Annotated in this window: 49 protein-coding genes and 1 pseudogene (2 of these 50 only partly in view); 24 read left to right on the forward strand and 26 right to left on the reverse strand. The window is 71.7% G+C overall.

Going from position 1 to position 57,220, the window contains the following annotated elements:
- From pglZ to ACFPL3_RS11755, 4 genes are all read left to right on the forward strand, one after another.
- Positions 1–1,367: the 3' portion of a BREX-2 system phosphatase PglZ gene (gene pglZ / locus ACFPL3_RS11740; RefSeq protein WP_343939820.1), read on the forward strand. 1,243 nt of this gene lie to the left of the window's left edge; 1,367 of the gene's 2,610 nt are visible here — the last part of the coding sequence; its start codon lies off the left edge, out of view; the stop codon is at positions 1,365–1,367.
- Positions 1,364–2,680, forward strand: a complete 1,317-nt coding sequence (brxD, locus tag ACFPL3_RS11745; RefSeq protein WP_343939821.1) for a BREX system ATP-binding protein BrxD — start codon at positions 1,364–1,366, stop codon at positions 2,678–2,680. Before pglZ ends, brxD begins: the two co-directional genes overlap by 4 nt.
- The gene (locus ACFPL3_RS11750) at positions 2,677–4,767 is read left to right on the forward strand and encodes a DEAD/DEAH box helicase (RefSeq protein WP_343939823.1); all 2,091 of its coding nucleotides are present in this window, start codon (positions 2,677–2,679) and stop codon (positions 4,765–4,767) included. Before brxD ends, ACFPL3_RS11750 begins: the two co-directional genes overlap by 4 nt.
- A gap of 302 nt (positions 4,768–5,069) precedes the next feature.
- Positions 5,070–6,179, forward strand: coding sequence for a thermonuclease family protein (locus tag ACFPL3_RS11755; protein WP_343939825.1), 1,110 nt, complete (start codon positions 5,070–5,072; stop codon positions 6,177–6,179).
- Positions 6,180–6,211: 32 nt separating this feature from the next.
- On the opposite strand, the gene ACFPL3_RS11760 is transcribed toward ACFPL3_RS11755, so the two are convergent.
- The 4 genes from ACFPL3_RS11760 to ACFPL3_RS11775 form a co-directional block, all read right to left on the reverse strand.
- Positions 6,212–6,628 carry a hypothetical protein gene (locus ACFPL3_RS11760; protein ID WP_343939827.1) on the reverse strand — a complete coding sequence of 139 codons (417 nt, stop codon included), beginning with the start codon at positions 6,626–6,628 and terminating at the stop codon, positions 6,212–6,214.
- Positions 6,629–6,720: 92 nt separating this feature from the next.
- Complete coding sequence (locus ACFPL3_RS11765; RefSeq protein ID WP_343939829.1) at positions 6,721–7,437, reverse strand: hypothetical protein; 717 nt, start codon at positions 7,435–7,437, stop codon at positions 6,721–6,723.
- Positions 7,438–7,576: 139 nt separating this feature from the next.
- Positions 7,577–7,786, reverse strand: a complete 210-nt coding sequence (locus ACFPL3_RS11770) for a hypothetical protein (protein WP_343939831.1) — start codon at positions 7,784–7,786, stop codon at positions 7,577–7,579.
- Positions 7,787–7,983: 197 nt separating this feature from the next.
- On the reverse strand, positions 7,984–8,907 hold the full coding sequence (locus ACFPL3_RS11775; RefSeq protein ID WP_343939833.1) for an SEC-C domain-containing protein: 924 nt from the start codon (positions 8,905–8,907) through the stop codon (positions 7,984–7,986).
- A 61-nt stretch (positions 8,908–8,968) separates the two neighbouring features.
- Here ACFPL3_RS11775 and ACFPL3_RS11780 point away from each other — a divergent pair, with 61 nt between their 5' ends.
- The 4 genes from ACFPL3_RS11780 to ACFPL3_RS11795 are packed head-to-tail and all read left to right on the forward strand — an operon-like array spanning position 8,969 to position 16,900.
- Positions 8,969–10,498: a TIGR02677 family protein gene (locus ACFPL3_RS11780; protein ID WP_343939835.1), complete on the forward strand. Its 1,530-nt coding sequence runs from the start codon at positions 8,969–8,971 to the stop codon at positions 10,496–10,498.
- Complete coding sequence (locus tag ACFPL3_RS11785; RefSeq protein ID WP_343939837.1) at positions 10,495–11,697, forward strand: TIGR02678 family protein; 1,203 nt, start codon at positions 10,495–10,497, stop codon at positions 11,695–11,697. The genes ACFPL3_RS11780 and ACFPL3_RS11785 overlap by 4 nt, the downstream gene beginning before the upstream one ends.
- Positions 11,694–15,722, forward strand: coding sequence for a TIGR02680 family protein (locus ACFPL3_RS11790; RefSeq protein WP_379588908.1), 4,029 nt, complete (start codon positions 11,694–11,696; stop codon positions 15,720–15,722). Before ACFPL3_RS11785 ends, ACFPL3_RS11790 begins: the two co-directional genes overlap by 4 nt.
- A complete protein-coding gene (locus tag ACFPL3_RS11795) occupies positions 15,719–16,900 on the forward strand; it encodes a TIGR02679 family protein (RefSeq protein ID WP_343939841.1) in 1,182 nt (393 codons plus the stop codon). The genes ACFPL3_RS11790 and ACFPL3_RS11795 overlap by 4 nt, the downstream gene beginning before the upstream one ends.
- A gap of 12 nt (positions 16,901–16,912) precedes the next feature.
- Here ACFPL3_RS11795 and ACFPL3_RS11800 read toward each other — a convergent pair whose 3' ends face one another.
- From ACFPL3_RS11800 to ACFPL3_RS11810, 3 genes are read right to left on the reverse strand one after another with little or no spacing between them, the layout of a single operon-like run.
- Positions 16,913–17,191 (reverse strand): DUF4253 domain-containing protein, encoded by a 279-nt coding sequence (locus tag ACFPL3_RS11800; protein ID WP_343939843.1) that lies wholly within the window; start codon positions 17,189–17,191, stop codon positions 16,913–16,915.
- Positions 17,161–17,577 carry a hypothetical protein gene (locus ACFPL3_RS11805; protein ID WP_343939845.1) on the reverse strand — a complete coding sequence of 139 codons (417 nt, stop codon included), beginning with the start codon at positions 17,575–17,577 and terminating at the stop codon, positions 17,161–17,163. The genes ACFPL3_RS11800 and ACFPL3_RS11805 overlap by 31 nt, the downstream gene beginning before the upstream one ends.
- Before the next feature lie 52 nt (positions 17,578–17,629).
- Positions 17,630–18,205, reverse strand: coding sequence for a TetR/AcrR family transcriptional regulator (locus tag ACFPL3_RS11810; RefSeq protein WP_343939846.1), 576 nt, complete (start codon positions 18,203–18,205; stop codon positions 17,630–17,632).
- Between the two features lie 80 nt (positions 18,206–18,285).
- Between ACFPL3_RS11810 and ACFPL3_RS11815 the strand changes: the two genes are divergently transcribed.
- Positions 18,286–18,792 carry a cupin domain-containing protein gene (locus ACFPL3_RS11815; protein ID WP_343939847.1) on the forward strand — a complete coding sequence of 169 codons (507 nt, stop codon included), beginning with the start codon at positions 18,286–18,288 and terminating at the stop codon, positions 18,790–18,792.
- 5 nt (positions 18,793–18,797) lie between these two features.
- Here the strand turns inward: ACFPL3_RS11815 and ACFPL3_RS11820 are convergent, their stop codons facing one another.
- Genes ACFPL3_RS11820 through ACFPL3_RS11835 form a run of 4 tightly spaced genes read right to left on the reverse strand, consistent with a single transcriptional unit; the run spans position 18,798 to position 23,518 of the window.
- Entirely contained in the window at positions 18,798–19,571 is a 774-nt protein-coding gene (locus tag ACFPL3_RS11820; protein WP_343939849.1) for an enoyl-CoA hydratase/isomerase family protein, read from the reverse strand.
- Positions 19,564–20,736 carry a CaiB/BaiF CoA transferase family protein gene (locus ACFPL3_RS11825; protein ID WP_343939851.1) on the reverse strand — a complete coding sequence of 391 codons (1,173 nt, stop codon included), beginning with the start codon at positions 20,734–20,736 and terminating at the stop codon, positions 19,564–19,566. Before ACFPL3_RS11825 ends, ACFPL3_RS11820 begins: the two co-directional genes overlap by 8 nt.
- Positions 20,737–20,757: 21 nt before the next feature.
- A complete protein-coding gene (locus tag ACFPL3_RS11830) occupies positions 20,758–22,107 on the reverse strand; it encodes an MFS transporter (protein ID WP_343939853.1) in 1,350 nt (449 codons plus the stop codon).
- 37 nt (positions 22,108–22,144) lie between these two features.
- Entirely contained in the window at positions 22,145–23,518 is a 1,374-nt protein-coding gene (locus tag ACFPL3_RS11835; protein WP_343939855.1) for an FAD-dependent oxidoreductase, read from the reverse strand.
- A 215-nt stretch (positions 23,519–23,733) separates the two neighbouring features.
- On the opposite strand from ACFPL3_RS11835, the gene ACFPL3_RS11840 reads away from it, so the two are divergent.
- The 5 genes from ACFPL3_RS11840 to ACFPL3_RS11860 are packed head-to-tail and all read left to right on the forward strand — an operon-like array spanning position 23,734 to position 28,712.
- Entirely contained in the window at positions 23,734–24,444 is a 711-nt protein-coding gene (locus ACFPL3_RS11840) for a Crp/Fnr family transcriptional regulator (protein ID WP_343939857.1), read from the forward strand.
- A gap of 42 nt (positions 24,445–24,486) precedes the next feature.
- The gene (locus tag ACFPL3_RS11845; RefSeq protein ID WP_343939859.1) at positions 24,487–25,293 is read left to right on the forward strand and encodes a hypothetical protein; all 807 of its coding nucleotides are present in this window, start codon (positions 24,487–24,489) and stop codon (positions 25,291–25,293) included.
- A gap of 13 nt (positions 25,294–25,306) precedes the next feature.
- Positions 25,307–27,313: a hypothetical protein gene (locus ACFPL3_RS11850; RefSeq protein ID WP_379588912.1), complete on the forward strand. Its 2,007-nt coding sequence runs from the start codon at positions 25,307–25,309 to the stop codon at positions 27,311–27,313.
- Positions 27,310–28,287, forward strand: a complete 978-nt coding sequence (locus ACFPL3_RS11855) for a hypothetical protein (protein ID WP_343939863.1) — start codon at positions 27,310–27,312, stop codon at positions 28,285–28,287. The genes ACFPL3_RS11850 and ACFPL3_RS11855 overlap by 4 nt, the downstream gene beginning before the upstream one ends.
- 20 nt (positions 28,288–28,307) lie before the next feature.
- Positions 28,308–28,712, forward strand: a complete 405-nt coding sequence (locus tag ACFPL3_RS11860; protein ID WP_343939865.1) for a hypothetical protein — start codon at positions 28,308–28,310, stop codon at positions 28,710–28,712.
- A gap of 194 nt (positions 28,713–28,906) precedes the next feature.
- On the opposite strand, the gene ACFPL3_RS11865 is transcribed toward ACFPL3_RS11860, so the two are convergent.
- Genes ACFPL3_RS11865 through ACFPL3_RS11875 form a run of 3 tightly spaced genes read right to left on the reverse strand, consistent with a single transcriptional unit; the run spans position 28,907 to position 36,491 of the window.
- Complete coding sequence (locus ACFPL3_RS11865) at positions 28,907–33,835, reverse strand: DNA repair ATPase (RefSeq protein ID WP_343939867.1); 4,929 nt, start codon at positions 33,833–33,835, stop codon at positions 28,907–28,909.
- Positions 33,832–35,841 (reverse strand): flotillin family protein, encoded by a 2,010-nt coding sequence (locus ACFPL3_RS11870; protein WP_343939869.1) that lies wholly within the window; start codon positions 35,839–35,841, stop codon positions 33,832–33,834. Before ACFPL3_RS11870 ends, ACFPL3_RS11865 begins: the two co-directional genes overlap by 4 nt.
- Positions 35,841–36,491: a hypothetical protein gene (locus tag ACFPL3_RS11875; protein WP_343939871.1), complete on the reverse strand. Its 651-nt coding sequence runs from the start codon at positions 36,489–36,491 to the stop codon at positions 35,841–35,843. Before ACFPL3_RS11875 ends, ACFPL3_RS11870 begins: the two co-directional genes overlap by 1 nt.
- Positions 36,492–36,705: 214 nt before the next feature.
- On the opposite strand from ACFPL3_RS11875, the gene ACFPL3_RS11880 reads away from it, so the two are divergent.
- The 3 genes and pseudogenes from ACFPL3_RS11880 to ACFPL3_RS11890 all read left to right on the forward strand — a co-directional run.
- A complete protein-coding gene (locus ACFPL3_RS11880; protein WP_343939873.1) occupies positions 36,706–37,191 on the forward strand; it encodes a TspO/MBR family protein in 486 nt (161 codons plus the stop codon).
- Between the two features lie 404 nt (positions 37,192–37,595).
- On the forward strand, positions 37,596–38,381 hold the full coding sequence (locus tag ACFPL3_RS11885) for an aminotransferase class IV (RefSeq protein ID WP_343939875.1): 786 nt from the start codon (positions 37,596–37,598) through the stop codon (positions 38,379–38,381).
- Positions 38,382–38,957: 576 nt separating this feature from the next.
- Positions 38,958–39,821, forward strand: a pseudogene (locus ACFPL3_RS11890) (Na+/H+ antiporter NhaC family protein); the annotation flags it as partial.
- Between the two features lie 44 nt (positions 39,822–39,865).
- Here the strand turns inward: ACFPL3_RS11890 and ACFPL3_RS11895 are convergent.
- The gene (locus ACFPL3_RS11895; protein WP_343939877.1) at positions 39,866–40,897 is read right to left on the reverse strand and encodes a GlxA family transcriptional regulator; all 1,032 of its coding nucleotides are present in this window, start codon (positions 40,895–40,897) and stop codon (positions 39,866–39,868) included.
- A 104-nt stretch (positions 40,898–41,001) separates the two neighbouring features.
- Between ACFPL3_RS11895 and ACFPL3_RS11900 the strand changes: the two genes are divergently transcribed.
- The 3 genes from ACFPL3_RS11900 to ACFPL3_RS11910 all read left to right on the forward strand — a co-directional run bounded on the left by ACFPL3_RS11900 (position 41,002) and on the right by ACFPL3_RS11910 (position 43,838).
- On the forward strand, positions 41,002–41,433 hold the full coding sequence (locus ACFPL3_RS11900; protein ID WP_343939879.1) for a RidA family protein: 432 nt from the start codon (positions 41,002–41,004) through the stop codon (positions 41,431–41,433).
- 72 nt (positions 41,434–41,505) lie between these two features.
- Positions 41,506–43,467: a M13 family metallopeptidase gene (locus ACFPL3_RS11905; RefSeq protein WP_343939881.1), complete on the forward strand. Its 1,962-nt coding sequence runs from the start codon at positions 41,506–41,508 to the stop codon at positions 43,465–43,467.
- Positions 43,464–43,838, forward strand: a complete 375-nt coding sequence (locus ACFPL3_RS11910) for a hypothetical protein (RefSeq protein ID WP_343939883.1) — start codon at positions 43,464–43,466, stop codon at positions 43,836–43,838. The genes ACFPL3_RS11905 and ACFPL3_RS11910 overlap by 4 nt, the downstream gene beginning before the upstream one ends.
- A gap of 7 nt (positions 43,839–43,845) precedes the next feature.
- Here the strand turns inward: ACFPL3_RS11910 and ACFPL3_RS11915 are convergent, their stop codons facing one another.
- The 4 genes from ACFPL3_RS11915 to ACFPL3_RS11930 form a co-directional block, all read right to left on the reverse strand.
- Positions 43,846–44,322 (reverse strand): SixA phosphatase family protein, encoded by a 477-nt coding sequence (locus tag ACFPL3_RS11915; RefSeq protein WP_343939885.1) that lies wholly within the window; start codon positions 44,320–44,322, stop codon positions 43,846–43,848.
- Positions 44,319–44,756 (reverse strand): guanyl-specific ribonuclease, encoded by a 438-nt coding sequence (locus ACFPL3_RS11920; RefSeq protein WP_343939887.1) that lies wholly within the window; start codon positions 44,754–44,756, stop codon positions 44,319–44,321. The genes ACFPL3_RS11915 and ACFPL3_RS11920 overlap by 4 nt, the downstream gene beginning before the upstream one ends.
- Positions 44,753–45,217: a barstar family protein gene (locus ACFPL3_RS11925; RefSeq protein ID WP_343939889.1), complete on the reverse strand. Its 465-nt coding sequence runs from the start codon at positions 45,215–45,217 to the stop codon at positions 44,753–44,755. Before ACFPL3_RS11925 ends, ACFPL3_RS11920 begins: the two co-directional genes overlap by 4 nt.
- Before the next feature lie 826 nt (positions 45,218–46,043).
- Positions 46,044–46,322 carry a hypothetical protein gene (locus ACFPL3_RS11930; protein WP_343939891.1) on the reverse strand — a complete coding sequence of 93 codons (279 nt, stop codon included), beginning with the start codon at positions 46,320–46,322 and terminating at the stop codon, positions 46,044–46,046.
- Positions 46,323–46,627: 305 nt separating this feature from the next.
- On the opposite strand from ACFPL3_RS11930, the gene ACFPL3_RS11935 reads away from it, so the two are divergent.
- Genes ACFPL3_RS11935 through ACFPL3_RS11945 form a run of 3 tightly spaced genes read left to right on the forward strand, consistent with a single transcriptional unit; the run spans position 46,628 to position 49,959 of the window.
- Positions 46,628–47,683, forward strand: a complete 1,056-nt coding sequence (locus ACFPL3_RS11935; protein WP_343939893.1) for a thiamine pyrophosphate-dependent enzyme — start codon at positions 46,628–46,630, stop codon at positions 47,681–47,683.
- A gap of 45 nt (positions 47,684–47,728) precedes the next feature.
- Positions 47,729–48,700: an alpha-ketoacid dehydrogenase subunit beta gene (locus ACFPL3_RS11940; RefSeq protein WP_343939895.1), complete on the forward strand. Its 972-nt coding sequence runs from the start codon at positions 47,729–47,731 to the stop codon at positions 48,698–48,700.
- Positions 48,701–48,708: 8 nt separating this feature from the next.
- Positions 48,709–49,959 (forward strand): dihydrolipoamide acetyltransferase family protein, encoded by a 1,251-nt coding sequence (locus ACFPL3_RS11945; RefSeq protein WP_343939897.1) that lies wholly within the window; start codon positions 48,709–48,711, stop codon positions 49,957–49,959.
- Here ACFPL3_RS11945 and ACFPL3_RS11950 read toward each other — a convergent pair.
- The 7 genes from ACFPL3_RS11950 to ACFPL3_RS11980 all read right to left on the reverse strand — a co-directional run bounded on the left by ACFPL3_RS11950 (position 49,952) and on the right by ACFPL3_RS11980 (position 56,522).
- Positions 49,952–50,422 (reverse strand): Lrp/AsnC family transcriptional regulator, encoded by a 471-nt coding sequence (locus tag ACFPL3_RS11950; RefSeq protein WP_343939899.1) that lies wholly within the window; start codon positions 50,420–50,422, stop codon positions 49,952–49,954. The two genes, ACFPL3_RS11945 and ACFPL3_RS11950, sit on opposite strands and share 8 nt — an antisense overlap.
- Positions 50,423–50,448: 26 nt before the next feature.
- Positions 50,449–50,859 (reverse strand): DUF4870 domain-containing protein, encoded by a 411-nt coding sequence (locus ACFPL3_RS11955; RefSeq protein WP_343939901.1) that lies wholly within the window; start codon positions 50,857–50,859, stop codon positions 50,449–50,451.
- A gap of 63 nt (positions 50,860–50,922) precedes the next feature.
- A complete protein-coding gene (locus tag ACFPL3_RS11960; protein ID WP_343939903.1) occupies positions 50,923–52,014 on the reverse strand; it encodes a mandelate racemase/muconate lactonizing enzyme family protein in 1,092 nt (363 codons plus the stop codon).
- Positions 52,011–53,396 carry a glycoside hydrolase family 5 protein gene (locus ACFPL3_RS11965; protein WP_343939905.1) on the reverse strand — a complete coding sequence of 462 codons (1,386 nt, stop codon included), beginning with the start codon at positions 53,394–53,396 and terminating at the stop codon, positions 52,011–52,013. The genes ACFPL3_RS11960 and ACFPL3_RS11965 overlap by 4 nt, the downstream gene beginning before the upstream one ends.
- A gap of 26 nt (positions 53,397–53,422) precedes the next feature.
- Complete coding sequence (locus ACFPL3_RS11970; protein WP_343939907.1) at positions 53,423–54,310, reverse strand: carbohydrate ABC transporter permease; 888 nt, start codon at positions 54,308–54,310, stop codon at positions 53,423–53,425.
- Positions 54,311–55,195 carry a carbohydrate ABC transporter permease gene (locus ACFPL3_RS11975; protein ID WP_343939908.1) on the reverse strand — a complete coding sequence of 295 codons (885 nt, stop codon included), beginning with the start codon at positions 55,193–55,195 and terminating at the stop codon, positions 54,311–54,313.
- Positions 55,196–55,202: 7 nt separating this feature from the next.
- Positions 55,203–56,522, reverse strand: a complete 1,320-nt coding sequence (locus ACFPL3_RS11980; protein WP_343939910.1) for an extracellular solute-binding protein — start codon at positions 56,520–56,522, stop codon at positions 55,203–55,205.
- Between the two features lie 140 nt (positions 56,523–56,662).
- Between ACFPL3_RS11980 and ACFPL3_RS11985 the strand changes: the two genes are divergently transcribed.
- Positions 56,663–57,220, forward strand: the 5' portion of a protein-coding gene (locus ACFPL3_RS11985; RefSeq protein WP_343939912.1) for a LacI family DNA-binding transcriptional regulator. 459 nt of this gene lie beyond the right edge of the window; the window shows 558 of its 1,017 coding nt (coding positions 1–558); its start codon is at positions 56,663–56,665; its stop codon lies off the right edge, out of view.

Raw genomic sequence — 57,220 nt, forward strand, 5'->3', positions numbered from 1 at the left:
CCGCCGCCCGTGCCGCCGTCGACGTCACCTTCGCTCAGCAGCTGGCGCGGATGGACGCCACGCCTCGCGAGCTGCTCGCGGTGGAGACGCTCCTCCCGCGCGCCGTCGCACCGCTCGCCGAGCACGCGCCCGTGCTGCTCGTCGTCGTCGACGGCATGTCGGGTGCCGTCGCCGGTGACCTCACCGCCCGGCTCGCCGACCGCCGGGACGGCTGGACCGAGATCGTGCGTTCCGACGACGGCGGGCGGGAGGCCGTGCTCGCCGCTTTGCCCACCGAGACCCGCTACAGCCGCGCCAGCCTTTTCGCCGCCCGGCTCACCACTGGCGACCAGGCCGCCGAGCGGTCCGCGTTCGCCGCGCACCCGTTCTGGCCGCGTGGCGGGGCCGTCCTGGTCCACAAGTCCGGCGTCGCCGGCCGGGACGGGTCGGACCTCGGCCTAGAGCTGGAGCAGGCCGTCGAGGTCGACGGGCCACGAGTCGTCGCGGTTGTGCTCAATGCAGTCGACGACTCCCTGTCCAAGGGGCGGCAGTCGCTCGACCCGGCGTGGCGCCCCGAGGATATTCCCGGGCTGCCCCAGCTACTCGACCGGGCTGTCACCGCAGGCCGTGTCGTGCTGTTGACGAGCGACCATGGCCACGTCCTGGAGCACGGGGCTGCGCCCCGACACCAAGTCGGTGGCGGTGCCCGCTGGCGACCGGACGACGGTGTGCCTCGGGCCGACGAGGTGAGTGTGGGCGGCGCGCGCGTGCTCACCCTAGACGAACGCGTGATCCTCGCGGCCACCGAGGACGTCCGCTACGGCCCTCGCGCCCATGGCTACCACGGCGGCGCGACCCTCGCCGAGGTCGCGATCCCCCTGATCGGCCTGCTTCCGCCCGGCGTCGCCATGCCCGAGGGGTGGACCACCCACACGATCGGCCCGCCCTCCTGGTGGGACGGCGCGACTCCGGTTGTGACGCCGGTTGCGGCACCGAAGCGACGCTCGTCGAAGAAGGCTCCCACTCAGAACGGCGACGGCCTCTTCGAGCTCCCGAGCACCGGCCCCGCCACCCGCGGCGCCAGCCTGGTCGCGTCCGCGACGTTCCGGGAGGCGCACGCCGAGATCCCGCGCAACCGCGCACCCGAGCCGGCGGTCTTCCAGGCGGTGGTGGATGCGCTGGTCACGGCAGGCGGACGCCTCCCGCTGCGTGCAGTCGCCACCGCTGCCGGCGCGAGCGGTCGCAACCCGAGAGGCCTGGTCAGCGTCATGGGGCGGGTCCTCAACCGGGACAGCTACCCGGTGCTGACGCTCGTCGACAACGGGCAGGCCGTCGCCCTGAACCTCGAGCTGCTCGACGAGCAGTTCCCCTCGGACGGGGTTTCATGACGTCCCCGGTCAGCCCGGCACGCCGCCGGACGATCCTTGCCGCCCTGCGCCGCGGCACCGTGCCCGACAGCGGGCTCGACCTCTTCGCCGTCGGGATGGAACGACTCGAACCGACCGTCGACGCCGAGCTGACGGCCTGCCGCAGCGGGGCTGCCGCGTTCACGGCCATCCGCGGCGAGTACGGCTCCGGCAAGACGTTCGTCTCGCGGTGGCTCGGTGAGCGGGCAAAGGCGAGCGGCATGGCCTTCGCCGAGGTCCAGATCTCGGAGACCGAGACGCCGCTACACCGGCTTGAGACGGTGTACAGGAGGCTCTGCGAGCGGCTCTCCACGGCCAGCGACGCGCCCAGCGCGTTCCGGCCGGTCCTCGACGCGTGGCTGTACGCGCTCGAGGAGGACGTGCTGGCCGACGGCAGCGTCGACGCCGACGACGCCGACCAGCTCGGCGCAGCGGTCGACCGGTTGCTCGAACAGCGCCTTGCCGCGGTCGGGCGCACCGCCCCCGGCTACGCCGCCGGCCTTCGCGGATACCGGCGCGCCGTGGCCGATGGGCAGATCGAGATGGCGGATGGGGTCGCGGCCTGGCTCGCAGGACAGCCGCATGTCGCCGCCGCCGCGAAGCGGTCGGCCGGCGTGCGTGGGGACATCGACCATTTCCTCGCGCTGGGCTTCCTGCAAGGGCTCCTCACGGTGCTCCGCGACTCCGGCCACCCCGGCCTGGTGCTCGTGCTGGACGAGGTCGAGACACTGCAGCGCGTGCGCAGCGATGCACGAGCGAAGGCGCTGAACGCGCTGCGGCAGCTGCTCGACGAGCTCGATGGCGGGCGGTTCCCGGGGCTGTATCTGGTGATCACCGGAACCCCGGCGTTCTTCGACGGACGCCAGGGCATCTCGCTGCTTCCGCCGCTGGCGCAGCGGCTGCACACCGACTTCTCGACCGACCCGCGGTTCGACAACCCCCGGGCCCCGCAGGTCCGACTGCTGGGATTCGACCTGCCCCGGCTCGTCGAGGTCGGCGAACGGGTGCGCGATCTCCACGCAGCCGGCGCCACGGAACCCGAGCGCATCCGCTCGGTCGTCGACGCCGACTACCTGGGCGTGCTCGCACGAGCGGTGGCCGGCGGCCTCGGCGGTAAGGTCGGTGTCGCGCCGCGAGTGTTCCTGCGGAAGCTCGTCGGTGACGTGCTGGACCGGGTCGAGCTGCACGCCGACTTCGACCCGCGCCGGGACTACAAGCTCACGATCACCGACGGAGAGCTCACGAAGAGCGAACGGCAGGCGGCATCACCGGACGACATCGACCTCGAGGTATGAGCACGTTCGAGCAGCTGCATCCTGTCGTGCAGCACCATGTCGTGAACACGCTGCAGTGGCCCGCGCTGCGGCCTCTGCAGGAGGAGGCCATCCGCCCCGTTCTCGACGGGGTCGACTGCCTCCTCCTTGCGCCGACGGCCGGTGGCAAGACCGAGGCAGCGGTGCTGCCGTTGCTCACCCGGATGGCGCGGGAGGGGTGGACCGGCACGTCCGTCCTCTACGTCTGCCCGCTGCGGGCCCTCCTCAACAACCTGCAGCCCCGGATCGACGACTATGCGCGATGGCTCGGACGGTCGGCGCGGTACTGGCACGGCGACGCCGGACAGGCAGCCAGACGGCAGACCCAGCTGCAGCGACCCGACTTCCTGCTGACGACCCCGGAGTCACTCGAGTCGATGCTGGTCTCGCGATCGGTCGACTCGCGGAGGTTCTTCGCCGACGTCCGTGTCGTCGTGGTCGACGAGGTCCATGCGTTCGCGGGTGACGACCGAGGGTGGCATCTCCTCCACGTCCTCGAGCGAATTACTGAGCTGGCCGGAAGACCGTTGCAGCGCATCGGGCTTTCGGCCACGGTCGGAAATCCCGACGAGCTGCTGACCTGGTTGCAGGGCGCGAAGGAAGGGGCCCCACGGCATCTCGTCGCCCCCGCTGCGGCTGCCCTCGATGGTGACGTGCAGCTCGATTACGTGGGTTCGATCCAGGGCGCGGCGACGGTCGTGAGCCAGCTGCATCGCGGTGAGAAGCGGCTGGTCTTCGTGGACAGTCGGCGGCGGGCCGAGGAGCTCGGCGCCGCGCTCCGCGCGCGGGACGTCGACACCTATCTCTCCCACTCCTCGCTCTCCGCCGTCGAACGGCGGCGCTCCGAGCGCGCGTTCGCCGAGGCCCGGGACTGCGTCATAGTGGCGACATCCACATTGGAGCTCGGCATCGACGTGGGCGACCTCGACCGCGTGATCCAGATCGGCGCGGCACGCACCGTTGCGTCCTTCCTGCAACGCCTGGGCCGCACCGGGAGGCGGCCCGGGACCTCCCGCAACTGCCTCTTCCTCACCCTCGACGAAGACCAGACCTTGCAGGCGGCAGGGTTGCTGGCGAAGTGGGCGGAGGGCTGGGTCGAGCCGATCGAGCCACCATTCGCTCCGCGTCACGTCGTCGCTCAGCAGCTACTCGCCCTCGCGCTCCAGGAGAACACGCTCGGCACGACGACCTGGCCCGATTGGTGGCACGGCATCGCGCCCATGGCAGCCGACGGTGCCGAGATCCTCGACCACCTCATCGAGGAAGGCTTCCTCGACACGGACGGAGGCCTCGCCTTCATCGGTCCTGCGGCCGAGCGTCACTTCGGCCGCAGGCACTTCATGGAGCTGATGGCAGTATTCACCGCCGCCCCCGAGTTCACCGTGTTCGCGGGCCGCGAAGAGATCGGGTCAGTGGGGGACGACACCCTCCTCGCCGACACCCTTGGTACCCCTCGGGTCCTACTGCTCGCAGGCCGGGCCTGGTTGGTGACGCATGTCGACTGGAAGAGACGCCGCTGCTACGTCGAGTCGACAGACCTACCGGGGCAGGCGAAGTGGAGCGGCCAGGCTGGCGGGTTGTCTTTCGAGATCACCCGCGGCATGCGCGAGGTCCTCCTTGGCACCGACCCACCCGGTGTAATTTTGTCGAAACGAGCAACCGCGATGCTCGGTCAACTCCGGGAGCACGACGGAAACACCATCAACTGTCACGGAACTGTGCTTCATCAAAGTGCTGACGGTGACGTGCACTGGTGGACCTGGGCGGGCGCCGCGGCCAACCGTACGCTCCACGCGTCACTCGACATCGTTGATCCCAAGCAGCGCCTCGGGGACCGAGTGCTGCGCTTGCGACACGGGATCGACCTCCACGAAGCGGCCGCTCAGCTGCGAGAATCGAAGGCTGCCGACCTCGTCGATCCGCCGGTGAATCCGTTTGCACTGCGTGGGCTCAAGTTCTCAGCGGCACTGCCCGAATCTCTGGCGGTTGACACAGTCGCACGAAGGCTCGGTGACAAGTACGGCGCCTCGCTGGTTCTCCAGGAAGATAGAGCCATCATCAGAGAATAGCGGTCGCCACCATCGTCGCAGACAATTAGTACGCGCCTCGCTTCGCGCCACCGGCTACACCTGATCGCTCAGAATCGCGCAGTCCGGGGCGGCCGTCACCTGCTGACCGCCGCCCTTCCCGCCACACTCCGGCGCGCCCACGCCGGTAGCACTGCCCCAGCCACCCGCGACTGGACGACGGTCCCCGGCTGGAGAGCCGGGTCACGCGTAACACCGCGAACCCGATCTCCGAAGCATGGCCTGAAAACCGCACCGGGGCCTGCGAGTCAGCGCTCACTCGGTCATTCAGACGTGGAGGATTCGTGATCGGCCTGGGCAAGTTCGTGGTGGGTGCCGTGGCAGCCGGCGTGTCGACAACCGTCGTCGTCTCGGTCGCCCTGGAGTCGACCGCAGCCGAGCAGGCGATCGTGACGAGGGTGATCGACGGCGACACCTTCGACGCCGAGGTCGACGGCCGGACCGAACGCATCCGGCTGCTCAACGTCGACACCCCGGAGACGAAGCACCCGGACGAAGCGGTCCAGTGCCTCGGCCCCGAGGCGACGGACTTCCTCGAGAGCCTCCTCCCCGTCGGATCGACGGTCTCCCTCGAGTACGACGACGAGCAGGTCGACCAGTACGACCGCACCCTCGCGGGCGTGCGCACCGGCGACGGCACCCTCGTCAACGCGGAGATCGCCCGTCAGGGCCTCGCCACCGCCGTGGTGTTCGGCTCCAACGACCGCTTCTACCCGCCGGTGCTCGAGGCACAGCAGGAGGCGATCTCCCAGGGGCGCGGCCTCTACTCCGCCGACGTCGCCTGCACCATCCCCGCACGGGTCGCGGCCGTCACCACCGCCGTCGAGAACGCCCCGGCGGCGGCAGCCCAACCGGCGGACGCACCATCCGGCGATCTCCACGCGACGGCGGGCGAGGTCGCGTCCGTGCTCGGCCGCGTGATCGAGCTCGAGAAGGCCTTCGCCGGCGAACCGAGCGGGCTCGTCTGGGCCGCTCTCTCCAAGGATGAACGGAGCCGGCTCGCGGCAGCCGTCACGTCAGCTCGCTCGACCGCCGAGCAGAAGGAGTCCGAGCTGCGGTCGAAGGCCGAGGCTGCCGCGCAACGCGAGGCCGAGGCCGAGGAGCGGGAGCGACAGGCACGAGAAGCGCGGGAGCGAGCGGAACGCGAGGCGCGGGAACGCACGGAGCGCGAGGCACGCGAAGCGCGGGAAGCGAAGGCCGCGCGGGAGGCGAAGGCCGCCGCGGAACGACGTCGGGCCGAGCAGACCGCCCCGGCGCCGGCTCCCCGCAAGTCCGAGCCGAAGCCGGAGGCACGCCCGAAGAAGAAGGATTCGTCCCCGGGAGGGAGCCCTTACCCGGGTTACAACGGACCCCGCTGCTACGAACCCGGCGGGAAGGTGTGGCACCCCTGCTGAGCGCGTTGCGAACGCTCGAACGCGCTGTCGACCTACTTGCAGGTGATGTCGACGACTGGCGACCAGACGTCGAACCGCTCGTGCCGGACCCCGGCGTTGTCGATGATGAGGAAGTTCGCCTTCGACTGGTACTTGGCGTTCTGGCAGTCCTCGAAGGCGACCGACGTGACGTACTTGGCGTTCTCCGCCTTGCTCGGCTTCCCGGTGACCATCCAGCGGTGGCCTGGGTTTACGGATTCGCGGTACAGGAAGGACTCCACGCCAAGGTACTTCTGCGGCGTCCTGCACCTGATTCGCATGTCGGCGTCGACGGTTCCGGGCCGATGCCCGGAGTTGTGGGGATGGTCGAGCAGGATCTCACAGTCGCCGATCCTCTCCCCGGCGTTGGCCTGACCGGGAATCACGATCGTGGCGAGTGCCGCGATGCATGCTGCGATGACAGAACCCAAGATTCCTGGACGCATGTCGCTCCCGTCGAGTGGTGACGATCGATCCGATCACACCAATTCGACGCGCGTGGGCGTTTCCGCCCGATCGTTCACTATCGCGAATCCTCGCGGATCCCGATCCGGAGTCCGGGCGGTCGGTTCAACCACGCGGTGGACTCGGCGTCCCAGCCCCTCAGCTGCGCCATGCCGTGCGTGGTCTGCATCCGGACACCCTGCGCGAAGACCAGACCGGCAGCCGTCAGCCGCACCGCATCGAGATCGGCGGCAGCCGCGAGCCAGTCGACCAGGGCGCGCCCGTTCGCCATGGGCCGCGGATACCTCATGACCAGCTCGCGGTAGTCCTCCGGGGTCGCGATCTGGAAGCGCCGGACGTCCTGCACATCGAAGTGGAGCGTGAAGAGGCTGCGCGACAACTCGGGATACGCACTCGCCTCGCCGAAAGCCCACGCACTGCGACCGTCCGGCAGGAACGAAGAGGTCCAGAGGGCCCCCGCCGGCTTCTCCCCGATCGGCAGATCGTTGGTCTCCTCGCGGAGAACCAGTTTGCCGATCCGGCCCGTCGCCGAGTACCACGCCTGCGGGGCCGGGACGGAGCGCTCCGCGAACCACCCCTTTCCCAGGCGCTCCCGCACGAGCGCCTCTGCATCGTCGAGATGCGGCGCAGCACGTTCGTGGAAGTCCGGTGTGGAGTGCTGGTGGCCGACGGCGAAGACGATCTCCTCGTAGAGTTCGACGTCGTCGATAAGGTCGAGCTCGTGCACCGAGTCGCCGAGCTGCCGTACGAGCTCGATCAGGACCGGACTCTTCACGGTGGAGATGGAACCGCCCTTTCTATCCGAGCGTGTAGCAGGTGATCATGAGTGCACCTCGCTCGCGGAAGATCGCGAGTATCGGGTGTCCATGGCTGCCATCACAACCATGGGCAACCGATACCGCGGATCATGCGCGTCACCATCCCAGGTCTTCGAAGCGATCGTCGAACGCGGGATCGCCACCCTCGGCAACGTCCAGCTCGTGCACTTCCCGCGCCAACCGGTCGAATTCAGCGCGGTCGATCACCGTGAGCCACTCCGCCTCGTACACGCTGTTCTCCGCCATCGTGTGCCGGCGGCGCACCCAGTCGACCAGGATGTGACGCGGGCCGACGGAGATGACCATGCCCGGATGGTCCCGCCGCAGGGGCACCGCGTCCTCGAGGCTCTTCCAGGGAGGGCTCCACCTGACGAGCGTGCCCTCCACGAGGTGTTCATCCACGACCAGACCTCGCTGGCATGCGGCAACCGAGCACTCGGAGTACCGAACACGGCCTTCCGCCGCTTCTTCCGCTGCCTCCAGGGCGCCGAGCCCGGAGCGTTCTACGCCCCCGCCCGCCCACAGCACTTCTTGTACTTGCCACCCGACCCGCACCAACACGGAGCATTCCGCCCGGGTGGCCACGCCACGGTCTTCTCCGGCGGCGCCAGTTCGGCGTACCGGGTCCGGATCTCCGTGTCCGTCACCGAGCCGCCGGCGTCGGTGGCGAACGCCTCCAGGTCAGCGATGGCGGGGGTGACGAGCCTGATCGCTGGGACACCGCTGTCCGCCAGCTCCCGCCGCCGCCGCTCGGCGGCCGGGTAGTACTCCGCGTCGCTCTCCTCGAACATGTCGGGCCAGCGCCGGGTGGCCTCCGCGCGATCCGCACGCCGGAACGAGAGGATCCGGATCTCGTTCGGCGGCGCCTGGCCGGTGCCGAACCGTGCGGCGAGGTTCTCCGGGCTTCCCGCCGCTTCGAGCGGGGAGACCGGCACGATCTCGTCCATCGCGTCCGGCGGCAGTCCCAGTTCCTCGCGGACGTGGCGCCGGCCGCGCAGCGACACCGCCGCGTACACCGGCGGGCCCTCGGAGCTGCGTACGGCGTCGATCTCCTCCGACCCGAGACGGGCCACCAGCCGGTCGTACCAGGCCAGCGCCTCGGTCAGCTCACCGCGCCCGGCGAGCAGCTCCGCCGCGACCTCGCAGTGGCCCTCGTGGAGCGCGGGGTCGCGGGCCAACGCCGAGAGCTGCTCCCGCGCCTCGGCGTCCCGGCCGAGGCCGAACAGGAGCTCCGCGAGGTCGACGCGGGCGAAGGCGGCGTTCTCACCGGGCTCGTCGATGACCTGGCGGGGCAGCGCGATCGCCCGGTCCGGCTCACCGGCGCGGCTCCACTGCCCGGCCGCCTCCAGGAGGATCTCCCCGCGCTGGTCGGGGTACTCCCGCGCCTCGGCCTCGAGATCGTTCGCGGCCCTCGCTTCCGCCGTCATGGCCGGGACGTTATCGGCTGCGACCCGCATCCTGTCGGGACCCCTCACTACTCTCCCCGCCATGACCACCGCCTCCCTCACGCACACCGAGCGGGTGCGGCTGGAGGCCCTCCGGTACGCCACCGGCGAGGAGTCCGCCACCTACGTGGCGATCATGCGCACGTTCACCGGGGAGATCGCGGGCCTGCTGTCCGACCAGTCGGCGGCCGAGGTCGCCGCGCGGCTGGCCGAACAGGGATTCGAGCTCGACCGGGAGACCGTCGACGACCGGCTCTCCTACCTCGTCGAGCACGGCAACCTCGCGCGCAGCCCTCGCGAGACCGAGGCCCGCAGCCTGCGGGAGTACCTGCAGAACCGGGCCCGCTACCAGCTCACCCAACGCGGTGAGCTGGTCCACCGGTTCGTCGAGGAGCTGCTCGGGCACACCGAGTCGGCGCGCGAGGTGTCCACCGAGATGCTCGGCGGCATCCTCCACGGGCTCACGGCCCTCGCCGCGCTCGACGGGGAGGCGATCGAGTCGGCCGGCCCGGAGGCGCTCGCCCGGGACATCGGCACGGTGTTCGCGCAGTTCGAGCGGCTGGTCTCGTCCACCCGCGACTTCTACACCTACCTGTCGCAGGTGCTGGTGCGCTACGACCTCGACCGGGCCGAGTTCGCGGTGTTCAAGACCGCGCTGCTCGATTACCTGCAGCGCTTCGTCGACGAGATCGCCCGGCACATGCCGCAGATCGCCGACGTGCTGGCGCGCGTCGAGCCGAACGTCCCGGCCCTGTGCGCTCGGGCCAACGCCGGGCAGCGGCTCCGGGGCGTCGACGGCGAGGTGGCGCGGCGCAGCGCCGGGCTGGACCCGGCCGACTGGCCGAGCTTGCACGCGTGGTTCATCGGTGGCCCGGGCCGCGACTCCGACGCCACCGGCGTGCGGCGCCTGGCCACCGACGCGATGCGGGCCCTCCTGGTCAACCTCCGCCGCATCGCCACCGGCGGGCGCGAGCAGAGCCGCTACTCCGACCTCCTCACCCTCGCCCGCTGGTTCGCCGAGGCCGACGACGACACGGCGCACGCCCTCTGGGCCGCCGCCTTCGGCCTGTACCCGTGCCGCCACCTCGCCTTCGTGGCCGACGACGACGGTGACCCGATCCCACCCACCGCGTCGTGGTGGCGCACCCCCGTCGCCGACGTCCCCCTCGCCCTGCGCCGCACCGGGGCGCGCACGGTCCGCGGGCGGGCCGGACGAAGGGAGGACTACGCGGCGGCGAAAGCGGCCCGGATCGCCGAGCGAGAACGCGCGGAGGAACGGCGCGCCGCCGCACTGGCCGAGATCCGGGGCCACTCCGGGCGGCTCGGCACGGTCCGGCTCTCCGACGAGGCGCGCACCGCGCTTCTCGGCCTCTATTCTCGAGCGCTGCTCGAACGGGGGCGTCCGCTCACCGCGGACGACGTCGCGGAGGTCGACGCAGGCGGCTGGGTGCTCACCATCCGGCGGGCGCCCGGCGCGGGCACCACGATCGTCAGCCCGGCCGGCCACCTCGAGCTGCACGACCTCGTGCTGGCCGTCCACGAGACCGGGTATCGGCAACAGGAGACGGGATGAGCCGCATCGAGCGGCCGGCACCGGCCGAGGACGTCCAAGCGGTCGCCGAGCGCCAGCGCGCCGCCCGCGCCCTGCTGCGCACTCCGCTGCTGCACGCCGATGGTCAGGATGCGGACGACCTGCGCCTGGTCCGGCGCCACCGCACAGAGCTGGAGCGGCTGTTCGCCGACGGCTTCGGCTACCGCCTCGTCGTCGACCCGGGTGCCGCGCGGCTGTTCAAGACCGGCCTCGGCCGCGACGCCACCCGCCCGCTGCGCCGCCGCGCCGGCAAGGCGTTCACGCCGCGCATGTACGCGCTGCTCTGCCTCACCGTGGCCGCGCTCGGCCGCGCGAAGTCGCAGCTGCTGGTCGACGAGCTGGTGGCGCAGGTCCGGTCCGCCGCCGTCGACGCGGGCCTCGACGTCGACCTCGACTCGATCACCGATCGCCGAGCCCTCCACGCGGCGCTGTCGGCGCTGGTCGACCTCGGCGTGCTGCACGAGCGCGACGGCGACCTCGAGCACTGGGCCGACCAACGCACGGCCTCGCTGCTCGACGTGCGCCGCGACCGGCTGGGCCTGCTCGTCTCGGCCGTCCTGACCGGCGCCGAGGGGCCGGACGACCTCATCAACCGCGCCGCGCTCCCGTCGGCCGCCGGTGGCGCCCGCGTCGCCGTGCGACGCCGTCTCGTCGAATCGCCGATCCTGTCGATCGACGCGCTCACCGAGGAGCAGGCCGAGTGGTGGCGGCGCGGCCGCAACCGAGAGCGCGAGTGGTTCGCCGACCGCCTCGGTCTGCAGGTGGAGCTGCGCGCCGAGGGGGCGGTCGCGATCGACCCGGACGGCGAGCTCACCGACGTCGAGTTCCCCGCGGGCGGGTCCGGCCGGCACCTGGCGCTCCTCCTGCTGGAGGCGCTCGTCGCGACGCTCCGGACAGGCGCGCGCGAAGCCGCTGCTCCCGAGCGCGTGTGGCGGCGCGCCGGCCCGGAGCTCGTCGAAGCGGTGTCCGCGGAGGTCATCGCCCAGTGGGGCGCCGGGCTCAAGCGGGAGCACAGGGAGAACACCGAGCACGCGGTCGCCGAGGCCCGTCAGGTGCTCGTCGACTTCGGGCTGGTGCGGGTCGAACCCGACGGCGGCTGGCTGCTCCACGCCGCCGCAGCTCGCTACGCCGTCACGGCGACGCTCACCGACGCCGCGAGGGACGGGGAGGCGGACAGGTGAGCGACCGCTTCCGGCTCGCCCGCGCGGGCGTCCTCAACGTCTGGCAGTACGACGACCAGGTCTTCGAGTTCGCCGACGGGCGGCTGCTGCTGCGCGGCTCCAACGGCGCGGGCAAGTCGAAGACGCTCGAGATGCTGCTGCCCTTCGTCCTCGACGGCGACAAGGCCCGCATGACCGCGTCCGGGCGCCACCACACGAGCCTGCTCTGGCTCATGCTCGACGGGTACACCGGCCAGAACCGGGCCGGCTACCTGTGGGTCGAGTTCGCTTCCGCGACCGGGTCGTTCACCTGCGGCGTCGGTGTGCGGGCGTCGCAGTCGGCCCGACAGGCCACGGCCTGGTACTTCACCCTTCCGGGACGCATCGGCGTCGACCTGCAACTCGAGGACGACGCCGGCCCACTCGCCCGTGAGCGGCTGCGCAGCGCTGTCGAGGAGCGGGGCGGGCACTTCTTCGACTCGCCCCGGGCGTACAAGCAGCACGTCGGTCGCACCCTGTTCGGGCTCGAGCCGCTGCAGTACGACGAACTGCTGCGATTGCTGTACTGGCTGCGGCAGCCCCAGGTCGGCGAGGACATCGAACCGGCCCGCCTCGCCGAACAACTCGTCCAGGCGCTGCCGCAGATCGACGACGACGCCATCCGCTCCGCGGGCGACACGTTCGACGAGCTCGCGGCCTTCGGCGAGCAGCTCGACCGGCAGCGGCGCAGCGCCGACGGGGTGGCAGCGTTCGCCCGGGTCTACGCCGGCTACGCGCGTGAGGTGCTGCGGGCTCGTGGCGCCGAGGTAGTCGCCGCCCACACCGAGCGCACCCGGCTCACGCGGGAGGTCGACCGGTGCAGGGCGCACCTGGCGACGATCGCCGAGGAGCGGGAATCGGCGCAGCGGGAACGTTCCGATGCCGGCCGCGAGCGCGCCACGCTCGCCGCCCGGCTCGCCGAGCTGCGGGCCGATCCGCTCCTGCGCACCGAACGCGAGCTGGCCGGCCGTCGCGACCTTGCGGGCGAGCGGCGGCAGGCGGCCCGGCGCGCGGAGCACGCCGCCGCGGCGGCACAGCAGCGGGCCGACCGGTCGGGCGACCGGGTCCGCACCGACGCCGGGAAGTTGGGCGAGGATGTGCGGACGTACGCGTCGGCGGCGGGCCGCCACGCTGCCGAGCTCACCCGGCTGGGTGCCCGCACGTCGCTGGCGATCGCCCCTCACCTGCACGAACCGCACCTCACGGCGGCCGCCGACGTGCGTCCGCTCGCCGAGGGCCTCCACCGGCACGACAGTTCGGTCGAGGTGGCACGTCCGGTGCTCGGTGAGCTGCGAGCCGCGGTGCAGGTCGTCGAGGAGGCCCTCGCCGCACTCGACCGCTGCACCACCGAACGGGAACGCGCCGAGGAGCACACGGCCCGCGTCGAGCAGCAGGCGGAGGCCGAACGCGGGCTGCTCGCCGACGCGCGCGCCAGCGCCGAACGCGCGGAGTCGGCCTACTCCGCTGCCCTGGACGGCTGGCGCGCCGCCCCGCACGCCGTCCCGTTCGAGCTCCCCCTCCAGCTCACCGTCGAGGCCGTCACGCGCGTGGCGGCCGACGCCCGCGCCGCGGCCGCGCCCGTGCTGGACGGGCTGCGTGCGGAGCAGGCCGCCGCGGCAGCCGACCGCGCAGCGGCCGAGCGCAGCCTCGCCGATGCGGCGCGCAGGCGGGCCACGGTCGTCGCCGAGTCCGACCCGGCGCCGGCGGAGCCCTCATGGACGCGTTCGCCGCGCGAGGGTGCCCACGGGGCGCCGCTGTGGCGTCTGATCGACTTCGCCGATGGTGTCGACCACGCCGAGCGGGCCAACATCGAAGCAGCCTTGGAGGCGTCCGGTCTGCTCGACGCCTGGGTGCGGCCCGACGGTGCCGTGCTCGACGCCGACCGGCACGACACCGTGCTTCCGGCAGGGCCCGCGGTCGCCGGACCGTCGCTCACCGCGCTGCTCGTGCCCGACCCTCCGGAGTCGAGCCCGGTCACCGGCGACGTCGTCGCGGGCGTCCTCGCCCGGGTCGCCCTCGGGCCCGATGGCGAGCCGCACGACGGGGCTGCCGTCGCGGTCGACGGCCGCTGGCGGTTGGGCCCGCTCACCGGCCGCGCCGTCAAGCCGGCGGCGCAGTACATCGGTGCCACCGCCCGCGCAGCCGAGCGGGCGCGGCGGATCGCGGAGCTCGACGCGTTGATCGCCGAGCACACCAGGGCGCGGGAGACCGCCGCGGCCGCCGAACAGACGGCCGTCGACGCCGCGCGCGCCGTCGAGGACTGGCTCGCCGCGACGCCGGCCACCGACGAGCTGGTCGCCGCGTGGACCCGGTTGGACGAGCGCACGCGCAGCGCCGAACGGGCCGAGCGGCTCGTCGCGGAGGCTGAGGAGGCGGCGGCCCGCGCCCGGTCGGTGGAGGCCGCGCGCCGGCGGGAGCTGCACGAACTCGCCACCGTGCACGACCTCCCCACCGAGGCCGGTCCGCTCGGAGCGCGCCGGGAGGCCCTGCGGTCGCTCGACACCGCGCTCGCCACCCACCTCGAGCGCGGAAGTGGGCTGGCCGCGCGGCTGCGCCGCTGGGCCGACGACGCGTCCGCCCACGAGGCGTTGCTCACCGAGGCCGGAGAAGCGGCGCAGGAGGCCGCGGACGCCGCCGGCCGCGCAGTGGAAGCCCAGGCCGCCGCCGACGAACTGGAAGCCACGGTCGGTGCCCCGCTCCGGGAGATCCGCCGCCGCGTCGAGGCCGCCGAGGAGCGCGACGCGGCACTCCGCCGGCGGGACGCCGAGCTCGGCACGCGCGTGGAGGAGCTGCTGGCCGCGGGCGGGGCGGCCGAGCAGGCGACCCGCGACGCCGAGGGCCGGCTCGCCGAGCACGAACCGGCGCTGGCCGCCGCGGTCGCCGCACTCGCCGGGCTGGGCGACGTACCGGGCCTGCTCGGGTCCGGCGACGACCAGGCCATCGAGTCCGACGCCGCGCTCGGCCTCGCCCGCGGGTTCACCGCGGGCGGTCCGGTCCCGGCAGCCGTCCTCGCGCTGGCCCGCCGCTTCGCCGCCCTGCCCTCCCCCGCCGCGCCCGCCACCACCACGGCGGTCTTCGCGGCCTGGCAGGAGGCGGCCAGCGGACCCGCAGGCGACGTCGACCCGCGCGTGGTCGACGAGGGAGTGGCGCTCGCCGTCATCGGCCGCGACGACGCGGGCGAGCACCCGATCCACGTGCTGGCGCAGCGCCTGGCCGCAGCCGTCACGCGCGACGCCGACCTCCTCACCGAACGGGAGCGGCGCCTGTTCGAGGAGCACATCCTCGGTGACCTGGGCGAGTCACTGCGCGCGAGGAGGCTCGAGGCCGAGGAACTGGTCACCGAGATGAACAACCAGCTGCGCGGCGTCAGCACGAGCCAGGGCATCCACGTCCAGCTGCGGTGGCACCTGCGCGACGACGTGTCCGGCGACGCCCGCCGGGCCGTCGAACTGCTCGGCCGTCCGGTGGGTGCGCTGCTGCCCGACGAGCGTCGCGAACTGCGCGACGCGCTGCACCGGTTGATCGAGGCCTCCCGCGCCGACGCCCCGGAGGACTCCTACACCGAGCACCTCACCCGCGCGCTCGACTATCGCCGCTGGTTCGCCTTCCGCATCCGCTACACCCGCCCCGAAACCGCCGGCACGTGGCACGACCTGCACCGGCGCTCACCGCTGTCGCAGGGCGAGCAGAAGGTCGTGTGTTACCTGCCGCTGTTCGCCGCGGCGGCTGCGCATTTCAGCTCGCTCGCCGGGGCCGCCCCGCACTCGCCCCGGTTCGTCCTGCTCGACGACGCCTTCCCCAAGATCGATGTCCGCACCCACCCGCTGCTGTTCGGCCTCCTCGTGCAGCTCGACCTCGACTTCGTCGTCACGAGCGAGCGGTTGTGGGGCGACCACGCCACCGTGCCGTCACTCGCCATCTACGAGGCGCTGCGCGACCCGAACGAGCGCGGGATCGCCCAGTACCGGCACACCTGGGACGGCCAGCGACTCCACGCGGTCGGATGACTGCGAGCTGGCTCGACGACCCGGCCCTGGGGCGGGTCTGGAACGTACTGCGGGAACGACTCGAAGCCCGGGGACTGCGCGTGGAGGGACGCGTCGTGCTCCACGGCCTCGGCCGCGAGGAGCGCCACGCCGTCGCCGGGCTCCTCGGGCGCAGCGTGATCCGGGAGCGGGTCAGCGTCGATCTGGCCGCCCTCGACGCCGACCTCGAGGCGCGATCCGGGATCGGGGGCCTCCTCGCGGTGGTCGAGCACGCCACCGGTGCGCCCCTGCGCGACCGGCCCTCCGACCGCGCGCGGCACGCGGCGCGACGGGACGCCCCCATGGAGCTCGCCCGCACCCTGCTCGAGGGCGAGCCGTGGCTGGAGGACTGGCTCCACGACGTGCGCCGGGCCGGGTTGCTGTCGCGGGCCACCGACGCGACGGCCGCCGTCCGCACCGCGGCCGCGGCCCTGGCCCGCCTACCCGGCCGAGAGCTGTCGCGCACGGAGCTCGCCGTGGCCGCGGGCGGGCACGCCCACGCGCTGGACGACGGCTCGACGGCCGCCGCGCTCGTGCTGCGGGCCCTCGCAGCGCAGACCGGGGAACCCGTGCCCACCACGGCGTCCGGCCGGCGCGACCTGTGGGAGCGGTCCGGGGTGCGCGTCGACCTCGTCTCCACCACCTGCCTCACCCTCGGCCTGCGTGGCCGTGCCGGCCCCGTCGCGGCTCGGCTCGACCTCGCCGCAGACGCCGGTGACCCCGTACACCTCACCCCGTGGGACCTGCGACGTTCCACGTTGCGCATCCCGGACACCGTCCTGGTCTGCGAGAACCCGCGAGTGCTCGAGGCCGTCGCGGAGCGCGGGTCGCACACACCCGTGGTGTGCACGAGCGGGCAACCCGCGCTCGTCGTCCTGGATGTGCTCACCGCGCTGCAGGGTGCCGAGCTGCGCTACCACGGCGACTTCGACTGGCCGGGCGTCGCGATCGCCCATCGCCTGATCGCCGCAGCCGGCGTGACGCCGTGGCGCATGGGGGCCACCGACTACGAGCGCGGGCTCGCGGGCGCCACGCTCCCGCTCGTCGGCGCGCCGGTGGACCCGGTGTGGGACGCCGAGCTCGGAGCGGCGATGCGCCACCACGGCGTGGCCGTGCACGAAGAGGCCGTGTTGCCGCGCTTGCTCGACGACATCCCCTGAACCCGGCACAGATCAGTCCCACCAGAACCGCCACCGGGATGCGCCCCGGAGCCGCTGGGCGTACCGCCGCAAGGTGTCGGTGCTCATCTGCCCGGTGTAGGTCTCGAACGCATCCCAGCAGAACGCGGTGTGCTCGGCCGCGACGTGCAGGCACTCGTCCTGCGTCACCGGCGGTGCCGCCACCGCGAGTTCGAGCGTCGAGCTGTTGAGGCGGTAGAGCAGGGCGCCGAACCGGGTCTCCCAGCTCCGCAGCACCGCGCTCATGCCGACGTCGTCCTGCCACGAGCCCATGCACCCGATGAGCGCCGGCACGTCAGCCGGGCGGCGGGCGTCGACGAGATCGGGACGCCCGGGTTGGGCGTTCCCGCGACGGCGCGCGCGGCGTGCGCCACCGCCTCCTCCGGGTCGACGGGTGGCCTTTCCAGCAGGCCGGGGAAGCCGTCGCGGAAGGGGTCGAGGCGCTCGTTGCAGCACGCGCAACCGCCCCCGGGCCAGTTCTCGGACAGCACGTCGAGCGCGCCGCGGGTGTCGAGTTCGGCCACGGTCGCCGCGGGAACGACGGGCGGGTCCGTCCGGTCGCCGTACACCCACACCGGGCAGCGGCCGGTGGCGGCGTCGGTCAGGAGGCGGCGGTAGCCGGGGTCGATGGGCCACGTTGCGGGGTTCGAGAAGTCCATGGCCTGCACTGACGACGGCGGCCCACCCACGGTTCCACCGCTCACCGCCTGGCTATCGGAGCGTCGCCGCAGCGGCGTGCAGCTCGCGCAACACCCGGCCGGCGATGGCCGGGAACTCCTCGGCACCACCGGGCTCGGCCCACTCGGCGACGGCCCGGGAGAACGTGAGGGTCGCGAGTTCGGCCGCCACCGTCGCGGCGGGCTCGTTGACACCGCGGGCTCGGAGCGCGGCGGCCACAGCGGTGGTGATGTCGTGGCGCTTGAGCAGTTCGCGTTCCCGGAACTCGGGGTTCGAGGCGACGATGGCCAACCTCCGCGGTGCAAGATCCCGGCGCTCCGCGGCGAAGGTGTCAGTGGCGACGTGCGCGAACGCCGCCTCGATGGCCTCCAGCACGGTGAGCGACGCCGGCGCGTTCTCGATGCTCTCCGCGAGCCGCGCGGCGAGGGTGTCCCGCCCACCGAAGAGGACCTCGCGCTTGTCTCGGAAGTGCCGGAAGAACGTGCTCCGGTTCAGCCCGGCGGCCGCGGCGATCTGATCGGCCGTCGTGTCGTCGTACCCCTGCTCCGCGAATAGCTCGAGCGCGGCCCGCTCCAACCGCTCCCGCGCGTTCGGCTGCCACCGTGGCATGCCTCCACCCTACACAGCGATGCGACTGCGTCTCGTCAGCGTAAGCTGATGAGACGAAGTCGCATCAGGAGGAGATCGGGATGACGCTGGCGCACGTGACCCGGGCCGGTACCGAGAAGCAGATCGAGTGGATCGGCGGAGGCGTCCAGCGCATCGCCCTCGACGCGAATGCCACCGGCGGGCGGTTGGCCGTGATCCGCCAGACCATGCGGGGCGCCGCGGCGTCGCCGGTCCACGTGCACGCGAACGAGGACGAGACGATCCTGCTGCTGTCCGGCAGCGGCACGTTCTGGGCCGGTGACCAGCGGTGGGACCTGAAGTCCGGTGACACGGCGTTCCTGCCGCGCGGGCTCCCGCACGCCTACGTGCTGACCTCCGACGAGGCCGAACTCCTCACGATCTGCAATCCGGCCGGGTTCGAGGAGTTCATCCGCGCCGCCGGCTGGGACCTGGCCGACCCGAAGCCCGAGGGCTGGGCGGTGGACATGTCCCGGCTCGCCGAGGCCGCCGCCGCGACCGGCCAGACGCTCCTCGGTCCTCCCCTCGCCCTGGGCGACGACATGCCGGCGCAGTATCTCGGCAGCTGACCACCTCACCGGCCGCCGAACACGGCTTTCCGCTTCTCCGCGAACGCCCGCACGCCTTCGGCACCATCGGCCGTGGCGTAGAGGCCGAGCAGCAACTCCCGCTCCACCGTGAACCCCGACTCGGTGCCGGCGGCCCGCACCGCGGTCTTCGCCGCGGCCAGGGCGTGCGGGGCGCGGTGGGTGAGCTCCTCGGCCCAGGCCAGCGCGTCGGGCACGACGTCGGCGGCCGGCCGGATCCGGTTGACCACGCCGAGCCGGTGCGCCTCCGCCGCGTCCAGCCTGCCCGCCGTCAGGATCAGCTCGAGCGCCCGGTGCACGCCGATCAACCGCGTGAGGCGCTGGGTGCCGCCCCAGCCGGGGATCAGGCCCAGCTCGGTCTCGGGGAGGCCGAAAGAAGCGTCCTCGGCGGCGACGACCAGGTCGCAGGCCAGCACCACCTCGAACCCGCCGCCGAGCGCGAGCCCGCGCACCGCCGCGATCGTCGGCATCGGCAGGGCGGCAAGGCGGTGGCAGACGGCTCCGGCGGTCTCGGCGATCCGGCGGAGCTCCACGGCTGACGCGTCGACGTAGCCGCGGATGTCCGCGCCCGCGGAGAAGGCCCGCGAACCTCCCGTCAGCACGGCGGCGCGGACGTCCCGGTCGGCGGCCACCCGCGCCAGGTGGGCGTCGAGCTCGGTGAGCATCGCGAGATCGAAGGCGTTGAGCTTGCGCGGGCGGTCGAGCACGAGCATCTCGACGGCGCCGTGCCGCTCCGCGCAGACGGCCGGTTCCTCAGCCACGGACGACTCCCCGCTCCACCAGCGCGTCGATCTGCTCGGGGGTGAGGTCCAGCCCGGCGAGGACCTCACGCGTGTGCTCGCCCAGCGCGGGCGGCAGGGAGCGCAGCCCGGGGCGCTCGCCGTCGTAGCGGACGGGGTGCCCGAGCACGGCGACCTCCCCCGCGGCGGGGTGCTCGAAGCGCAGCACCGACCCGTTGTGGCACACCTGCGGGTCGTCGACGACCGCTGCGTAGTCGTTCACCGGCGCGAACCACACCTTGCGCTCGGTGAACAGGTCCTCCCACTCCTTGGTGGTGCGCTGGGCGAGGTGGCCCGCCACCCGCTCGTTGATCTCCTCACGGCGAGCGAGCACCTCGTCGTCGGCGACGGTCGCGAACCACGGGTCGTCGAGCACCGCCGCGAGCACGGGCGGGGTCGTGATGGAGACGCAGATGTGCCCGTCAGCGGTGGGGAAGACCCCGTAGGGCGCCTTGTAGTACATCGACGAGATCCGCGACGGGCTGCGCTCACCGCGGAACCCGTTGAGGAAGTAGGCGAGCGGCTCGATCTGCAGGTCGAGGGCGGCGCTGAGCAGGTTGCTCTCCACCAGGCAGCCGCGCCCGGTCCGCTGCCGCCCGTGCAGCGCTGCGAGGATGCCGAGCGCGCCGAGCACGGCGGCGTGCTGGTCGACGACCGAGGCGCCGACGGGCGTGGGCGGGGTGTCGCCGCCGCCGGTGGCGTGCGCGAGCCCGGACAGCGACTGGATGAGCACGTCCTGGCCCGGGCGGTCCCTGTACGGGCCGTCGGAGCCGTAGCCCGAGAGCGAGCAGTACACGAGCCGCGGGTTGATCTCCTTCAGCGACTCGTAGCCGAGGCCGAGGCGGTCCATCGTGCCCGGGCGGAAGCTCTCGACCAGGACGTCGGCGTCGGCGAGCAGCTTGCGCAGCAGCTCGATCGACTCGGGCGCCTTCAGGTCGATGGCGAGGCTGCGCGCGTTGCGGTTGCCCAGCAGGAAGAAGACGCTCTCGCCGTCGAGGTAGGCGTCCGGGCCCGACCAGCTGCGTTCGAACGCGCCGCCGGCCGGCTCGACCTTGACCACGTCGGCGCCGAGGTCGGCGAGGATCTGCGTGGCCGAGGGGCCCTGCAGGAAGTGGGTGAAGCTGACGACGGACACGCCCGAGAGCACGGCCGTTCTCCCTTCCGGAGGCTACTGGTGGGTGGGGACGGCGGCGGGCCGGCGCGCGTCGTCGGCGAGGTCGACGCTCTCGAGCGAGATGCCCTTCGTCTCGCGCGCGAACGCCACCGCGACCGTCGAGATGACGGCGGCGACCAGCAGGTAGACCGCGATCGGCGCGGACGAGTCGTAGGCCCGCAGCAGCGACGCGGTGATGAACGGCGCGAGCGACCCGGCGAAGATCGAGGTCATCTGGTAGCCGAAGGAGACACCGGAGTACCGCATCCGGGTCGGGAACATCTCGGCCATCATCGCCGGCTGCGGCGCGTACATCAGGGCGTGCACGACCACGCCGAGCACGAGCGCGACCACGATCAGCACGTCGCTGCCGGTGTCCATCAGCGGAAAGCCGACGAATCCCCATCCGCACATCAGCACCGAGCCCGCGAGGAAGACGGGCCTGCGCCCGAGGCGGTCGGCGAGGTGGCCGAAGAACGGCACGATCGCGAAGTGGATCGCGTGGACGATCACGAGCAGCAGCAGGATGTCGGTGGTCTCGCTGCCCACCTTGATCGACAGGTACGTGATCGAGAACGTGACGACCACCTGGTAGAGGATGTTCTCGGCCACCCGGGCGCCCATCGCCACGAGGATGCCCCGCGGGTAGCGGCGCACCACCTCGAAGACGCCCGCGTTCTCCACGGCCCGCGTCTTCGCCTTCTCCACGGCCTGCAGGAAGATCGGGGCTTCCTCGACCTGGGTGCGGATGTAGTAGCCGATCAGGACGATCACCGCCGACGCCCAGAACGCCACCCGCCAGCCCCACGCGAGGAACGCGTCCTCGGGCAGCGTGAACGCCAGCGACAGCAGCACCACCGTGGCCAGCAGGTTGCCGACCGGCAGCCCGGCCTGCGGCCAGCTCGACCAGAACGCGCGCCGCTCCGCCGGGCTGTGCTCGCCCACCAGCAGCACGGCCCCGCCCCACTCGCCGCCCACCGCGAACCCCTGCACGAAGCGCAGCAGCACCAGCAGCGCCGGGGCGCCGTAGCCGATCGCGTCGAAGCCGGGCAGGCAGCCGATGAGGAACGTGGCGGCGCCGACCAGCAGCAGGCTCACCTGCAGCAACTTCTTGCGCCCGTAGCGGTCGCCGAAGTAGCCGAACACCATGCCGCCCAGCGGGCGGGCGACGAAGCCGACCGCGTAGACGAGCAGCGCGTTGATGACCCCGTCGAGCGGGTTGCCGGTGCCGGGGAAGAACAGCGCACCGAAGACCAGCGCGGACGCCGCGGAGTAGAGCAGGAACTCGTACCACTCGGCCACGGTGCCCGCCATGGAGGCGGCGATGACCTTGCGCAGCTTCGCCGGGGAAGGGGGACGACTCACGGAAGGCTCCTTCGCCTGTGCCGGGAATGAGGAAGGTTCAGAGAGCGCTGCCGTGCTCGCGCATCACGGCGCGGACGTCGGCGCCGTCGATCTCGCGGTAGCCGGCGGACTTGCGCAGCGACAGCGACGTGGCGACGGCCGCGGCGTGGCCGTACTCGAAGCACTGCGCCGTGACGCGGGCCGACGCCAGCGCCTCGTGCTCGGCCGACAGGCAGCGGCCCGCGGTGATGACGTTCTCGCCGGTCGCGGGGACGAGGGCGAGGTAGGGGACCTCGTAGACGTCGCCGAGCAGCCACTCCAGGCGCGGGCGGTCGCCGCTGTGCAGCTCGATCGGCCAGGGTGAGCGCACGACCCCGTCGGGGCGCTTGCGGCAGCCGAGGACGTCGTCGTTGCGCAGGGTCTCCGCGCCGACGATGGAGCGGGTCTGGCGGATACCCGCCTCCACGCCGGTGTCGACGACGTGGGCGTCGGCGCAGCCGGGGACGTGGGCGCGCAGGAACGCGGCGTAGTCCCGGACCTGCGCGCGGCCGAGGATCTCGGCCTCGGTGAAGTCGGCGGGGTCGACGACGTTGAGCATCCGCCCGTCGCGCGCGGTCAGGCGGGTGGCGTTCACCAGGAGCTCCTGCGCGTGGGTGGTGCGGAAGATCCAGATCTTGGAACGCGGGAGGTCCAGCCCCTCGTCCCGCGCGGCGACGATCGCCTCCGACACCCACGGCGCGCAGATCGTGTCGCGCCCCCACGCCCGGTCGAACTCGGTCATGTCGACGCCGCCGAGCCGGAAGAACATCGTGGGGTTCTGGATGGAACCGTCCGCGCCGAAGACCGTGCGGTGCCCGGCCCGCGCGACGACCGCCGCGTCACCGGACGCGTCGATGGTGCGGGCCGCGCGGATCGTGGAGCGGCCGGCCGTCGACTCGACGACGACGCCGTGGTGCGTGCCGTCCGCGTCCAGCAGGACGCCGACGACGGTGGTGTGCAGCAGCACCGTGACGCCGGCCGTCGTGAGCAGGTGGTCGGCGACCTCGCGCCACACGAGCGGGTCGTGCGCCTCCGTGAACGTCTTGCCGTACAGCTGGGGCTCGGTGAGGCCACCCCGCTCGAGAAGCAGCTCGCGGAACCGCCCCGTGAAGCCCTCGACCACGCGACTGCGGCCCTCGTCGGCGTCCGCGGCGAGGTAGGACCCGCAGATCGTGCCGGACAGGCCCGCGACGGCCGCGCCCCCGCAGAACCCGTACTTCTCGACCAGCACGACGGACAGGCCCGACTCGGCCGCGACCGTCGCCGCCGCGACCCCGGCGGCACCACCACCGACCACCACGACGTCGACGTCGTGCAGGACGGGCAGGCCGTCGCCGCCCGCGTTGGTCAGCCGCCATCCCGGAAACTCGTCGACCGGTCGCGCATCACTCATATATCGGTTCTACATCGCCGATACGGGTCCCGGCAAGGGGCGCTGGGTTGAGCGGTGACCCCGAGGACCGCGACGCGGCGCTCTCGCCAGGTTCCGCGGAACGCAGCGGGGAGTCGACGGTCGCGTCGATCCCGCGTGGATCTCCTGAAACGACCCCGCCGCGCAGATCGAGTGTGTCAGGGTGGGGCACCGCGACTGGTCGACTTGGGGCTGCAGTGGACGACGTCGGAGCGCGACGAACCAACCGGTCGTGGCCCACTGGCAGCCTCTTGGCCCGACTGCCGACCGATGCACGCGACGCCTTGCTCGCCCAGACCCGGCCCCGCCGCTTCGCACCGACCGAGACGCTCCTGCATCAGGGCGCGACCGACCGACATGCCTATCTCATCCTCGACGGCAACGTGGCGGTGCACGTCATCGACAGCAGCGGCGTCGACGCCATGTTGGCCGTCCGACGGCGTGGCGACATCGTCGGCGAACTCGCAGCGCTCACCGGCGAACCCCGCAGCGCGACGGTGGTCGCGATGACCGACGTCCTGGCCGGCGTGATCACAGCGACCGCCCTGACGAAGGTCCTGACGACCCACCCGCCGGCGGCATGGGAGCTGGTACGGACACAAGCGCAACGGCTCGAGTGGGCGAACCAGCGGCGGGTCGACTTCGTGTCACGGCGTGCGGCAGCACGCGTGGCGCGCGTCCTCGCGGATCTCGCCCAGGAGATCGGCACCGGTAACGGGCAGCCCATCCGCGTCGAGCTCAGCCAGCGTGACATCGCCTCGATCGTCGGGATGGCCCTCAACACCGCCGAGAACGCACTGCGCAACCTGGCACGCCACGGGTACATCGAGCGCCGGTACCGCGCCGTCCTGGTCGTCGACTTGGCCGGCTTGGTCGAGTTCGCGAACTGGGAACGCGACAACCCGTAGTTTTCCGGAGTCCCGGACCCACATCCCGGCGACGATCGCCGCATGAACGACTCGTCGGAACCGGCTCTCGTCCGCCGGACCTGCATCACGGTCGACCTGGAGGGCTACAGCACGTTCGGCGCCCTGACACAGAAGGCGGCGCAACGCGGACTTGCCGAGGCCCTTGATACCGCAGCCGCCACGACGGGACTCCAGCGAACCACGTGGCAACTGCAGGACGCGGGCGACGGCGAGTTCGCGGTGCTCCCGCTCGGGGAGGACGAATCACTCGCAGTCGGAACCTTCCCCACGGAGCTCGACACGCAGTTCCGCATGCTGCACGAACGCGAAGGGCTACTGCTCCGGGCCCGGCTGGCGATCAACCACGGCATGGTGACGCCGGCAGCGAAGGGATTTGCCGGATGGGGGCCGTGCGACGCCGCGCGGATCGTCAACGCGCCCGCTGTGCGTGAGGCACTGCGAAGCATCCCGGAGGCACGGATCGTCGTTGCGCTGTCCCCGGAGATCTACCGGGACCTCGTACAGCAGGGTCACACGGCTCTCGATCCCGCACAGTTCAAGCAGGTCACGGTCCCTCGAACCGGCTTGGCGGCGTGGATCATGATTCCCAGGGTCCACCCCGATCTCATCCCGGACGAGGTCGACGACGATCTGGACGACGCTGCTGATCAGCCTGTGAGCCAACAGGCAACGGCGGAGAACTCTTCCGTCATGCAATCGGGTCGGGACACGACGGGGAACGTATCGGGCTCGAACAATTTTGTCGTCGGCTCGAACAGCAGGGTCACCGGCAGCAACAACACCAACTCGCCCGTGAACAACCTGTACCTCGGACCGAGGAATGACTGATCATCGAGAGCAGGTGCCCGGCGAGGGCGAGCCGATCGAGGCGAAGCAGGCCGACGAGCCGCACAGCGAGGACGAGCAACGCGTTCAGTCGAACCCGAAACGATCCGATGACGGCGATCCGGAGCCGGAATTCGAAGAAGTCCTGCGCTACGCGAAGCAGTTCATCAATTATGGGAACACCGTCCTGTACCTGGCACCGAACGCCTCGGCCGGCGCCAACGTCCGCATCCCAGCTCGCCTCCTCAGCGACGACGACGTCCATGCTGAGCTCACCTATTTCGTCCCCCCTGCCTCCTACGTGGAGGCTTCCGCGAAGCTGCAGCGTCGACGGCTCCTCATCTTGTGCGGCACGCAAGGGACGGGTCGGCGCTGCGGAGCACTGGCCCTGCTCACCCTGGCGGCGCCACCCGACGTCGACCACCTGGAGCCCGTGACCGAACTCCTCCCCCGGACCACGATCGAGGAGTTGCTCCACCTCACATTGAAGCCGAATAGGCGGTATGTCCTCCCCGACCTCGTCACGGGCGGAATCTCGTCCGAACGGCTTCGGTTCCGGCTCGACGAGCTTTCCGCCCACCTCACGTCTGCCGGCGCTGTACTGGTCGCGACGAGCAACTCTCCAGCAGACTTCTTCCCTTCGCACGCCGTCGACCTCGGCCGAATCGAATGCTCGAAAGTGCTGGACGCATATCTTCGACGTCAGACGCACGACTATGACGACGATACGGTCGAAAACTTGAGGAGCGTTGCCTCAAAGCGCCGACCAGCCGAAATGGCAACTTTCCTCACCCTACTGGAAGAATCCGGACCCCACACCGTATCGGAGCACTTCGAAAACGGCGACCAGCAAACGGTCAACAGTCTGATACTCCAGCACCCAGAATCCTACGAGCTTCTTCCGCTGATCGCTGCATCATTCCTTCCTGGCGCCTCCGAACGCTACTACGAGATGCACCTCGATCAGCTTCGCGAGCACGTCGACCAGCATGCACAGCGAACGCGCTGGAGCCGCGACTACAAGGATTGCATCGTCCAATCGCGGTCGGACCGCGCCACGTGGGTCGTTTCCCGCGAGCCTCCTCTTGATCGCCTGGAACGAACCGTGAAGCTCGCCGACACCGTGGAGTCGGCACACCTCCTGACGCGATTGCGCCAGCACTACGGACGAGAGCTTTGGGGTCCGGTCCACTCATGGCTGACGGAGCGGCCGAGGAAGATGCACGTCCGCGACGAAACTTCCCTCGCTGAGGGGATGGCGACCTTCGCTCGGGTCGACGCCGCCGGAGCCCGAGCGGTACTGGACGCCTGGGCCATCGAGAAGGAGTTGCCACCGCGTTGGGCGGCGGCTGCTGCGTTGTCCGCGATGTGCCGCGACAACAACGCCGACTTTGCCCTTCGGATCGCCATCGTGTGGTCATCCAGAAGTCGGAGAGAAAAGATCGTGGCAGCGATGGCCTTCAGCCAGGCACTCGGCCTGCAGCGGCCCGTCGAGGCGCTCAGCCGCCTCTGGTACCTCTGCCTCGGAGACATGATCGTCGCACGCCTCGCACGGATCCAGTTCGTCGCGTTCATCCGAGTCACCGCGCACGACACCGACATGCTGCGACTCACGCTCTCCATCGTCAACTGGCAACTGGAGCAACAGCTGCTCGGTCAGGCGTACCGGGACAAGAGCGTCAGTCAAGCGATCAGCACCGTGACTGCACTGCTGTCCGCCGACGTCACCCCTGACACGTCCCTGACGCTGCACGCACTCCGCTCCCTTCCCGATCACATCGACCTTCTCGGGAGCCTCTGGGCGCAGGTGTTGCGCACGTGGCCACACCGCGTTGCGGGACTGGACGTGCTCCGCGTGGCACACGGCGCGTTGCATTCCGTCGGCCAGTCCGATGCCTTCATCAAGCTCGGTAGATCAATAGCTAGTCGCGTCACCCGACAGGAGTGGGAGTGGATGTGTCGAGACCTGGCGCTTCCGACGGCGTGGATGCCGACGATGTTCCGCACGGAGATCGCTGTATGACTCCTGAGTCGTTCCCAGTGGTGGACGAACGTCCGTTGCTGCCGCCCGAGCGCCGCTGGTTCCGACGGCCGTGGCGCGACCCCGCGCTACTGCCCGCACTGATGCCCGGATGCGTCTACGTGTTCGCAACGAACTCGGAACGTTACACCGAGTGCGCCGATCCGGACGACCTCCGCGGCACGGAGCCGTATTTTGTCAACGCCAAGTGGGCGTGCATGGTCAACACCCGGTACCGCCAGATCACCACCACCGCGTGGATACCCGGTAAGGAGCCGCCGGACGATCTCGTGGTCACAGCGCTGTTCGGCTGCAAGGTCGACAACCCCGTCGAGGCGGCCAAGCGCGGTCCGGTTGACCTTCAGCAGCACCTCGACACCCAGTTCCGCCTCAACAAGGTTCTTCTCGAGATACAGCACCGGTTCTCGACCGAAAAGATCGAGACCGCTCGCACAATGGCGCCCGGATTGGTCAGACACGTTTACAAGAATGATCCTCCCATCATGGAAGGAGTGAGAATCACGCTCGAAGGCGTGTACCTGCACACGCCGGGCGAGCTGCGTCATCATTATGCCGAAGTACGTGACACGATTTGGGCTCGGGAGGTCGAGGCGCTGCGCGAGCGGTACGAGCTCGACCGCGTGGCACACACGGAGAAGCTGCTGACCTCGGCGGAGCGCGCACAGGCGGCAGCGATCGCCCGGCAGGAGACGAACACCTTGCGCGCTGCCGACCGCGCCTTCCAGGCGCGGGCTGACCGCACACAACACCTGGTGGACCAGGTCGAGAAGTGGCTCGACACCGACTCCGGCAAGCGAGCACTGATCGACCGGCGGCATCTCGCCGAAGAGCTCTTCGCACAGCTGACCGGCAAGCGCCTCCCGGTCGAGCTCGCACACGCACACCGCAACGGACGGGCGGAGCCGAAGGACGACGGTCCACGCCTGCCACCACCCGACCGCATCTCCCCCGCATGAGAGGACACATGGACGACGACTTGGTCCGCACCGTCGCGACGGCCGCGGCCACAGCGATCATCAGAGCGATCGGAACCGGCGCGTGGGAGGCCATCCGGGATCGCTGGTCCCGTGTCCTGGGCCGTGGTGTGCCGGACGAGGAAGCGGTGGTGGCCGGCGAGCTGGACGAATCGGCTGATGCCATCGCCTCTGCCGAGCCGGCCGACCGCGCACGACAAGCTGCCGAGCTCGAAGCCGAGTGGCGCGGAACCCTGCGCACCCGGCTCCGCTCAGACCCGGAGCTGCTCGCGGCGGTGCGCGAGCTCGTCGACACGCACCAGCCGTCCGACAGATCGGAAGTCGGCACCATCTCCCAGACCGCGAAGGTCCGCGGCGGGGTGAGCATCCAGTCGGGGCGGGACACCACGATCACGTGGCCCCGCTGAGCAGCCAGCCGTCGTTCCGCCGAACGCCCGCCTGCAGCGGAGCCGGGTCGACGGAGACACATCCGGCAGGGTCCCGGCCGGGTTCCGCGGAACCCGCCGCGTCCGGGAAGTGGTCAAGATCAGCGGATCGGGACATGAGCCGCACCCGTGCAGCACATACCCCGATCCTGCCGATCATGACCGGCGGGAAGGCGTCACCGCCCCTCGATCGCCTCCCGGATCTCCCCCACCCGGTCGGCGAGGAGCCCCACCGCCCCGACCGCGCGGGACATCGGGTCGTCCTCCGCCCCGCCGAGGGCCTGGTCGCGCAGGAACGCCTGCTTGACCTCGGTCCACCGCTGTGCCTGCTCGGGTGTGAGCCGCCCGCGCAGTTCGGCGAGCTTGAGCAGGTTGGCCTCGGCCCCGGAGGCGAAGGTCTGGGCCTCGCCGACGTAGTGGTCGTCGATCACGGCCTCGAGCTCGTCGGCGTTCATGGCGGGGACGATGCGCTCGGTCAGCTTGTTCATGTTGCGGTAGGAGCCCTGGAGCAGGAACGGCGGCTCGGCGCGGCTCGCGTCGGCCGTGGCCGCGGAGGCGATGTAGGCCTTGTTGTTGCCCAGCACCACCTGTTGCACGCGCAGCATCTTGCGCAGCACGGACAGCACCTCGTCGAGCTCGGCCGCCGAGTAGGGGTGGCTGAGCTGGTCGGGGCGGACGCCGTCGTCGCCGCGGGCGAGCCGCACGAGCAGCCGGATGTCGGACCGGTCGCGCATGGCCAGCGGGGTGAGCACCGGGTTGGACGTGAGCGCGTTCTCGACGTAGCTGAGCGCGAACAGCTCGTCCTTGCCGGACAGCACGTCGCCGAGGTTCCAGACGTCGGCGCGGTTGGCGAGCATGTCCGGCACCCGGAACCGCTTGCCCTCCTCGGTGTACGGGTTGCCGGCCATGCACACGGCGAACCGCTTGCCCCGCAGGTCGTAGGTGCGGGTGCGGCCGTCCCACACGCCCTCCATCCGGCGCTGCGCGTCGCAGAGCGAGATGAACTTCTGCAGCAGCTCGGGTGAGGTGTGCTGGATGTCGTCGAGGTAGAGCAGCACGTTGCTGCCCATCTCCAACGCGAAGTTGATCTTCTCGATCTCCTGGCGGGCTGTGGCGTTCGGGGCTTCCGCCGGGTCCACGGAGGTGACCGCGTGGCCCAGCGCGGGCCCGTTGACCTTCACGAACACCAGGCCGAGCCGGCTCGCGACGTACTCCATGAGCGTGGTCTTGCCGTAGCCGGGCGGGGAGATGAGCAGCAGCAGGCCGGACTGGTCCGTGCGCTTGGCGTCGCCCGCGGCGCCGAGCTGCCGGGCGAGGTTGGCGCCGATCAGCGGCAGGTACACCTCGTCGAGCAGGTGGTTGCGCACGAACCCGCTCATCACCTTCGGCTGGTACTCCGGCAGGCGCAGCCGCGCCCGCTCGGCCTCGACCAGCGCGATCCGCTGCTTCTGGTACTCGCGGAAACCGGGCACGCGCTCCTCGCGGAACCGTCGGCACCGGGTCAGCACCTCGTCGAGCCGGACGTGCAGCGTGCGGCCCTGCAGGCGCGGGTGGCTGCCGAGCAGCCCGTCCACCGTGGCGGTGAGCGACGCCGACGAGTCGCTCCGCGTCACGGCGGTGCCGCACAGCTCGAGCGTGATGGCCTCGGCCAGGTCGGCGGCGAACTCACCACCGCCCGTGGTGACGTAGGCCGACAGCCAGGCGTGGACCAGCTGGTACTGGGCCGGCAGGTCCCCGCGCAGCGCGCGCACGTCCTCGTCGAACTTCCGCCGCGACTCGGCGTCGACCCCGCCGAGCGCGCGGTGGAACCGCTCCTGGAGCGTGCGGGCCCCCGCGGCCGTGACGAACTCCGGGCTCCCGGTGGCGAGCTCCTCGAACAGGTACTCCCCCGCGAGCGCCGGGTCCGCATCCCCCAGCGAGAAGGCCTCGATCGCGTGGGCGAGCTCCGCGCACATCGCGTCGACCGCCGCCGACCGCCCGAACGCGGCCCGGGCGCGTGCCAGCGACGCCGCGCGGATCGTCCAGCTCTTGCGCGCCGCGTCGTCGGCGCCGAACGCCCAGAACAGCTGCGCCGCGGCGCGCTCGGCGCCCGGGTAGCGCAGCAGGCCCGCCCCGGCGTGCAACCGCACGAGGACCTCGAGGATCGCGGCGGCGTCGTGGTCGTGCACGCCGCGCTCGTAGCCCTCGTCGTAGCGGTTCGCGATCTCGGCGCGGACGACGGCCAGCAACCCGCCGCCGGTGACGGCGGCGTCGTGCAGGGCGTCGAGCCCGCCCTTCGCCTCGGCCGCGGCGAGGATCGAGGTGGCGAGGTGCTCCGCGCGGTAGACGTCGGCGGTCTCGGACACCACGAGCTGGTCCCAGAACGGCGCGGTGCGTGCGAACGCCTCGTCGCGGACGGGGGCGCGGTAGTCCGTGCCGGTGATCGAGAACGCCATGGCGCCCTCGTGCGGCACGAGGGTGAGGTCCACGGCCTGGGTGTTCACGGCGAAGACGTGACTGCCGAGGCGGATGGTCTCGCCGTCCGCCCCGTACAGGTCGAGCCGGTCGCGCAGGGCGCGCCCCGCCTCCTGGCGGGCCGCGGTGATCCGGCCGTCGAGCTCCTCGGCCCGGACCTGGTCGCCGATCCCGCGCAACTCCTCGGCGACGCTGCGCAGCTTCGCGACCATCGGGTCGGACGCGAAGTAGGTGTTGACCTCGTCGAGCGAGCCGAGCCCGGTGACCCGGCGGCGCACGCTCGACAGGATCCGCTCGGCCGAGGCCACCAGCCGGTCGGCCCGCCGGGCGCGCTCGTCGAGCAGCGCCTGCTTGCGCGACGAGAACGCCTCGTAGACGTCCTCCCGCTTGGTGGCGAGCTCGCCGAGGAAGTCGTCGAACTCGGCGAACCGCGACTCCAGGTTCTCCACCTGCAGCAGCAGCCTGCCGAGCTGCTCGTCGCAGGCCTCGGGGGTGTTCGCGGCCGCGAGCGCCCCGGTGATCGCCTGCCCGAGCAGAGCGAACTCGGCGGCGAACTCGGCCCGGCCCTCGGCGGCGAGCAGCTCGGACCGCCTGCCCTCGACGGTGGCGCGGGCCCGGTTGACGCCGGCGAGCACCTCCCCGACCCGTTCCAGGATGGCGGTGCGGACGGTCGCGTCGGCGATGCCGAGGGACCCGACGACGTCCGTGACGACCTGCAGCCCGCCGGTCTGGGCGGCCAGCCGCTCGCGGATCGGTTCGGCCTCCGCCACGGTGGCGATCCCGCCGGCGTCGGCGATCAGCTTGTCGATGTCGGCGTGGTAGGTGTCGAACGCGTCGTCGCCGCTGAGGAACTCGACGGCCCGCCTGCCCGCGTCGTCCAGCGCCTCGCGCAGGTCGGCGTCGAGGCCGTCGATGCGGGCCCGGTCGGCGTAGCGCATCTCCCGCACGGTGACCAGGTGGCCCTGGGCCTTGCGCAGGTCGGCCAGCAGCGTGACCCAGCCGTCGGCGGTGCGCGGCGCCAGCCCGCGGCTCGTGCGCACCAGCCCGCCCACCTGCTCGGCCGCCTCGTCGACGGCCGCGGTGGCCTGCGCGGTGAGCTCGGTGACCTTCTCGAACTCGTCGAGCACCTGCTCGGCGGTGTTCTGCAGGTCGGCGAGCGGGGTGCGCAGGTCGCCGAGCTCCTGCTCGCCGAGCCAGTGGAACGCGTCGAACGCGCGCCGGCACGCCGCGATCAGCGCCTCGAACACGGGGACGGCGGGCGCCATCTCGTCGACCATGCGCGCCACCGACAGACAGTCGGAGATGCCGCGCACGAGGTCGGCGTTGCCGATGCGCTCGAGGGGCCCCGTGCCGGCAGGCTGGGCCGCCGCGTAGAGGTCGGACTGGTAGGGCGTCTGCCAGACCTGCATGGCGTGGACCCGCGTCGGCTCGTCCGACGCCGCCCGGAACATCACCATCGTGCCGTCGTCGAACAGCGAGTAGCCGTGGCACGGGAGGGGGTTGGCCACCTCCTTGCGGATCACGTTGTAGGGCAGCAGCAGGTAGAAACCCTCGGCGCGGGCGTGGAAGACGTACAGCACGTCCTCGCCGTTGGGCGAGCGGATCACCCGCTCGAACTCGAGGTCGTCCACCGCGGTGTCGAACGACCGGCTCACCCCGGTGGCCAGGTAGTAGCCGCCGGGGAAGATCAGCCCCTGGTCCTCGGGCAGGCGCTGGCAGGCCTGCCCGATCCCGTCGGCGCGCACGACCTCCTTCGTGCGGGTGTTGAACACCAGGTACCGGTACCGCTCCTCGTTGTACGGCCGGATCCGCAGCAGGATCATCGGCCCCACCTGCGCGTACGACACGTCGGCGTCGGCGAGGCTCTGCAGCGGCTCGTCGACCGGCTCCGAGTAGATCCCCTCGCCGGTCTCGGTGTTGTTCTCCACCTTGACGGTGAGCGTGCCGCCAAGCGTCTCGACGAACACCTGGCCCAGGATCGACAGGTGCGGGTGCCGGCCGAGCACCTGGTCGTCGCGGGTGGCCTCGGTCCAGGTGAAGTCGTGCGAGGGCGGGAACACGTGCTCGCGCTCGCCGCGGTTGTCCACGTAGGACACCGCGCCGTCCGGCGTGACGCTCCAGCGGAGCACCTTGATGTCGCCGGTACGCCGTCCCGTCTGGAACACCGCGAGCAGCGAGCCCTCCACCTTGCGCAGCTGCAGCAGGCGGGTGTCCTTGTAATAGCGGTACAGCTCGGTGAAGTCGCGCTGGAACTGCGCGTCGCCGAGCAGCGCCTCCCGCCCGCCCGCGGCGGCGTCGAACCGGAACGCCGAGCCGTCGCGGGCGAACGTGTGCACCGAGAACACGTCGTCCACCGTGGTCTCCGGTTTGAGACCGATGTAGACGTTGTAGCCGAACAGCATCAGCCCGCCGACGGACACGATGTCGCGCGGCACGCAGTTGTTCTCCGTGCGGACGCGCTCGGTGCCCAGCAGCTCCAGCGTCGCGGACCCGAACGTCGACACCCGGCACTCGTTGAGGGCACCGGCCCGCCGAGCCAGCTCCGCGGCGTGCTCGGCGAGCCGCGTGCGCAGCAGCTCGTAGGTGCCCCCGTCGAGCCGGGCCGGTTCCCCCGGCGCGGCCACGTCCGCGGCGGTGACGCCGGCGGTCATTTCGCCGCGACGGGCAGGCTCGCCACGGACGTGTCGGCCAGGCCGAGCTGCTGCGCGAGCGCGTGCAGCTGCTGGGCCTTCGCCGAGTCCGGACCACCCTGATTGATCATCTTGAGCAGGAACGCCGACAGGGTGAGGTTCTTGACCTCCTCGCTACCGGCGCCGGCCAGCAGCTTGCCGATGTCCTCCATGAGGTTGCCCTCGCCGTTCACCCAGCGGCCGGTGATGGCCCGGGTGACCTCGGAGCTGTCGACGATCGCGTCGATGCCCTTGCCGAGCGCGACCGAGCTCATCAGCTTGTCGAGGAACATGCTGTCGCCGCCGACGATGTCGATGTCGGCGCTCTCGAGGCCCTTCGACAGCACGCTGGCCTGTGCCTCGGCGATCTGCCGGTGGACGTCGATCTTGGCGATCGCGATCTCCTTGTCGGTCTCCAGCCGCAGTCGGAACTCCTCGTGATCGCGGGACGCGGCGTCCAGCTCCGCCATCGCCGCGGCCTTGTCGCGCAGGCCCTCGGCCTCGCCCTGCAGCTTGAGCCGCAGCGCGTCGGCGGCCACGGCGGCCTTCTCCCGCTCGACGAGCGCCTCGGCGCGCCCGACCTTCTCCACGGCCTCCGCGCTGCGCTCGCTGACCTGCACCTCGGCCAGCCCGGCCGCGGCGGCCTCGGCCTGCACACCCTCCGCGAGCCGGATCTTGGCGCGGGCCTCCAGGTCGGCGGCCTGCTGCTCGGCCTCGGCCAGCGTGAGCCGCTCCTTGGCCTTGTGCGCGGCCGCCGCCTCGGCCGCTTCGGCGGCCTTGATGTCCTTGACCAGGTTCTCCTGCGCCTCGGCCTCGGCACGGATCACCGTGGCCTGACGCTCCCGCTCGGCCTCCTCGACGACCCGCAGCCGGTTGATGCTCTCCTCCTGCTCGGCGACCGTGCGGTCGACGGCGACGCGCTCCCGCACGACGTCGGCGACGGCCCGGCGCTCGACCTCGACCTCCTTGATCTTGGCGATCTCGGCGAGCTCCACCTCGCGGTCGCGCCCCACGACCTCCAGCAGCCGGTCCTTCTCGATCCGCTCCGACTCGATCGCGATCACGCGCTCCCGGTTCTTCGCCGCGACCGCGATCTCACGCTGCTGGTTCTGCTGCTGCACGCCGAGCGCCTCGTCGGTGCGCAGGTTCGCCGCCTGCGCCTTGAGCCGCTCCTCGGCCTGCACCCGCAGGGTCTCGGCCTCCTCGCGGGCCCGGACCGTCTCGACCTCGCGCTTCTGCTTGGACTCCGCGTCGGCCTGCTGCCGCTCCAGCTCGAGGATCGCCTCCCGGGCCTCCACGTTCTGGCGGGTGATCTCCTTCTCCTCGTTGCGCCGGTACTCGTTGGTGCGGATGTGCTCCAGCGCCGTGAGCTCGGTGATCTTGCGGATGCCCTGCGCGTCGAGGATGTTGTCGGAGTCGAGCGACTCGATCGGCGTCTGCTCGAGGTAGTCGATCGCGGCGTCCTCGAGGCTGTAGCCGTTGAGGTCGGTGCCGATCACCGCGATGATCCGGTCGCGGAACTCGTCGCGCTTGGTGTAGAGGTCGACGAAGTCGAGGTGCTTGCCGACCGTCTTCAACGCCTCGGAGAACTTCGCCGCGAACAGCGTCTGCAACGTCGACTGGTCGCTGGCCCGCTCGGTGCCGATCGCCTGGGCGACCTTGATGACGTCCTCGACGGTCTTGTTCACCCGCACGAAGAACGTGATGCGGATGTCGGCGCGGATGTTGTCGCGGCAGATGAGTCCGTCGTGACCGGTGCGCTCGATCTCGATCGTCTTGACCGAGATGTCCATGAACTCGGCCCGGTGCACCACCGGCAGCACGACTGCGCCGGTGAACGTGACGTCGACCTTGCGCATCTTGGAGACGATCAGGGCGCGGCCCTGGTCGACCTTCTTGAACAGCCTGCTGATCGCGATGAGCATCACGATCACGATCAGCAGGACGACACCGAGTGCGATCCCGGTGGACAGTGCGATCGATTCCATCAGTGTTCCTTGGTCGGTGGGTCCGGTGGCTGGGCCGACGGCGCGACGTCCACCCAGAAGATCTCTTTCTCGGCGTCGTAATCGAAGATCAACGCTTCCGAGCCGGAACGCAGCAGGCCCCGGCCTTCCATCTCGGCGGGCCTGCGCACCTGCACGATCGCCGACGAACCGTCGGCGGAGGTGATCTCCGCCTGGCCGAACGTCTCGCTCACGTGACCGGTCCGGATCACGCAGATGCGGCCGACGAAGTCGCTGCGCGTCGGCTCGACGGCGCTCGGCAGCGCCCTGCGGATCGGCACGACGACGAGCCTGGTGACGACGAGGCCGCCGGCCAGGGCGACGAGGAGCACCGCCCCGCCGAGAAGCACGCCGACCGCACCGTCGAGCGCCAGCTCGCCGAGCACGATCGTGCCGATCATGGCCAGCAACCAGGACAGCGTGATCCACAGCGACAGCGCGACCATGAGCGGCACACCGCCGAGGCCCAGCGAGTCGATCACGCCACCGCCCGCCCCGTCGCCCGCGTCGCCGTCGAAGAGGTCGAAGTCGGCACCGACCAGCACGAGCAGCCAGTACAGGACGACCACGACCAGCAGGAAGCTGAACAACACCGCCGGGAACGTCACGGTGGCGGCCAGGAACCCCGACATGCTGCTGCGTCCCCCTCCTCCAGCCGCCGCCCCCGTCGAACGCGGCCATGCCCCCCGGCTCGCGCAGCGATCATCCGCCGCTGCCACCAGGAGATCATCCGTGCTTCTACTGAACCGACCCACCGCGGGGCCAGGAGGTTGGGGGCGATCGATGCGAGATCGTCGCCGACAGGGCTCACACCGTAGGTCGGCGGCGGGCGGGTACCCGCCGCCCATGAAGACTCCCAGGTCGCTCCGCCCCCTGTTGATCACCACTGCCGCGGTGGCCGCCACGGCGGCGGCGGGGAAGGTCGGCACGGACGTCACGTCCCGCTGGTACCGGCGCCTGGACAAGCCGAGCTGGCAACCACCGGGCGCGGCGTTCCCCGTGGTCTGGAGCGTGCTGTACGCCCTGATCGCCGGGAGCGGGGCGCGGGCGCTCGACCGGGCGGAGCAGGAAGGCCCGCAGGCGCGGAACCGCTACCTGGGCGCCTACGGCACCAACCTCGCGCTCAACGCCGGCTGGACCTGGAGCTTCTTCACCGCGCAGAACCCGCCGCCGGCGACGCTCGAGGTGCTCGCGCTGGAGGCCTCCACCCTCGACCTCGTCCGTCGGACGTGGCAGCTCGACCGCAACGCCGGGATCGCACTGCTGCCCTACGCCGCGTGGACCACGTTCGCCACCGCGCTGACGGCGGAGATCGCCCGCCGCAATCGATGAAATCCGGGCCGTCCCCACGCCCATGATCACGGGTTTGGCGCATTCCCGGGTCGATTTCGCCCGGGAATGCGCCAAAGCCCTGATCATGGCCGCGGAACCGGCCTCCGGAGGCGCCGCGCGCCAAAAGGGCAGGCCCTGCCTGCCCACGTGATGCCCGGGAGGGGCCGCAGAGGCTCACGGGTCACGGGGCGCGAAGCGCTCGCGCAGCGACGCCGAAGGCGCCCTCGAGGCGTGAGAGGCGGCCCCGCACGATGCGCGGCGCGACCGGAGGCCCCGAACCACCAGAAAGCCCGGCGCCCCGGAGACCCCATGCCTGTCGGCCCTCGACACTCGTGTGGACCAGTCGACGGCGTTGCGCGCGCGAGGCTGAGGTTCGATCGCCCGGCCGACCGTAGGCTTCCCCCGTGGACGAGCTGGCATCGGTCGACGGCACCATCGGGCCGGCCGCGCAGATGACGATCCCGGTCACCGACGAGGGTCTGCTGCGCGGGGACGGGGTGTTCGAGGTGGCCCGCCTGTACGCGGGGCGCCCGTTCGCCTGGGACGAGCACGTCGAACGTCTGCAGCGCTCCGCGGCGAACCTCCGCCTGGAGTTCGACCTGGAGGCGGCGCTGGCCGAGGTGGACGCATTGCTCGCGAAGGTGGGTCCCGTCGACGGCGCGATCCGGTTGGTGATCACCCGTGGCGGGCGGCGCGTGGCCGTGGTCAGCCCGCTCCCCGAGCGGCAGCGCGCCGTCGCGCTCGGCACGGTCCGGTACGCGCCCACACGTGTGCTCGACGCCGTCAAGTCGCTCTCCTACGCGGCGAACATGCTGGCGTCCCGGCTCGCGCGCGAGGCGGGTGCGGACGAAGCGTTGCTGGTCAGCCCGCACGGCCGGGTGCTCGAGGCCCCGACGTCAGCCTTCTTCTTCGTGCTCGACGGCCGCCTGCACACCCCACCCCTCGCCGACCACGTCCTCGACTCGATCACCCGGCGCCACGTGCTCGAGCTGACGGGGGCCACGGCGCGCGTGCTGCACGAGGACCTGCTCGGGGAGCTGGAGGAGGCATTCCTCGCCTCGACCACCCGGGAGGTGCAGCCGGTGTCGTCGATCGACGGCCGCCCGCTCCCGGCGGTGCCCGGGCCGCAGACGACCGAGGCGGCCGATGCCCTGCGGCACCGCATCGCGGCACAACTCCGCTTGACCTGACCGGTCTGCTGTCCAACCATCGGACCACTCCCCAACGACGAGGAGTCGTCTGTGGAACCGTCGCTGCTGTCTCTGCTACCGCCGGTCGTCACGATCTTCTGCGCCATCGTCACGCGCCGGATCCTGATCTCCCTGGCGCTCGGCATCGTCCTCGGCGCGCTCATCCACGCCCAGGGCAACCTCATGGCCGCGGGCGTCTTCGTGTTCGACGTCGCGAGCGGGCTCGTGATCGACGACGGGGCCGTGGCGGAGGAGGTCTACATCCTCGGCGTCGTGCTGCTGCTGGGCGTCCTGACGTCGTTGATCCACGTCTCCGGCGGTCTGGTGGCCTTCGCGTCGTGGGCGATCACGAAGGTCCGCACGCGCGTGCAGGCGCAGCTGGTGCCGGTCGTCGTCGGCATCGTGATCTTCTTCGACGACGCGTTCAGCAGCCTGGTGGGTGGGAACGTCAGCCGGCCGATCACCGACCAGCACCGGATCTCCCGCGCGAAGCTGTCCTACCTCGTCGACTCGACGGCGGCACCGGTGATCGTCCTCGTGCCGATCTCGGGCTGGGCGGCCTTCATCGCCGCCACGATGACCGGCATCCTCGACGCCAACGGCGTCAGCGGGATCACCGGGTACGAGGCGTTCCTGCAGGCGATCCCGACGAACCTCTACGCGATCACGGCGCTGCTGCTCGCGATCGCCGCGGCGGCGCTCAGCCTCTCACTCGGCCCGATGAACGAGCACGAGCGCGCGGCGATGGAGGACGGGCTGCTCGTCGATCCCTCCCGCGGGCCGGTACCGGGCGAGACCGACCGCACGCTGGAGGCGCGCGCCGACGGCCGCGTCGGCGATCTCGTCGGGCCGGTGCTCGTCCTCACCGGGGTGACGGTGGTGTGCGCACTGTGGATCGGCATCGCGGGCACCGAGGGCCCGCTGTCCGTCATGGAGGTCCTCGCGAACACCGACGTGATCGTCTCGCTGTTCATCGGCACCGTGGTGGCCTGCCTGGTGACCGCGGGCACCCTGCTGGTGCGGGGCACCCCGGTCGATCTGATGGGCCGGGCCACCGTGGCCGGCCTGAAGTCGATGCTGGTGGCCGCGGCCGTGCTGTTCCTCGCGTGGGTCACCGCCGGGGTGATCTCGGAGCTCGGCATCGGCGAGTACCTCGCCGGGATCGTCGACGCCGCCCTCCCGACGGCGCTGCTGCCCGCGCTGCTGTTCGTGCTGGCCTCGTTCATCTCGTTCTCGATCGGCAGCACGTTCGGCACGTTCGGGCTGCTCCTGCCGATCGCGGGCGAGATCGCCGTGGCGCTCGACCCCAGCCTGCTCGTCCCGATGTTCGGCGCGGTGCTCGCCGGCGCGATCTTCGGCGACCACACCTCCCCGCTGTCGGACACCACGATCCTGTCCTCGATCGGGTCGGGCATCCAGCTCGTCGAGCACGTCACCACGCAGCTGCCCTTCGCGCTGGTGGCGGCGGGCGCGTCCGCGCTGGGCTACCTGGTGCTGGGCGCGACGGGCAGCGGCGTGGCCGGGCTGGTCACCGCGCTCGTGGCGCTGGCCCTCGCCGTCGGCGTGCTCTGGATGCGCTCCCCGCGCGTCGGCGCCTTCAGCGAGCCGACCTCCTGAGGCCTGCTCGCCCCGTGCCGCTTCCGGTACGCCGTGGGGGTGGCGCCCACCTCCCGGCGGAACACCGACCGGAAGTTCGCGGCCGTGCCGAACCCCGTGGCCGCGGCGATGCGCTCGACCGACCAGTCGGACACCTCCAGGAGCCGCCGCGCGCTCAGCAGCCGCTGCTGCGTGACCCACCGCAGCGGCGGCACCCCGGTCTCGTGCACGAACCGGCGGATGAACGTCCGGCGCGACAGCAGGCTGCGGTCCGCCATCTGCTGCACGGTGATCGGCGACGCCAGGTTCTCGAGCAGCCATTCCCGGGTGGCGGCCAGGTCGTCGCGGGCCGGGGCGGGCACCGTCGTGTACTGCGGGTCGGTGGCGGCCCGGGCCGGGGACACCACCTCCTTGGCCACCTCGTCGGCCGCGGCGGCCCCGAAGTCGCTGCGGACGACGTGCAGGCACGCGTCCACGCCCGCGCTCGCCCCGGCGGAGGTGAGCACGTTCCCGTCCTCGACGAGCAGCCGGTTCTCGAGCACCTCGACCCCCGGCCAGGCGGCCCGCAGCTCGTCGGCGTGGCGCCAGTGCGTCGTCACCCTCGTCACGCCCGCCACCCCGCAGGCCGCGAGCGCGAACACACCCGTGCAGACCGCGACGATGCGCGCGCCCCGCTCGGCGGCCCGCCGCAGCGCCTCGAGGTACGGCTGCGGGACGGGCAGGTGCGGGTCCTCGTAACCGGGCACCACCACCACGGCCGCGCGGTCGACCTCCGAAAGCGGGTCGCGCTCGCCGCACACGAGGAGGTGATAGCCCGGGTGGCGGTCGAACACGTGCGCGGGAATGCTCACGTCCATCGCGTACGCGCGGGGCACCGCGAGGATCGCCACGACGATTTCCCGCTCATACCAGGCGTTCATCCACCGCTCCTTCCGATCCGGCGCGGGCCCCCTGGCACGATCCTTGCCGGAAATGGCACCACAGCACGTGTCCGGCGCCGCGACGGCCCGCTACCGTCGCGGTCATGGCAGAGAAAGTGCAGGTCGAGAGCTTCGGCGTCGACTGGGAGAAGAACTACGGGTACGTCCAGGCCGTGCGCAGCGGCGACACCGTCCACCTCTCCGGCCAGGTCGCGCACGACGGGCCGAACCTCGTGGCCCCGGCTCCCGTCGACGATTCCGGAAAGGTCACCGATTTCGGCAACACGGCCGCCCAGATGCGCCAGTGCTACAAGAATGCGGCCACCCTGCTCGCGCGATTCGGGGCCACGCTCGACGACGTCGTCGACGAGGTCCTCTACGTCGTCGACGCCGACGCGGCCGACGCCGCGGCGGGAGAGGTGCGCAAGGAGGCCTACGGCCGGCCCGACCCCCAGGTGGCGAGCACGATGATCGGCACCCCGCGCCTGGCCTTCCCCGAGCTGCTGGTCGAGATCAAGCTCGTCGCGCGGCTCTGACAGCACATCCCCACCCAACAGGCGGAGCCCGCCGGCGCATTCCGGACCGTCACGCAGGCATGATGGGGAGCCGTGACGACCTCGGCTCTCCGCTCGGGGCTCGACCTGCGCTGGGTCGATCCCGCCATCCGCCCACAGGACGACCTGTTCGGTCACGTCAACGGCCAGTGGCTGCGCACCCACGTCATCCCCGACGACCGGGCGCAGGACGGCGCGTTCCGGGCGCTGTACGACAAGGCCGAGGAGGACGTGCGCGCCATCATCGAGGAGGCCGACGGCGAGCCGAGCACCGACGCCCGCAAGATCGCCGACCTCTACGGGTCCTTCATGGACGTCGAGCGGATCGAGGCGCTCGGCACCACGCCGCTGCAGCCGTTGCTCGACGAGATCGCGGCCGCCGAGGACAAGGCCGCGCTCGCGGCCGTGCTGGGCCGCGGGCAGCGGCAGGGCCGCGGGGCGCTCGTGGCTGCGTTCGTCTCCACCGACCCGAAGAACGCCACCCGCTACCTCGTGCAGCTCGAGCAGTCCGGGCTCGGGCTGCCCGACGAGTCCTACTACCGCGAGGACGCCTACGCCGAGATCCGCACGGCCTATGTCGCGCACCTCGCCCGCCTCGCCGAGCTCGTCGGGCTGCCCGATCCGGGCGGGCTCGCCGACCGCGTGATGGAGCTCGAGACCGCGCTCGCGGCGGCGTCGTGGGACCGCGTCACCAACCGTGACGCGGAGAAGACCTACACGCTCATGACCCTGCCCGCGCTGCGGCAGAACGCGCCCCAGTTCGACTGGGAGCCGTGGCTCGCCGCGTTCGGGGCGCCCGAGGGCGCCTTCGACGAGATCGTCGTGCGGCAGCCCAGCTTCGTGGCGGCGGCCGCGAAGCTGTGGGCGGAGCGCCCGCTCGCGCAGTGGCAGGAGTGGCTCGCGATCCACACGGCGTCGGCGTGCGCCGACTACCTCACCGAGGCGATCGTCGAGGAGGACTTCGACTTCCACGGCCGCACGCTCTCGGGCACGCCGCAGCTGCGCGAGCGGTGGAAGCGCGGCGTCGGCGTCGTGCAGGGCGCGCTCGGTGAAGCGGTCGGCAAGCTCTACGTCGAGCGGCACTTCCCCGCCGCGGCGAAGGAGCGCATGGTCGAGCTCGTCGCCAACCTCGTCGAGGCGTACCGGCAGAGCATCAGCACGCTGGACTGGATGAGCCCCGCCACGCGCGAACGGGCGCTCACCAAGCTCGGCAAGTTCGGGTCGAAGATCGGCTACCCGGACAAGTGGAAGGACTACTCGGCCCTCGAGATCCGGGCCGACGACCTGCTGGGCAACGCCCTGCGCGCCGGCGCCTGGCACACCGACTTCCAGCTCGCCAAGATCGGCAAGCCGGTCGACCGCGACGAGTGGCTCATGACGCCGCAGACCGTCAACGCCTACTACCACCCGCGCATGAACGAGATCGTGTTCCCGGCCGCGATCCTGCAGCCGCCGTTCTTCGACCCCGAGGCCGACGACGCGGCCAACTACGGCGGGATCGGCGCCGTCATCGGCCACGAGATCGGCCACGGGTTCGACGACCAGGGCTCCAAGTACGACGGCGACGGCACCATGACCGACTGGTGGGAGCCCGGCGACCGCGCCGAGTTCGAGCGCCGCGCCCAGGCGCTGATCGACCAGTACAGCGCGCTCTCCCCCGCCGGGCTGCCCGACCACAAGGTCAACGGCGCGCTCACCGTCGGGGAGAACATCGGCGACCTCGGCGGCCTCACCATCGCGATCAAGGCGTACAAGATCGCGATGGGCGACGCGGAGCCGCCCGTGATCGACGGGTTCACCGGGCTGCAGCGGGTGCTCGTCGGCTGGGCGCAGGTCTGGCGGATCGTCACCCGCGAGGCCGAGGCCATCCGGCGCCTCGCCGTCGACCCGCACTCGCCGCCCGACCTGCGCTGCAACGCCGTCGTCACCAACCTCGACGCCTTCCACGAGGCGTTCGGCGTGCAGGAGTCCGACGCGCTCTACCGGGCGCCGCAGGACCGGGTGCGCATCTGGTGACGCAGACCTGGACCGGCGCCGAGTGCGCGGCCGCGTGGGGCGTCAAGCCGGCCACCTGGCTCGGCTACGTCTCGCGCGGCCAGGCGCCGCAGCCGCTCCTGGAACCCGACGAACGGGGCCGCAAGCTGTGGGATGCCGACGAGGTGCGCGGCTTCCCACGGCCCGGCGTCGGGCGCAGCCGCACCGGCGCCGGACCCGAGGCGGAGGAGCTGCTCGGGCGGATGCGGGAGGTCGCCGACCGCATGGAGGAACTGCGGACCCGCCAGCGGGAACTGCTGACCGAGGGCAAGCGCCAGGGGCTGGAGATCAGCGCGATGGCCAAGGCGCTGGGGATCTCCCGGCAGACGGCCTACGGCTGGCTCGCCGACTGAACCCGGCTCACCCGCGGGGCGTCGCGTATTCGACCAGCCGCGCCCGCCCCGGCTCGGCGCCCGACCACGGGCCGTCGAGCTCGACGACCGCGATCGCCGAGGTCTTCATCTCCGGTTCCTCGCCGGTGAGCGCGCCGACCAGCCCCGCGACGCCCGGGTTGTGCCCCACCAGGAGCGCCGTTCCGACGTCGTCGGGGAACTCGCCCACGACCGCGCGCAAAGAACCGACCCCGGCCTCGTAGATCCGATCGTCGAAGACCGCGTCCGGCGGCCCGTCGAGCTCGGCCGCGACCAGCCGCCACGTCTGGCGCGTGCGGGCGGCGGGCGAACAGATCACCGCGTCGAGGTGCCCCACGTGCTCGCGGATCCAGCGCCCGGCGGCGGGCGCGTCGCGGCGGCCGCGCGGGTTCAGCGGCCGCTCCGCGTCGGGCACGCCGTCCGGCCACGCGGACTTCGCGTGGCGGAGCACCACCAGGCGTTTCACGGCACGAACTCGCAGAAGCTCTCGTAGTGGTCGTCGGTGTAGTACCAGTGTTCCGGATCCCGCTCGTCCGGCCCACCCGTCACGATCCGGCGCGCACCCCGATCCCGCGACCCGGGCGTCTCCACCGTGAACTCACGGTAGTAGCCGCGGTCCTCGTCGGGCAGCAGACCCTCGCGGTTGCCGAACGTCACCCCGTCGTTGCGCGGGTACTCGTAGGGGCCGCCCGCCTCGATGTCCTCGATCACCTCGGGCGCCTCGGGCGGCAGCTCCGCGACAGGACAGTCGGGGATGCCGTCGTCGGCCGCGGCGCTGGTGGTGGCCGCCGAACCGGTGGTGGCCTCCGCACCGGAGACGGGTGGCGCGGACGTCGGCGCCGACTGGCAACCGGCCAGCGCCACCACAGCCAGCAGCAGCGCGATCACGAACCTGGTCATGCGTCCCCCAGCGCCCGCACGCCGTGACGGCGCACGAAGGCCACCGTCTCGAACTGCCGGTCCCCCGGCCCGCCGCCGCGCCACAGATCGTCGGTGGCGGCGCGCAGGATCTCGGTGAGCGTCAGGAAGCCGGGCAGGTCCCCCTCCACCAGCTCCTCCGCCCCCGGCCACAGCAACGCCACCCGCTCGTCGTCGGGCCACCACGTGGCCAGGTCCCGCAGCGAGTCGACCAACGCGTCGAGGTTGCGCCCCGCCGTCTCCGGCAGCCGCAGCGCCCGCGCGATCGCCGCCTGCGCCTCCCGCAACCCGGCTGCGGGCCCCGCGACCTCCGCCACCGCGAACCCGCCGTCCACCAACGCCCGGCGCACCCGCTCCGCGTCGTCGGGGGCGGCGAGCAGCACCCCACGGCCGGCGAGGCCGGGAACCAGGGTGGCGACCCGCACCCGCGCAGTTCCGTTCACCGGCACATTGGATCAGACGGAGCCCCCGCTCGTGCCAGTCGTACACCACGGTCGGGCCAGCGCCGTGGTGTGCGACTCGCGCCCGGCACCTGGTGATCAGCAGAACCTGGCGGTCGTGCTGGGCGCGCCGGCGTACTGCTCGGCGAGCGCCACTCCAGATGCCGCCTCCGCCTCACGCATGATCCGCACGAGCCGTGCTACGTGGCCGCGGCAACCACCCTGGCGTGCTGCTCGCGTCGATCACCCATTGATCAGCAGCACCTGGGCGTGGTGGCAACCGCACTGGCGTACTGCTCAACGCGAAATCGGCGCGCCGCCCCCAACTCTGCGTCCGCCACCCTCGATCCGCGCCAGCCGTACGCCGCGGTCGTGGCGACCGCACTGGTGTACTGCTCATGCGGGCCAGCCCATGGTCAGCAGCACCTGGGCGTGGTGACGACCGCGCTGATGTACTGCTCAGCGCGGGGAGGCGCGGGCGGGCCGTCCGGGAGCTTGATCAGCAGATTGGCGCGTTTCCCGACGCCAGGTGTCGGGTTTCGCTCCCGACCGGCGATCATGGGGCCCGGGGCGCCGCCCGGGTCTGGCGCGCAAGATCCGCGCGAGCCGTACTTCGCGGTCGTGGCAACCGCACTGGCGTACTGCTCGACCTGAGATGGGCGCGCGCCGCCACCAGGTCTGCGTCCGCCACCCCCGATCCGCACCAGACGTACGCCGCAGTCGTGGTGGCAGCCCTCATGTACTGCTCACGCCGCCCACCCCATGGTCAGCAGCACCTGGAGGTGTTGGCGACCGCGCTGGTGTGCTGCTCGGCGGGCGGGGGCCTGGGTCAGCCGTCGGCGCTCGTGACGGAGGCGAGGCGGCGGAGGCGTTCCAGCAGCAGGGTGGTCTCGGAGGCGGTGAGGAGGACGGTGGCGCGGACCTCGCTGACGACGACGCCCTCGCGGATGTCGACGGCGAGGTCGCGCACCCGGTAGCGGCGGCCGCGCAGCACGGTGGCCACGCGGAGCACGCCGTCGAGGCCGCCCGTGACGTGGGCGACCACCGAGCGGTGCACGGGGTACTCAGGAGCGGGGGACGTCGACGGGCGCGCGGCGGACGTGGTCATCACGGATCTCCTCGGGGAGGGGTGGGGATCCGGACCAGGTTCCGGGCGGCAGGGACGCGCGCCGGTGTCCTGGCTCAGCCGGCGCGCCGGGTAATGATGGTCCACTGCGTGCGCACGGCTCGGCACTGTAGCAGGACGTCAACCGACTGTCCGGTGTGATTCGGTCACATCGGTCAAGTGTTCGTCACGCCCAAGCTTCGTGTTACGTTCGTCCGGCGCCGGTGACCCCGCCGGTGCGGAACCGTCGGGCCCAGCTGCCTCACCCGGGCGGCTGTGGTCCCACGGAGCACCTGGTGGAGGACCGCATGGAACCCGTGCAGCTACTCGGCCCGGACGGAACCCTTCGCGCCGACCCGCGGTGGCCGCTGGAGGTCACGCCGGAGTTGTGCCGCGACTTCTTCCGGCGGATGTCGCTGGCCCGCCGGTTCGACGACGAGGCGCTCGCGTTGCAGCGTCAGGGCGAGCTGGGCCTGTGGCTGCAGTCGCTCGGGCAGGAGGCCGCGCAGGTCGGTTCGATCACCGCGCTGCGCGCCGACGACCACGTCTTCCCCAGCTACCGCGAGCACGCCGCCGCGCTGTGCCGTGGCATCACGTCCGCCGAGCTGCTCGTGCAGTGGCGCGGCAACGCCCACAGCGGCTGGGACCCGGCCGAGTACCGGTTCCACATCTACACGCTCGTGCTGGCCGCGCAGCTGCCGCACGCCACCGGGTACGCGATGGGTGTGCAGCGCGACGGCGCCGACGAGATCGTCACCGTCTACTTCGGAGACGGCTCCACCAGCCAGGGCGAGGCGAACGAGTCGTTCAACTGGGCCGCGGCGGCCGAGGTGCCGCTGCTGTTCTTCTGCCAGAACAACCACTGGGCGATCTCGACCCCGACGCAGACGCAGATGCGCGCCCCGCTGCACCAGCGTGCGCTCGGCTTCGGCCTGGACGCGCACCTGGTGGACGGCAACGACGTGCTGGCCGTGCACGCGGTCACCAGCGCGGTGGCCGAGCAGATCCGCGCGGGCGGCGGCCCGGCGTTGATCGAGGCCGTGACCTACCGGATGGCCGGGCACAGCACGTCCGACGACCCGGGTCGCTACCGCAACTCGAGCGAGCTGGACGACTGGAGCACGCGCGACCCGATCGCGCGGCTCGAGGCGCTCATGGTGGACCGGGGCTACATCGACGACGCGTTCCGCGACGAGGTCGCGGGCGAGTGCGCGGCGCTGGCGGAGGAGACCCGGCGGGTCTGCCGCGAACTGCCGATCGCCGACATCGCAGGGCTGTTCACGTCCGTGCTCGCCGAGGAGACCCCGCTGCTGGCCGAGGAGCGCCGGCAGTACGAGGCGCTCGTCGCCTCCTACGTCGACTGATCCCCGCCTTCTCCCTCCCCCACCCCGGTCTCGACGGGAGCGAACGTGCCTGTGCTCACCCTGTCCCACGCGATCAACACCGGTCTGCGCCAAGCCATGGAGGACGACCCGAAGGTCGTCGTCATGGGCCAGGACGTCGGGCGGCTCGGCGGAGTCTTCCGGGTCACCGACGGCCTGCAGAAGGACTTCGGCGCCGACCGTGTGATCGACACCCCGCTCGCCGAGGCGAGCATCGTCGGCACCGCGATCGGGCTGGCCCTGCGCGGCTACCGGCCGGTCTGCGAGATCCAGTTCGACGGGTTCGTCTACCCGGCCTTCTCCCAGATCGTCGCCCAGCTGGCGAAGCTGCGGGCGCGCAGCGGCGGGCGGCTCGCGGTGCCGGTGGTCGTCCGGATCCCCGTCGGCGGGGGGATCGGCGCGGTCGAGCACCACAGCGAGTCCAACGAGGCGTACTTCGCCCACACCGCCGGGCTGCGGGTGGTGTGCTGCTCCGGCCCGCAGGACGCGCACTGGATGGTGCGCCAGGCACTGGCCGGCGACGACCCCGTGATCTTCTACGAGCCGAAGCGGCGGTACTGGTCCAAGGCCGAGGTGTCCGACGAGCCTGACCTGCCGCTGGACCGGGCACGGGTGGTGCGGCCCGGCCGCGACGTCACGCTGCTGACCTACGGCGGCATGGTGGCGACCTGCCTGCAGGCGGCCGAGGCCGCAACCGAGGACGGCCGCGACATCGAGGTCGTCGACCTGCGCACGCTCTCGCCGCTGGACATGGACACGATCGCCCGCTCGGTGGACAAGACCGGCCGCTGCGTCGTGGCGCACGAGGCGCCCACGTTCGCGGGCCTCGGCGCCGAGGTCGGCGCCGCGGTCACCGAGCGCTGCTTCTACCGCCTCGAGGCGCCGGTGCTGCGGGTCGGCGGGTTCAACACCCCCTACCCGCCGGCCAAGTTCGAGGACCGGTACCTGCCCGACCTCGACCGCGTCCTCGACGCCGTCGACCGATCCTTCGCCTGGTGAGCGCCACGATGACGACACACGAGTTCCGCCTGCCCGACGTCGGGGAGGGCCTCGAGGAGGCCGAGATCGTGACGTGGCGCGTCGCCGTGGGCGACACCGTCACGCACAACCAGGTGCTCGTCGAGATCGAGACCGCGAAGTCGCTGGTCGAGCTGCCCTCGCCGTTCGAGGGCACCGTGACGGCGCTGCTCGTGCCGGAGGGCAAGACGATTCCGGTCGGCACGCCGATCATCGCCATCGGGGACGCTGCGGCGCAGCGGGCCGAGGTGGAGCCCCAGGAGGAGGCGGAGCCCGCGCCGTCGGTGCTGGTGGGCTACGGCCCCGCAGCGGAGGGCGGCAGCACGCGGCGGCGCCGGAAGGCAGCCCCCGAGCCCACCCCCGCCCCCACCGCCGCCGGGCCGACCCGGGCGAAGCCGCCGGTGCGCAAGCTCGCGAAGGACCTCGGCGTCGACCTCGCCACGGTGCCCGCGTCGGGGCCCGCCGGCACCATCACCCGCGAGGACGTCCGGCGTGCCGCCCAACCGGCTGCAGCACGCACCGCCGAGCCCACCGGGAACGAGCTGACCACCCGGATCCCGGTGAAGGGCGTCCGCAAGGCCACCGCGGCCGCGATGGTGGGCAGCGCGTTCACGGCACCGCACGTCACCGAGTTCATGACGGTGGACGTGACCCGGTCGGTGAAGCTGGTCGAGAAGCTCAAGGCCGACCGCGCCTTCGAGGGCACCCGCGTGACGATGCTGCTGCTCGCGGCGCGCGCGCTGCTGGCCGCGGTGCGCGACCACCCCGACATCAACGCCTCGTGGGACGAGACGGCGAACGAGATCGTGGTGCACCACCGGGTCAACCTCGGCATCGCGGCCGCCACGCCGCGCGGGCTGATGGTGCCCAACATCAAGGACGCGGGCTCGCTCCCGCTGCCGCGCCTGGCGGGCGCCCTGACCGACCTCGTGCGCACGGCGCGGGAGGGCCGGTCGACGCCGGAGGACATGTCCCGCGGCACCATCACGATCACGAACATCGGGGTGTTCGGGGTCGACGCGGGCACGCCGATCCTCAACCCGGGCGAGGCCGCGATCCTCTGCCTGGGCGCGGTGCGCCGGACGCCGTGGGAACACAAGGGCGAGGTGGCGCTGCGCTGGACCACCCAGCTCGCGCTCTCCTTCGACCACCGCCTCGTCGACGGCGAGCTGGGCAGCAAGGTGCTCGCGCGGGTCGGGAGGATCCTCGAGAACCCGAAGTGGGAGCTCCTGCTCAGCTAGCGTCGCCCTCCTCGAGCGCCGCACCCAGCGGCGTCGGCGAGGTCCAGGTCTGCAGGATGATCATGGACTCGCTGTGCTGGAAGTCGGCCACCGCCCACACGTCGCCGAGGAGGATCTCCCGCAGGTGCAGCTGGTCGCGCACGAGGAAGGTGAGCAGCAGGTCCCACCGCCCCGTGACCAGCTGCACCGAGCGGACCTCGGGGATCGCGCGCAGCGACTCGACGGTGTCGCGCACCGGCTTGCCCTGCCTCAGCTGGATCGCCACGACCACCTCGAGGGCGTAGCCCAGCGCGGCCGGGTCGACGTCGGCGGTGAAGCCGCGGATGACGCCGCGCTTCTGCAGCCGCTCGAGCCGCTCGCCCACCGCGCTCGGGGACATGCCGATGGCGCGGGCCAGTGCCCGGTTCGACAACCGCGGGTCCTCGATCAGGAGCTCGAGGAGCCTGCGGTCCGTCGCGTCCACGCCGTTGCTGCGCTCCACGGTGACCGTCAGTGCAGCACGCGCAGCTGGAACGGGTAGTCGTACACCTGGTTGTCGGCCGCGCGGATCGCGCCCTTGATGTGGCACCACGCGGACACCACGAACAGCACGATGAGCAGGGGCACACCGATCACGGCGCCGATCACGGTGAAGATCAGCAGCCAGCTGAGCAGGAACAGCACCCAGAAGCTCAGGTTGAAGTTGAACGCCCCGGCCGCGGCGCGGCGCGCGAACGGGTCGTTCTTGAACGCCATCCAGACGATCAGGGGTCCGAGAAGGCTGAGGGAACCGGCGCTCAGCAGCGCCGCGATCGGTGCCGACAGGTGGGCGAGGATGGCCCCCGCCCTGCTGCCCGCCGAGGGGAGCGCGGTGGGGGTGGTGTCGGCATCGCGCTGGTAGGGATCGTACGGCGACGACATCGGGTCCTCCTCTTCCGCCGGACTCCCCCGTTCAACGAGCGGGCCGCGCCTGTGGTGCCCGGGTCATGCGCTGGAGGCCGTGACGTCGGCAGTCTTCTCGAACCGCGGGTCGAGCGCGATCCCCCAGCCGGGCGCCGTCGGGGCGGGCACGGCCCCGTCGACGACCTGCAGCACCGGCTCGTAGATCCCCTCGCTCCACGGGGTCTTCTCGATGCTCCACTCCTGGTACTGGGTGCAGGCGGGCATCGCCGCGGCGAGGTGGAGGGTGAACACCTGCAGCAACGAGTCGTTGGCGCAGTGCGGGGTGCACGGGATGCCCGCGGCCTCGGCGAGCACGGCCACCTTGCGGGCGCGGGAGATCCCGCCGATGTAGCCGATGTCCGGCTGGACGATGTCGACGACGCGGCCGGAGATCATGCGCTGGAACTGCGGGATCGAGATGTCCTGCTCCCCGCCGGAGACGGGGATGTCCAGCGCCGCCGTGACCTGGGCGGTCTGCTCCAGCTCCGGGAACGGGCAGGGCTCCTCGAAGTGGAAGTAGCCGTGCTCCTCCAGCAGCCGCCCGACCCGGATCGCGCGGCCCACGGAGAACCCGCCGTTGGCGTCGGCCGAGATGTCGACGCCGTCGCCGAGCACCTCCCGCACGTGCGGGACGATCCGCTCGGTGCGGCCCGGCGCCGCGTCGACGTCGCGGCCCATCGCGTCCGCGACGCGGATCTTCACGGCGCGGAACCCGCGCTCGGCCACGTGCGCGGCGAGCCGCTCGGCCTCCTCCTCCGGGGTGACCGAGCGCTTCATGCTGGAGGCGTACACCGGCACCGACGCGCGGGCGTGGCCGCCGATGAGCTTGGCGACCGGCTGGCCGGTGACCTGGCCCAGCACGTCCCACAGGGCGGTGTCGACGCCGGCGAGCGCGCGGTGCAGGAAGCTGCTGGGGAACTTGTAGTGCACGCGCACGCACTCGTCCACCAGCGCCTCGACGTCCCACGGGTCCTTGCCGAGGAACAGCGGCGCCACCATTTCGTGCAGCACCTGGGCGCTCAGGCCCGCCTGGTACGGGGCGGTCTGGCCGATGCCGACCACGCCGTCGTCGGTGCGCACGCGCACCACGGCGACCTGCCCGCTGACCAGCGTCTCGATGCGTTCGATCTTCACAGGTGCTTCCCCAACTCCTCGACCAGACGGGTGCGCACGTCACAGGCGTCGAACGCGAAGCAGTCGGCGAGCGCGCGCGCCTGCTCGGCGTCGACCCCGGCGAAGCAGCGCGCGAAGTCGTCGACCATCGGCTCGGCCAGCAGTATGTGCCGCACGAGGACGTGGATCCACTGCCGCTGCCCGAAGGGGAGCGGGTCGAACTGCGGGAACTCGCGCGCCACCGTGCGCTCGATCGGTTCCAGCAGCTCGCGCACGCCCGTGTCGACCCCGCCCCAGACGTCGACGCCGAGGCGGGCCTTCTTCTCCAGCACGGGCGCGATCCGGCGCAGGTAGTCGGAGTCGGACCGCGCGTGCACCACGCCCTGCAGCCCGATGTCCTTGTAGGTCCACAGGCTCCAGCCCGCGCCGTGCTCGTCGTAGAGGTCGAGCTGGTCGGCCAGCACGCGGTAGCGGTGCTCGTCGCGCGCCGGGTCGCCGGTGTAGACGGGCCCGAACTCCCCCACCCAGATCGGGGTGCCCGTGCGACGCATGTACTCGCTGCGCTGCAGGAACCGCTGCTCGACGTAGGCGCGGTCGACGTACTGCCCGCGGGAGACGCCCGGGTAGTCGCCGCTGTCGGCGAACCCGGCGAGCGCGTAGTCGTGCACCGTGTAGACGGTGTTGTCCCACGGCTCGGCGAACGCGTCGAAGTCGGTGGCGTGCCGGTTGCCGTCGAGGTAGATGACGTGGTGCGGGTCGACCGCCCGGATCGCCGCGTGCAGCCGTTCGTAGAACGGCCCGATGGCGTCGCCGTCGGAGTCGGCGGGCTCGTTGAGCGGGTTGTAGCCCGCGACCCAGGGGTGGTCGCGGTACCGGTCGGCGAGCGCCTCCCACAGGTGCACGACGCGGTCCTGGAAGTGGCGGTGGGTCCAGAAGAACGACCGGTGGGTCGGGTTGTCGCTGTGCCAGCGCTGGTTGTGGAAACCGGGGGCGGCGTGCAGGTCGAGCACGGTGTAGATCCCGTGCCGCGCGCACGTCTCGATGGCGGAGTCGAGCAGCCGGAAGCCCGACTCCTTGACCCTCATGGGTGCGGCGTCGTCCTCGAAGTGGCGGTAGTGGAACGGCAGGCGCACGGAGTTCATCCCGGTGTCCGCGAGGAACCGGGCGTCGGCGTCGGTGAAGAACACCTCGAGGAACCGGTCGAAGAACGCCTCGTACGCCTCCGGCCCGAGCACCGACCGCAGCGCCTTGCGGTGCAGCTCCTCTGTGGACGGGAACCCGGTGATGAAGTTCTCCATGTTCATCCACCCCCCGAGGCCGACGCCGCGCAGGCGCACCGGCTCGCCAGCGGCCGTGGCGAGGTGGTCGCCGTCGACGCGGAGGAGTACGGACGGGTCGGGCATGGGAACGCTCACTCCAGTCGTGGGGGTCATTTGCCGAAGCCGGCGGTGAGGCCGCGCACCAGGTAGCGGCGGCCCAGGACGTACGCGGCGAGCATCGGGAGGGTGGAGAGCACCACGGCCGCGAGCACCGCCGGGACGTTCACGCTGAACTCCCCCTGGAAGGTCCACAGCGCCATCGGCAGCACCCGCTTGTCGGCGCTCTGGGTGAGGATCAGCGGGAACAGGAAGCCGTTCCACACGTGCAGCGCGTCGTAGATCGCCACGGTCACGAGCGCGGGCCGCGCGAGCGGCAGCACGAGGTTCCACAGGATCCGCCAGTCACCGGCCCCGTCCAGGCGCATCGACTCGAACAGCTCGTTCGGGATGTCACGCATGAAGTTGCTCAGGATGAGCACGGTGATCGGCACCGCGAACCCGATCGAGGGCAGCACCAACGCGAGCAGGCTGTCGTACAGGTGCGCCCGCGTGATCATGTAGTAGAGCGGGATGATCGTGGCGTGGGTCGGGATGGCCAGGCCCAGCAGGAACACCGAGAACGTGCCGCGCACGAACCGGCCGCTCCCGCGCACCACCGCGTACGCCGCCATCACCGAGATGGCGACGGTGCCGCCGACGGCCGCCACCGTGATGATCACGCTGTTGACGAAGTACAGCCCGAAGCCGCTCTCCAGCACGAGCCGGTAGTTGTCGAGCGTGACGTCCGTGGGCGGGGCGAGCGGGTTGGAGGCGAAGAAGCCCGCCTGGCTGCGCAGGCTGGAGATCACCACGTAGTAGATCGGCAGCACGATCACCGCCAGCCACGCGATGCCGCCGAGACCGGCGAGGACGTTCGGCTGTTCCCGCCGCACGCGCCCGCGCCGCACCGGCGCACCCGGTGGGCGGCGCGTGGGCCGCTCGATCGTCGTGGCAGCCATCTAGAGCCCCTCCTGCTCGCTGCGCATCCGGGCGAAGCCGGAGAAGCGGGTCAGCACCAGGGCCAGCCCGAGGCCCGCCACCACGAGGATCACGGCCAGCACGCTGGCCCCGCCCATGTCGTTGGCGGCGAAGCCGGTGAGGTACATGTCGAGCGGCAGCAGCCGCGTGGCGGTGCCGGGCCCGCCGCCGGTGAGCACGAACACCACGTCGAAGTAGGTCAGCGACCCGGTGAGCATGAGGGTCGAGGACGTGACGATCGTGTAGCGCAGCTGCGGCAGGGTGATGTGGCGGAACTGCTGCCACCGGTTCGCGCCGTCGATCGTGGCGGCCTCGTAGAGCGAGACCGGGATCTGCCGCACCCCGGCCTGGTAGAGCAGCGTGTGGAACGGCACGAACTGCCAGGCGATCACGAAGATCACCACGTAGAGGACGAGGTCGGGGTCGCCGAGCCAGTCCTGTGCGAGGAACCCGATCGCGCCGCCCACCCCGAAGTTCGGGTCGAGGATCGCCTTGAACGCGATGGCGACGGCGGCCGAGGACAGCAGCAGGGGCACGAAGTACAGCACCGCCAGCAGGGCCCGGTAGCGCTGCGTGCCGGCGGTGAACACGCCCAGCAGCAGGCTGATCGGGGTCTGCACCAGCCAGGACACCACCATGATCTTCAGCGTCAGCAGCAGCGCCTGGCCGGTGAGCGGGTCGGTGAGCTCGGCGGCCCAGTTGCCCAGGCCCGCCCAGCCGACCTCGCCGAGCCCGTCCCACTCGGCGAAGCTCAGCACGAGCGCCCCGGCAAGCGGCACCAGCGCGAACACCACGAAGAACACGAGCGCAGGCACGGCCAGCAGCCCGCTGGCGCCCGAGCGGCGGGATGACGTCAGTACGGCCACGCCCGCCTCAGCTCGCGATCGTGGCGTTCATGGCGTCGGAGAACTGCTCCGGCGTGATCTGGCCGAGGAAGACCTGCTGCAGGTTCGTGAGCACCGCGTCGCCCTGCTCGGGGCTCAGGGCCTGGTCGAGCGAGAGCTGGAAGTGGGGCGCGTTCGCGGCGAGGTCGTAGACGGCCCGGAAGTAGGCCGGGTCGCTCGACGCGGCGATCTCGTCGTCGATGCCGGCCACCGGCGGCACGTTGCCGACGGCGAGGAGGTCGGCGGCGTACCGCTCGCCCAGCAGCTCCTCCTTGATGTAGTCGCGCGCGACCTGCTTCTCCTCGGGCGTGGCCGTGGCCGAGATCGACCAGAAGTTGGAGGGGTTCCCGACGACGTTCGCCGGGTCGCCCGCGCCGCCCTCGACGGCCGGGAACGGGAACCAGCCGAGCTTGCCCTCCGCGAGGAAGTCCGGCGCCCCGGTCTGGATGTTCTGGTAGGTGGCGGGCAGCCCGAGGCTCATCGCGGCGCGTCCCGTGTAGAGCAGGGCGGTGTCGGCGCCGGAGTCGGTGGCGATCGAGGCGAACCCGTTGACGAACCCGCCCGCGTCCACCAGCTCCTGGATCATCGTGTTCGCGCGGAGCACCGCCGGGTGCGACCAGGCACCGGGCCGGTTCGCGACGATCGCGTCCGTGACCTCGGGACCGCCGACGCGGTCGACCAGGTAGGAGAACCACGGCAGCAGCGGCCACCGTGCCTGGCCGGCCACGGTGAACGGGGCGATGCCCGCGGCCTGGAAGCGCGGGACCAGGGCCATCAGCTCACCCCACGTGGTGGGCGGCTGCGCGCCGACCTGCGCGAACAGGTCCTTGTTGTAGTAGATCATCACCGGCTTCACGCCGTTGTTGGGCACGGCGTACGTCTTGCCGTCGATCTGCCCCACCGCCGCGATCGAGGGCAGGAACCGGTCGGCGAGCGCCGGGTCGGCGGCGAGATCGGACAGGTCGTCCACCGAACCCGCCCGCACGTAGGAGTTCAGGACACCCCCACCCCAGCCGTAGATCAGCGTCGGGGCGTCGGCGGCGCCGACGGCAGTGCGGATCTTCTGCTTGTAGGGGTCGTTCGCGAACGACTGCACCGCGAACGTCTTGTCCGGGTGGGCGGCGTTCCAGGCGTCGAACGAGTTGGTGAACGCCTTCTCGGTGACCCCGCTGATGATCCACGCCGAGGCCGCGCCGGTGGGTTCGCCGCCACTGCGGGGGCCCGCGGTGCCGCAGGCCGCCGCGCCGACGAGGAGCGCGGCGAGCCCCGCCGCGACACCGGCCCTGCCGAGGGCACGCAGGCTGGTCATTGCCTTCACGCTGTCCCGCCTCTCTTGCCCGCGCGACCTCGTCGGCGCGGGACGTCTGCTCTCGGGCCGAGATCGTGCATCCGCGTACAGGGCCGTGTCAATCGTTATCGATAACGTTTTCGAGCGGGTACGATCCGCGGGTGGTGAACGCACGTGTGACGATCCGCGACGTCGCGGCCCAGGCCGGGGTCTCGGTCGCGACCGTCTCGAAGGTCCTCAACGACCGCTACGGCGTCGCGGCCGCCACGGTCGACCGGGTCCGCGGGGTGATCGAGGAGCTCGGCTACGAGTCGAGCCTGGTGGCGCGCAGCCTGCGCAACCACCGCACCGGCGTGATCGGGGTGCTCGTGTGGGACATCGAGCCCTACTCCGCCGAGGTGCTGAAGGGCGCGGCGCGGGCCGTCCGCGAGACGCCCTACGAGCTCGTCGTCTACGCCGCGGGCGGCAAGGGCGACGGGCGCATGGGGTGGGAGGGCCGCTACCTGTCGCGGCTGTCGGGCACGCTGGTGGACGGCGCGGTGCTGGTCACCCCCACCGTGCAGACCGCACCTGGCACAGTGCCCGTGGTTGCCGTCGACCCCCACACCGGCGGGGGCAGCGTGCCCACGGTGGCGTCGGACAACCTCCACGGCGCCCGGCTGGCCACCGACCACCTGCTCGGCCTCGGCCACCGGCGCATCGGCTTCCTCGGCCGCCCG

This window comes from Pseudonocardia zijingensis, assembly GCF_042657305.1.
GTDB lineage: Bacteria > Actinomycetota > Actinomycetes > Mycobacteriales > Pseudonocardiaceae > Pseudonocardia > Pseudonocardia zijingensis.

Excerpts from the sequence above, each read along its gene's own strand:
- brxD (WP_343939821.1), top strand. The coding sequence starts at position 1,364 with ATGACGTCCCCGGTCAGCCCGGCACGCCGCCGGACGATCCTTGCCGCC.
- ACFPL3_RS11750 (WP_343939823.1), top strand. The coding sequence starts at position 2,677 with ATGAGCACGTTCGAGCAGCTGCATCCTGTCGTGCAGCACCATGTCGTG.
- ACFPL3_RS11770 (WP_343939831.1), bottom strand. The coding sequence starts at position 7,786 with ATGGTCATCTCCGTCGGCCCGCGTCACATCCTGGTCGACTGGGTGCGC.
- ACFPL3_RS11775 (WP_343939833.1), bottom strand. The coding sequence starts at position 8,907 with ATGACGGCGGAAGCGAGGGCCGCGAACGATCTCGAGGCCGAGGCGCGG.
- ACFPL3_RS11780 (WP_343939835.1), top strand. The coding sequence starts at position 8,969 with ATGACCACCGCCTCCCTCACGCACACCGAGCGGGTGCGGCTGGAGGCC.
- ACFPL3_RS11785 (WP_343939837.1), top strand. The coding sequence starts at position 10,495 with ATGAGCCGCATCGAGCGGCCGGCACCGGCCGAGGACGTCCAAGCGGTC.
- ACFPL3_RS11795 (WP_343939841.1), top strand. The coding sequence starts at position 15,719 with ATGACTGCGAGCTGGCTCGACGACCCGGCCCTGGGGCGGGTCTGGAAC.
- ACFPL3_RS11800 (WP_343939843.1), bottom strand. The coding sequence starts at position 17,191 with ATGGGCTCGTGGCAGGACGACGTCGGCATGAGCGCGGTGCTGCGGAGC.
- ACFPL3_RS11805 (WP_343939845.1), bottom strand. The coding sequence starts at position 17,577 with ATGGACTTCTCGAACCCCGCAACGTGGCCCATCGACCCCGGCTACCGC.
- ACFPL3_RS11810 (WP_343939846.1), bottom strand. The coding sequence starts at position 18,205 with ATGCCACGGTGGCAGCCGAACGCGCGGGAGCGGTTGGAGCGGGCCGCG.
- ACFPL3_RS11815 (WP_343939847.1), top strand. The coding sequence starts at position 18,286 with ATGACGCTGGCGCACGTGACCCGGGCCGGTACCGAGAAGCAGATCGAG.
- ACFPL3_RS11835 (WP_343939855.1), bottom strand. The coding sequence starts at position 23,518 with ATGAGTGATGCGCGACCGGTCGACGAGTTTCCGGGATGGCGGCTGACC.
- ACFPL3_RS11845 (WP_343939859.1), top strand. The coding sequence starts at position 24,487 with ATGAACGACTCGTCGGAACCGGCTCTCGTCCGCCGGACCTGCATCACG.
- ACFPL3_RS11855 (WP_343939863.1), top strand. The coding sequence starts at position 27,310 with ATGACTCCTGAGTCGTTCCCAGTGGTGGACGAACGTCCGTTGCTGCCG.
- ACFPL3_RS11865 (WP_343939867.1), bottom strand. The coding sequence starts at position 33,835 with ATGACCGCCGGCGTCACCGCCGCGGACGTGGCCGCGCCGGGGGAACCG.
- ACFPL3_RS11870 (WP_343939869.1), bottom strand. The coding sequence starts at position 35,841 with ATGGAATCGATCGCACTGTCCACCGGGATCGCACTCGGTGTCGTCCTG.
- ACFPL3_RS11875 (WP_343939871.1), bottom strand. The coding sequence starts at position 36,491 with ATGTCGGGGTTCCTGGCCGCCACCGTGACGTTCCCGGCGGTGTTGTTC.
- ACFPL3_RS11880 (WP_343939873.1), top strand. The coding sequence starts at position 36,706 with ATGAAGACTCCCAGGTCGCTCCGCCCCCTGTTGATCACCACTGCCGCG.
- ACFPL3_RS11895 (WP_343939877.1), bottom strand. The coding sequence starts at position 40,897 with ATGAACGCCTGGTATGAGCGGGAAATCGTCGTGGCGATCCTCGCGGTG.
- ACFPL3_RS11900 (WP_343939879.1), top strand. The coding sequence starts at position 41,002 with ATGGCAGAGAAAGTGCAGGTCGAGAGCTTCGGCGTCGACTGGGAGAAG.
- ACFPL3_RS11920 (WP_343939887.1), bottom strand. The coding sequence starts at position 44,756 with ATGACCAGGTTCGTGATCGCGCTGCTGCTGGCTGTGGTGGCGCTGGCC.
- ACFPL3_RS11930 (WP_343939891.1), bottom strand. The coding sequence starts at position 46,322 with ATGACCACGTCCGCCGCGCGCCCGTCGACGTCCCCCGCTCCTGAGTAC.
- ACFPL3_RS11935 (WP_343939893.1), top strand. The coding sequence starts at position 46,628 with ATGGAACCCGTGCAGCTACTCGGCCCGGACGGAACCCTTCGCGCCGAC.
- ACFPL3_RS11945 (WP_343939897.1), top strand. The coding sequence starts at position 48,709 with ATGACGACACACGAGTTCCGCCTGCCCGACGTCGGGGAGGGCCTCGAG.
- ACFPL3_RS11955 (WP_343939901.1), bottom strand. The coding sequence starts at position 50,859 with ATGTCGTCGCCGTACGATCCCTACCAGCGCGATGCCGACACCACCCCC.
- ACFPL3_RS11965 (WP_343939905.1), bottom strand. The coding sequence starts at position 53,396 with ATGCCCGACCCGTCCGTACTCCTCCGCGTCGACGGCGACCACCTCGCC.
- ACFPL3_RS11970 (WP_343939907.1), bottom strand. The coding sequence starts at position 54,310 with ATGGCTGCCACGACGATCGAGCGGCCCACGCGCCGCCCACCGGGTGCG.
- ACFPL3_RS11980 (WP_343939910.1), bottom strand. The coding sequence starts at position 56,522 with ATGACCAGCCTGCGTGCCCTCGGCAGGGCCGGTGTCGCGGCGGGGCTC.